The 56887-nt window shown below is 70.2% G+C and carries 51 protein-coding genes and 1 pseudogene (2 of these 52 cut by a window edge); 31 read left to right on the top strand and 21 right to left on the bottom strand.

Annotated features, from left to right (window positions below):
• The 4 genes from ACH4TL_RS17135 to purD form a co-directional block, all read right to left on the bottom strand.
• A protein-coding gene (locus ACH4TL_RS17135) for a phosphoribosylaminoimidazolesuccinocarboxamide synthase (RefSeq protein WP_398314732.1) crosses the window boundary here: on the bottom strand, positions 1–649 show its 5' portion. The gene continues 269 nt to the left of window position 1, outside the view; 649 of the gene's 918 nt are visible here — the first part of the coding sequence; it begins with the start codon at positions 647–649; its stop codon lies beyond the left edge, outside the window.
• Between the two features lie 237 nt (positions 650–886).
• On the bottom strand, positions 887–2344 hold the full coding sequence (locus ACH4TL_RS17130) for a N,N-dimethylformamidase beta subunit family domain-containing protein (protein WP_398314730.1): 1458 nt from the start codon (positions 2342–2344) through the stop codon (positions 887–889).
• A 260-nt stretch (positions 2345–2604) separates the two neighbouring features.
• The gene (locus ACH4TL_RS17125; RefSeq protein WP_398314728.1) at positions 2605–4440 is read right to left on the bottom strand and encodes a hypothetical protein; all 1836 of its coding nucleotides are present in this window, start codon (positions 4438–4440) and stop codon (positions 2605–2607) included.
• A gap of 226 nt (positions 4441–4666) precedes the next feature.
• The gene (purD, locus tag ACH4TL_RS17120) at positions 4667–5929 is read right to left on the bottom strand and encodes a phosphoribosylamine--glycine ligase (protein WP_398314943.1); all 1263 of its coding nucleotides are present in this window, start codon (positions 5927–5929) and stop codon (positions 4667–4669) included.
• Positions 5930–6173: 244 nt separating this feature from the next.
• On the opposite strand from purD, the gene ACH4TL_RS17115 reads away from it, so the two are divergent.
• The gene (locus tag ACH4TL_RS17115) at positions 6174–6923 is read left to right on the top strand and encodes an SLATT domain-containing protein (RefSeq protein ID WP_398314726.1); all 750 of its coding nucleotides are present in this window, start codon (positions 6174–6176) and stop codon (positions 6921–6923) included.
• Positions 6924–6963: 40 nt separating this feature from the next.
• Here the strand turns inward: ACH4TL_RS17115 and ACH4TL_RS17110 are convergent, their stop codons facing one another.
• The 4 genes from ACH4TL_RS17110 to ACH4TL_RS17095 form a co-directional block, all read right to left on the bottom strand.
• A complete protein-coding gene (locus tag ACH4TL_RS17110) occupies positions 6964–7614 on the bottom strand; it encodes a hypothetical protein (RefSeq protein ID WP_398314724.1) in 651 nt (216 codons plus the stop codon).
• A 142-nt stretch (positions 7615–7756) separates the two neighbouring features.
• Positions 7757–8443: a GntR family transcriptional regulator gene (locus tag ACH4TL_RS17105; protein WP_398314723.1), complete on the bottom strand. Its 687-nt coding sequence runs from the start codon at positions 8441–8443 to the stop codon at positions 7757–7759.
• Positions 8444–8620: 177 nt separating this feature from the next.
• Positions 8621–9991 (bottom strand): aspartate aminotransferase family protein, encoded by a 1371-nt coding sequence (locus tag ACH4TL_RS17100; RefSeq protein WP_398314721.1) that lies wholly within the window; start codon positions 9989–9991, stop codon positions 8621–8623.
• A 1071-nt stretch (positions 9992–11062) separates the two neighbouring features.
• On the bottom strand, positions 11063–12196 hold the full coding sequence (locus ACH4TL_RS17095) for a hypothetical protein (RefSeq protein ID WP_398314719.1): 1134 nt from the start codon (positions 12194–12196) through the stop codon (positions 11063–11065).
• A 472-nt stretch (positions 12197–12668) separates the two neighbouring features.
• Between ACH4TL_RS17095 and ACH4TL_RS17090 the strand changes: the two genes are divergently transcribed.
• Positions 12669–13109 carry a hypothetical protein gene (locus tag ACH4TL_RS17090; protein WP_398314717.1) on the top strand — a complete coding sequence of 147 codons (441 nt, stop codon included), beginning with the start codon at positions 12669–12671 and terminating at the stop codon, positions 13107–13109.
• Between the two features lie 647 nt (positions 13110–13756).
• Positions 13757–14197 carry a hypothetical protein gene (locus ACH4TL_RS17085; protein ID WP_398314715.1) on the top strand — a complete coding sequence of 147 codons (441 nt, stop codon included), beginning with the start codon at positions 13757–13759 and terminating at the stop codon, positions 14195–14197.
• Between the two features lie 75 nt (positions 14198–14272).
• Here ACH4TL_RS17085 and ACH4TL_RS17080 read toward each other — a convergent pair whose 3' ends face one another.
• Positions 14273–14938: a hypothetical protein gene (locus ACH4TL_RS17080; protein WP_398314713.1), complete on the bottom strand. Its 666-nt coding sequence runs from the start codon at positions 14936–14938 to the stop codon at positions 14273–14275.
• 12 nt (positions 14939–14950) lie between these two features.
• Positions 14951–15964 (bottom strand): peptidoglycan DD-metalloendopeptidase family protein, encoded by a 1014-nt coding sequence (locus tag ACH4TL_RS17075; protein ID WP_398425265.1) that lies wholly within the window; start codon positions 15962–15964, stop codon positions 14951–14953.
• A gap of 178 nt (positions 15965–16142) precedes the next feature.
• Here ACH4TL_RS17075 and ACH4TL_RS17070 point away from each other — a divergent pair, with 178 nt between their 5' ends.
• The 25 genes and pseudogenes from ACH4TL_RS17070 (at position 16143) to ACH4TL_RS16950 (ending at position 41364) form a co-directional block, all read left to right on the top strand.
• Positions 16143–16676: a DUF6668 family protein gene (locus ACH4TL_RS17070; RefSeq protein ID WP_398314709.1), complete on the top strand. Its 534-nt coding sequence runs from the start codon at positions 16143–16145 to the stop codon at positions 16674–16676.
• A 16-nt stretch (positions 16677–16692) separates the two neighbouring features.
• Positions 16693–16938 (top strand): hypothetical protein, encoded by a 246-nt coding sequence (locus ACH4TL_RS17065; RefSeq protein WP_398314707.1) that lies wholly within the window; start codon positions 16693–16695, stop codon positions 16936–16938.
• 63 nt (positions 16939–17001) lie between these two features.
• Complete coding sequence (locus ACH4TL_RS17060; RefSeq protein WP_398314705.1) at positions 17002–17283, top strand: hypothetical protein; 282 nt, start codon at positions 17002–17004, stop codon at positions 17281–17283.
• 32 nt (positions 17284–17315) lie between these two features.
• Complete coding sequence (locus ACH4TL_RS17055) at positions 17316–18089, top strand: hypothetical protein (protein ID WP_398314703.1); 774 nt, start codon at positions 17316–17318, stop codon at positions 18087–18089.
• A 148-nt stretch (positions 18090–18237) separates the two neighbouring features.
• Positions 18238–19344: a hypothetical protein gene (locus ACH4TL_RS17050; RefSeq protein WP_398314701.1), complete on the top strand. Its 1107-nt coding sequence runs from the start codon at positions 18238–18240 to the stop codon at positions 19342–19344.
• 101 nt (positions 19345–19445) lie between these two features.
• Positions 19446–20933: an SCO6880 family protein gene (locus tag ACH4TL_RS17045; protein WP_398314699.1), complete on the top strand. Its 1488-nt coding sequence runs from the start codon at positions 19446–19448 to the stop codon at positions 20931–20933.
• Between the two features lie 83 nt (positions 20934–21016).
• Complete coding sequence (locus tag ACH4TL_RS17040) at positions 21017–22459, top strand: ATP/GTP-binding protein (protein ID WP_398314941.1); 1443 nt, start codon at positions 21017–21019, stop codon at positions 22457–22459.
• Positions 22456–24228: a type IV secretory system conjugative DNA transfer family protein gene (locus tag ACH4TL_RS17035; protein ID WP_398314697.1), complete on the top strand. Its 1773-nt coding sequence runs from the start codon at positions 22456–22458 to the stop codon at positions 24226–24228. The genes ACH4TL_RS17040 and ACH4TL_RS17035 overlap by 4 nt, the downstream gene beginning before the upstream one ends.
• Positions 24225–24626: a DUF4913 domain-containing protein gene (locus ACH4TL_RS17030; protein WP_398314695.1), complete on the top strand. Its 402-nt coding sequence runs from the start codon at positions 24225–24227 to the stop codon at positions 24624–24626. The genes ACH4TL_RS17035 and ACH4TL_RS17030 overlap by 4 nt, the downstream gene beginning before the upstream one ends.
• Positions 24623–25156: a hypothetical protein gene (locus ACH4TL_RS17025; protein WP_398314693.1), complete on the top strand. Its 534-nt coding sequence runs from the start codon at positions 24623–24625 to the stop codon at positions 25154–25156. Before ACH4TL_RS17030 ends, ACH4TL_RS17025 begins: the two co-directional genes overlap by 4 nt.
• 77 nt (positions 25157–25233) lie before the next feature.
• Positions 25234–26226, top strand: a complete 993-nt coding sequence (locus ACH4TL_RS17020; protein ID WP_398314692.1) for a hypothetical protein — start codon at positions 25234–25236, stop codon at positions 26224–26226.
• 278 nt (positions 26227–26504) lie between these two features.
• Positions 26505–27104 (top strand): annotated as a pseudogene (locus ACH4TL_RS17015) (type IV secretory system conjugative DNA transfer family protein); the annotation flags it as partial.
• Positions 27100–27396, top strand: coding sequence for a DUF4913 domain-containing protein (locus tag ACH4TL_RS17010; RefSeq protein WP_398314690.1), 297 nt, complete (start codon positions 27100–27102; stop codon positions 27394–27396). The pseudogene ACH4TL_RS17015 and the gene ACH4TL_RS17010, both read left to right, overlap by 5 nt.
• A gap of 50 nt (positions 27397–27446) precedes the next feature.
• Positions 27447–28565 carry a hypothetical protein gene (locus ACH4TL_RS17005; RefSeq protein WP_398314688.1) on the top strand — a complete coding sequence of 373 codons (1119 nt, stop codon included), beginning with the start codon at positions 27447–27449 and terminating at the stop codon, positions 28563–28565.
• Between the two features lie 41 nt (positions 28566–28606).
• Positions 28607–30232 carry a glycosyltransferase family 4 protein gene (locus ACH4TL_RS17000; protein ID WP_398314687.1) on the top strand — a complete coding sequence of 542 codons (1626 nt, stop codon included), beginning with the start codon at positions 28607–28609 and terminating at the stop codon, positions 30230–30232.
• Positions 30233–30642: 410 nt separating this feature from the next.
• Positions 30643–31704: a nucleoside hydrolase gene (locus ACH4TL_RS16995; protein WP_398314686.1), complete on the top strand. Its 1062-nt coding sequence runs from the start codon at positions 30643–30645 to the stop codon at positions 31702–31704.
• 1 nt (position 31705) lies between these two features.
• Positions 31706–33208 (top strand): ABC transporter permease, encoded by a 1503-nt coding sequence (locus tag ACH4TL_RS16990; protein WP_398314685.1) that lies wholly within the window; start codon positions 31706–31708, stop codon positions 33206–33208.
• A 285-nt stretch (positions 33209–33493) separates the two neighbouring features.
• Positions 33494–33991 carry a hypothetical protein gene (locus ACH4TL_RS16985; protein WP_398314684.1) on the top strand — a complete coding sequence of 166 codons (498 nt, stop codon included), beginning with the start codon at positions 33494–33496 and terminating at the stop codon, positions 33989–33991.
• On the top strand, positions 33988–35064 hold the full coding sequence (locus tag ACH4TL_RS16980; protein ID WP_398314683.1) for a hypothetical protein: 1077 nt from the start codon (positions 33988–33990) through the stop codon (positions 35062–35064). Before ACH4TL_RS16985 ends, ACH4TL_RS16980 begins: the two co-directional genes overlap by 4 nt.
• A 52-nt stretch (positions 35065–35116) precedes the next feature.
• Positions 35117–36043, top strand: a complete 927-nt coding sequence (locus ACH4TL_RS16975; RefSeq protein ID WP_398314682.1) for an IS481 family transposase — start codon at positions 35117–35119, stop codon at positions 36041–36043.
• 214 nt (positions 36044–36257) lie between these two features.
• On the top strand, positions 36258–36755 hold the full coding sequence (locus tag ACH4TL_RS16970) for a hypothetical protein (RefSeq protein ID WP_398314681.1): 498 nt from the start codon (positions 36258–36260) through the stop codon (positions 36753–36755).
• Positions 36752–37828, top strand: a complete 1077-nt coding sequence (locus tag ACH4TL_RS16965) for a hypothetical protein (protein ID WP_398314680.1) — start codon at positions 36752–36754, stop codon at positions 37826–37828. Before ACH4TL_RS16970 ends, ACH4TL_RS16965 begins: the two co-directional genes overlap by 4 nt.
• 49 nt (positions 37829–37877) lie before the next feature.
• Complete coding sequence (locus tag ACH4TL_RS16960) at positions 37878–38354, top strand: hypothetical protein (protein WP_398314679.1); 477 nt, start codon at positions 37878–37880, stop codon at positions 38352–38354.
• A 568-nt stretch (positions 38355–38922) separates the two neighbouring features.
• Entirely contained in the window at positions 38923–39405 is a 483-nt protein-coding gene (locus ACH4TL_RS16955; RefSeq protein WP_398314678.1) for a hypothetical protein, read from the top strand.
• A gap of 144 nt (positions 39406–39549) precedes the next feature.
• The gene (locus ACH4TL_RS16950) at positions 39550–41364 is read left to right on the top strand and encodes a protein kinase (RefSeq protein ID WP_398314677.1); all 1815 of its coding nucleotides are present in this window, start codon (positions 39550–39552) and stop codon (positions 41362–41364) included.
• A gap of 92 nt (positions 41365–41456) precedes the next feature.
• Here ACH4TL_RS16950 and ACH4TL_RS16945 read toward each other — a convergent pair whose 3' ends face one another.
• Positions 41457–42740 (bottom strand): adenylosuccinate synthase, encoded by a 1284-nt coding sequence (locus ACH4TL_RS16945; protein ID WP_398314676.1) that lies wholly within the window; start codon positions 42738–42740, stop codon positions 41457–41459.
• Positions 42741–42954: 214 nt separating this feature from the next.
• Here ACH4TL_RS16945 and ACH4TL_RS16940 point away from each other — a divergent pair, with 214 nt between their 5' ends.
• Entirely contained in the window at positions 42955–43989 is a 1035-nt protein-coding gene (locus tag ACH4TL_RS16940; RefSeq protein WP_398314939.1) for a hypothetical protein, read from the top strand.
• 32 nt (positions 43990–44021) lie between these two features.
• On the opposite strand, the gene ACH4TL_RS16935 is transcribed toward ACH4TL_RS16940, so the two are convergent.
• Entirely contained in the window at positions 44022–44603 is a 582-nt protein-coding gene (locus ACH4TL_RS16935) for a GbsR/MarR family transcriptional regulator (protein ID WP_398314937.1), read from the bottom strand.
• 101 nt (positions 44604–44704) lie between these two features.
• Between ACH4TL_RS16935 and ACH4TL_RS16930 the strand changes: the two genes are divergently transcribed.
• Together ACH4TL_RS16930 and ACH4TL_RS16925 are read left to right on the top strand one after the other, a co-directional pair.
• Positions 44705–45643, top strand: a complete 939-nt coding sequence (locus ACH4TL_RS16930) for an ATP-binding cassette domain-containing protein (RefSeq protein WP_398314675.1) — start codon at positions 44705–44707, stop codon at positions 45641–45643.
• A complete protein-coding gene (locus tag ACH4TL_RS16925; protein WP_398314674.1) occupies positions 45640–47289 on the top strand; it encodes an ABC transporter permease in 1650 nt (549 codons plus the stop codon). The genes ACH4TL_RS16930 and ACH4TL_RS16925 overlap by 4 nt, the downstream gene beginning before the upstream one ends.
• 126 nt (positions 47290–47415) lie before the next feature.
• On the opposite strand, the gene ACH4TL_RS16920 is transcribed toward ACH4TL_RS16925, so the two are convergent.
• From ACH4TL_RS16920 to fbaA, 9 genes are all read right to left on the bottom strand, one after another.
• The gene (locus ACH4TL_RS16920; RefSeq protein WP_398314673.1) at positions 47416–48633 is read right to left on the bottom strand and encodes a cytochrome P450; all 1218 of its coding nucleotides are present in this window, start codon (positions 48631–48633) and stop codon (positions 47416–47418) included.
• A 51-nt stretch (positions 48634–48684) separates the two neighbouring features.
• The gene (locus tag ACH4TL_RS16915) at positions 48685–49365 is read right to left on the bottom strand and encodes a response regulator (protein WP_398314672.1); all 681 of its coding nucleotides are present in this window, start codon (positions 49363–49365) and stop codon (positions 48685–48687) included.
• The gene (locus ACH4TL_RS16910; RefSeq protein ID WP_398314671.1) at positions 49362–50765 is read right to left on the bottom strand and encodes a sensor histidine kinase; all 1404 of its coding nucleotides are present in this window, start codon (positions 50763–50765) and stop codon (positions 49362–49364) included. Before ACH4TL_RS16910 ends, ACH4TL_RS16915 begins: the two co-directional genes overlap by 4 nt.
• A gap of 59 nt (positions 50766–50824) precedes the next feature.
• Entirely contained in the window at positions 50825–51727 is a 903-nt protein-coding gene (locus ACH4TL_RS16905; protein ID WP_398314670.1) for an alpha/beta hydrolase, read from the bottom strand.
• 3 nt (positions 51728–51730) lie between these two features.
• Positions 51731–52951, bottom strand: a complete 1221-nt coding sequence (gene kynU / locus ACH4TL_RS16900) for a kynureninase (RefSeq protein ID WP_398314669.1) — start codon at positions 52949–52951, stop codon at positions 51731–51733.
• Positions 52944–53819 carry a tryptophan 2,3-dioxygenase family protein gene (locus ACH4TL_RS16895; RefSeq protein WP_398314668.1) on the bottom strand — a complete coding sequence of 292 codons (876 nt, stop codon included), beginning with the start codon at positions 53817–53819 and terminating at the stop codon, positions 52944–52946. The genes kynU and ACH4TL_RS16895 overlap by 8 nt, the downstream gene beginning before the upstream one ends.
• Before the next feature lie 224 nt (positions 53820–54043).
• The gene (locus ACH4TL_RS16890) at positions 54044–54457 is read right to left on the bottom strand and encodes a DUF3151 domain-containing protein (RefSeq protein WP_398314667.1); all 414 of its coding nucleotides are present in this window, start codon (positions 54455–54457) and stop codon (positions 54044–54046) included.
• A 95-nt stretch (positions 54458–54552) separates the two neighbouring features.
• Positions 54553–56112 carry an MFS transporter gene (locus ACH4TL_RS16885; protein ID WP_398314666.1) on the bottom strand — a complete coding sequence of 520 codons (1560 nt, stop codon included), beginning with the start codon at positions 56110–56112 and terminating at the stop codon, positions 54553–54555.
• 113 nt (positions 56113–56225) lie between these two features.
• A protein-coding gene (gene fbaA, locus ACH4TL_RS16880) for a class II fructose-bisphosphate aldolase (RefSeq protein ID WP_398314665.1) crosses the window boundary here: on the bottom strand, positions 56226–56887 show its 3' portion. It continues 361 nt past the right edge of the window; 662 of the gene's 1023 nt are visible here — the last part of the coding sequence; its start codon lies off the right edge, out of view — the gene reads right to left on this strand; it ends in the stop codon at positions 56226–56228.

The raw sequence follows: 56887 nt of genomic DNA, 5'->3' as shown, positions 1-56887 counted from the left end.
TCGCCTCCGCGTAGCCGAACTCGAACTTGGTGTCGGCGAGGATGATGCCCCGCTCCCGGGCGATGTCCCGGGCCCGCGCGTACACCGCGAGGGTGGTCTGGCGCAGCTGGGCGGCGGGTTCGGCACCGATCCGGTGGGCGACCTCCTCGTAGCTCACGTTCTCGTCGTGCTCGCCGACCTCGGCCTTGGTGGCCGGGGTGAAGATCGGGGTGGGCAGCTCGGAGCCGTCGGTCAGCCCCTCGGGCAGGGCGAGACCGCAGACCGTGCGGTCGCGCTCGTACTCGGCGAGGCCCGAGCCGGTGAGATAGCCGCGGGCCACCGCCTCGACCGGGATCATCCGCAGCGAACGGCACACCAGGGTGCGGCCCTGCCAGTCGGCGGGGGCGCCGGGCGGCAGCTCGGTGGACAGCACATGGTGCGGGACCAGGTCGGAGAGCAGGTCGAACCACCACAGCGAGAGCTGGGTGAGGACCCGGCCCTTGTCGGGGATCTCGGTGGGCAGCACCCAGTCGTACGCGGACATCCGGTCGCTGGCGACCATGACCAGCTCGCCCCGCTCGGTCCGGTAGAGGTCACGCACCTTGCCGGTGTGCAGGTGCTCAAGGCCCGGAACCTCCACCGGTTCGGGCTTTTCGACGAATCCGGACACGCTTCCTCCTGGTGGTTCTGTCCAAGCCACCACGATTCTGCCTCACGCCCGCTTGCAGATGCGGCCCAGGAGGTTCGCCGTGGCCCGCTGCACCCGCTCGTCCCGGTGCCCCGGCCGGTCCAGCGCCGGAGACCAGGCGAATGTCCCGGAGGCGAACACGAACCGCCTGCGGCGCGCGTCCGGGCCACAACCGGCTCGGTCTCGCCCGAGCCGGACCACCACCTCACCCCCGCTTGCTCACGCCCGCTTGCAGATGCGGTCCAAGAGGTTCGCCGTGGCCCGCTGCACCCGCTCGTCCCGGTGCCCCGGCCGGTCCAGCGCCGGAGACCAGGCGAACGTCCCGGAGGCGAACACCAGGGCGCCGCTCGGGGCGCGGTAGAGGGAGGTGTTCTGGTGGCGGGTGGCGCCCTCGCCGTCCTCGTACGGGGAGTGGGCCAGCAGGATGCGGCGCAGGTGCTCGGGCAGCGGGGTGCGCGGGAAGTAGCGGTCGGCCTCGCCCGCGACCAGGCCGGGCAGCTCGTCGCCCTCGGCCGCCCCGGTGGCCTCCCACAGCCAGTGGCCGCCGTTGCGCACGATCAGCGGACGCGGTTCGGGCACCCGGCCCGCGTACTGGATGCCGATCAGCTGCTGTTCGGGCGCCGACTCGCGCCACAGCGCGGCGCGGCCGGGGCCGCGCCGCTTGCGGCAGGTCAGCAGGCGGTCGGGGCCGGAGGGCGAGGGGGCGAGATCGACCTGCCAGTACATGGTGTTGGCGGAGAGGAAGACCAGCGAGGTGCCGCTGTCCCGGGCCCGCTCGACGGTGCGCCGCATGGGGGCCGACCAGTACTCGTCGTGGCCGGGGAAGACCAGGCCCCGGTAGCGGGTGGGGTCGACACCGCCCGCGTGGAGATCGCGGGTCTCGGCGTAGGCCAGGTCGTAGCCGTAGCGCTCGGCCCAGCGGATGACGTCGTACGCGTGGCCCACGTGGAGCGGCAGCCCCGCGCCCGCGTACGGCCGGTCGAAGGAGACCGTGACGGCCGCCTCGGACTCGCCGAGCAGCCTGCCCTGGTCGTCCCAGGCGTGGTAGAGGCTGGCGCCGGTGTGGCCGTCCTCCGGGTAGAGGTTGTACGCCTGCCAGGTGAAGTCGGGCAGGACCAGGAGCAGATCGGCGGGGCGGGTGTCGCGGACCGTGAACGGGATGTGGCTGCGGTAGCCGTCCACGGTGGTGAGCACCGCCACGTACGCGCCGACCTTCCAGTACGAGGGGATCTGGAGCCGCCAGGACAGCCACCAGTGGTGGCAGGAGACGGTGCGGTCGGCGGTGAGCGGCGGCGGCTGCACGATGCCGGACAGCCGCGGGCTGGTGGTGATCTTCGCCGCGCCGTCGCCGCCGTAGTGGCCGATGCGGTAGATGTCCACGCCGAACTGCTGCGGCGGGTCGACCGTGATGCGGAAGTCGATGGCCTCGCCGGGGGCGGCGGCGGAGGTCGAGGCGAAGCCCTTGATCTGGCGGCGCACATCGTCGGCGGTGCGCGGTCCGGGAATCCTGACCATGGTCCCGGGGGCGTGGTCCACGTACCACGGGACCACATGGCCCGTGTCGTCGAAGTAGTTCTCGCTGGTGCGCAGCCAGGGCAGCGGGCCCTGGCCGAAAGGATCCGTCACCGCGTGGGCCAACGCCCCGGACTCCCAGCGCCGGATCTGGTCCGTCCCCATCCTCGTTCCCCTCCCTGCGTGCCCCGGCGGCGTCCCGTCGCCTCGCTGCCGTGCGCTCCCGTCCCGCTGGTCCGGGCCTTGTGGGTCCGGGTCCGCGGGTCCGGTCGGTGTGGACCGGGCTGGTGGCCACGGTCCGCTGGGCCGGGTGGCAGCGACCGGTCCCAGCACATCACATTACGCACCCACTCCGTCACCGATCGTCGCGAATTCTTCAACCGAAAACTATTCGCAACCCCTGATTCCGCGCCGGGGCGGACGAATCAGACGAGCCGCACCGGCTTCTCGGGGCGCACGCCGACCTCGGCGAGCCAGCTGCGCAGCGGGGCCGCGTCGCCGTCCTCCACCAGGGTGAGCACCGGATGGGACAGATCGGCGCGGCGGCGGCCCGCCACCATCAGCGCCGGACCGTCGAGCCAGTCCAGCCCGGGGGCCGCGCCCGCGGTGTCCACGGCGGCGCAGCAGACCATCGCCGTCACATGGTCGGCCAGCAGCTCACGGCCGGTACGGGGCGGCTGGAGCGGGAGCAGCGGCGCGAAACCGTCGATCCAGGGGTCGCCGCCCGCGCCCTCCGCCGTACGGGCCTGGCGGGCCTGGGCGGTGGCCCGGTGGGCGGCGGCCTCCTCGCGGGCCAGCTCCACGGTGAGCCGGGCCGCCAGGTCCTCGCCGAGGCCGTCGTCGCCGGTGGCCGCGGTGTCGGGGGTGGTGGCGGTGAGCCGGTCCATGACCCGGGCCAGGGTCGGCGGGACGGGGGTGCTCGCGGGGGTCGGCGGCGGTCCCGAGGGGTCGGTGCGCTCGTCGAGGACGCGGTGGAGGCGGGCCGCCTCCTGGCGCCACTTGCGGTCCACGACCTCCTCCGGATACTGCCCCCAGTCGACCGGGGACCAGTCCGGGCCCGGCTCCGGGGGGCCGCCGTGGAAGAGCCGCGCGGCCAGCAGCGACGTGGCCTCGTCGATCAGCCCCGGCTCCTCCAGCAGATCGCACGCGGGCCGCTCGCTGAGCCGGGAGGCGAACCCCTCGGCGAGCCGGTCCCGGCGGGACAGCTCGGTGAGCGCCGACACCACGCCCGCGTCCAGCCGGGACGGCCAGCGGCCCATCCGCCAGGCGGGCAGCGCGACCCGGGTCAGCAGCCGGTCCCAGCCCGCGTAGGCGAGGCCCACCTGCTCCTGGGCGACGATCCGCAGCCCGTAGTCGACGGCCTGGGCGCGCTCGGAGGCGGCCGCGGCGACCGCGCGCTCCATCTGGGCGGCGTGGTCCCGGCAGCCGCGCAGCAGCAGCCGGGAGGTCCAGCCGAGGAAGCCGAGCGCGGGGCGGCGGACGGCCCGGCCGAGTGGGGTGCCGGTGCCGCTGGCGAGGTCGTCGTCGCGGGAGGCGGCGACGGCCACGGCGGCGTCGAGCCCGCGCACGAAGCGGCGGGCGGCGGCTATGTCCGGGTGGACGGAGGGGCCGGTGCCCGCGACCACGGGCGCGAGCAGCGCGCGCAGCTCGGCGACCCGCATCCACCACAGGAACGGCGAGCCGATCACCAGGACCGGGGCCCTGGGGGCGCGGCGCTCCTTCCGGCTGGTGCCCGGGGGCCCCACGGTGTGCACCGCGGGGGGCTCCTCGGGCGGATGCCGGTCCTCACCGCCACCGCTGCCGCCGCCGCTCTTGCCGCCGCTACCGCCGCCGGACGCCGGATGCGGGCGGTCCTCCAGCCAGCTGTCGCAGTCCGGGGTGAGCGCTATGGCGGACGGCGCGGGCACCTCCAGCCGCTCCGCCAGATCGCGGACCAGCCGGTACAGGTCGGGGGCCGTCTCCTCGGGGATGGGCACCGTGGGGGTCAGGGCCGGTTTCGCCCGGACGACCACCGCGGCCACCCCCGCCGCCAGCAGCAGGACCAGCAGGGCACCGCCGACCACCGCCCAGCGCAGCGCGGTCCAGCCCTCGTCGTGCGAACCGCCGCCGATACGCCCGGTGGCGCTGCCCGCGAGCAGCACGACCGCCACCGCGGCCGGGAGGAGGGCGACCGCGAGCGCGGCGCCCCGGATGCGCAGTACGGCGAGGGCACGGGCGCGTGCCGCCAGTGCACCTGCTTCCGGACCTGCCACGGTTCTCATCACCCCCTACTGTCCGGCCGGTGGTTGAACAGCGGACGACGGCGGCGTCTTGTCTATCCCCCCACTGTGGCACCGGCCGCCCGCTCCGCAATGCCGATGGGCCAGTTGCCGCACCTCGCCTGAGCGGCACAGTAGTTGGAGGCCGGGCGTGCGTCAGCAGGATGCGGAAGCCCTCACCCGATGGAATGGCCTTGGGAAGAACCGGGAACTCCGCGGCCGCGCGGCCTCAGGACGCGTCGGAGGCCGCCTTCGCCGCGATGTCGGTCCGGTGGTGGGAGCCGTCGAGCCCGATCCGGTCGACCGCCCGGTACACCCGCTCCCGGGCCTTGGCCAGGTCGGAGCCGGACGCGGTGACGGAGAGCACCCGGCCGCCCGCGCTCACCACATCGCCGGACGCGCCGTCCCGCTTGGTGCCCGCGTGCAGCACGTACGCCTTGGGCGCGTCCTCCGCGGCGACCTCGTCGAGCCCGGTGATCGGGTCGCCGGTGCGCGGGGTGCCGGGGTAGTTGTGCGAGGCGATCACGACGGTCACCGCGGCGCCGTCGCTCCAGCGCAGCGGCGGCTCGGCCGCCAGCGCGCCGGTCGCCGCGGCCTTCAGCAGACCGGACAGCGGGGTCTTCAGCCGGGCCAGCACGACCTGGGTCTCGGGGTCGCCGAAGCGCGCGTTGAACTCGATCACCCGCACCCCGCGCGAGGTGATCGCGAGCCCCGCGTACAGCAGCCCGGAGAAGGGGGTGCCGCGGCGGCGCAGCTCGTCCACGGTGGGCTGGCAGACCGTGGCCACGATCTCGTCCACCAGGGCGGGGTCCGCCCAGGGCAGCGGGGAGTAGGCACCCATGCCGCCGGTGTTCGGGCCCTCGTCGCCGTCGTACGCCCGCTTGAAGTCCTGGGCGGGCTGGAGCGGCACCACGGTCTGGCCGTCGGTCACCGCGAACAGCGACACCTCGGGGCCGTCCAGGAACTCCTCGATCACCACGCGGCCGCAGGCCAGCGCGTGCTCACGGGCCGCCGCCAGGTCGCTGGTGACCACGACGCCCTTGCCCGCGGCGAGCCCGTCGTCCTTGACCACGTACGGCGGGCCGAAGGCGTCCAGGGCCTCGTCGACCTCGGCGGGGGTGGTGCAGACGTAGGCGCGGGCGGTGGGCACGTTGGCCGAGGCCATGACGTCCTTCGCGAACGCCTTCGACCCCTCCAGCTGTGCCGCCTCTGCGGACGGCCCGAAGGCCGGGATGCCGCGGGCGCGCACGGCGTCGGCGACGCCCGCGACAAGCGGCGCCTCCGGGCCGACGACCACCAGGTCCGCCTCCAGCGCGGCGGCCAGCTCGGCGACGGCGGTGCCGTCGAGGACGTCGACGGCGTGCAGCTCGGCGACCTCCGCGATACCGGCGTTGCCGGGCGCGCAGTGCAGTGCGGTGACGTCGGGATCGAGGGAGAGGGAGCGGCACAGGGCGTGTTCGCGGGCGCCGCCGCCGATGACGAGGACCTTCACGGTAGGCACCCTACGGCCTCCCCGGTCCGCGCGGCCCGGCCGGGTCAGGACGCGGGCAGCGCGTGCCCCGGGACGGGCGGGCACTCTTTCGGGTGAGCGGGGATGGGTCCCTATATCCGATGTCCACCACTTATGGGCGGAATACCCGTGATCGTGGCCGCGTGGCCAGCCGTTCGGCGGTAGGAATGGTCGTTGCGCGTCAGCCGCACGCCAGGAGCAACACCGCCGCAGAGGGAGTGCACGGGTGAGTCAGCCGGAGATGCAGCCCGAGGAACTCCCTCGGCAGGAGGGGGCGAGGACGCAGGAGGACCTGCTCGGCCGGCCTTTCCCGCACGGCGACTGGGGGGAGCCCGCCGAGCGCCTGGCCGAGCTGTACCGGTGGGTCGAGGAGGGCGCGCTGCGGGTGGGCGCCTGGTATCTCGCCGACCGGACGGTCAAGCGCCGCGCCGCCCGGGCGCTGCGCGCGGGGGCCGCGGCAGGGGCGGTGGCGGGGGCCCTGCTGCCGCTGCTGGAGCTGAACGGGGTGCTGGGCGGTGGGGCCGGATGGGGTGCGCTGGCGCTCTTGCTGGCCGTCGCGTGCGTGGCCTGCGACCGGTATTTCGGGCTGACGTCCGGCTGGATGCGGGACGTGGCGACGGCGCAGGCGGTGCAGCGGCGGCTGGAGTCGCTCCAGTTCGACTGGGCCTCGGAGAGCGTCCGGGAGGTGCTGGGCCCGGCCGAGGGCACCGCGTCCGAGGCCGTGGAGCGGTGTCTCGCGGTGCTGCGGCGGTTCTGCGAGGACGTGTCGGAGCTGGTGCGGACGGAGACCGCGGGCTGGATGGTGGACTTCGGCTCCGGGGCGGCGCCGATGTTCACCCACGCGCTGTTCACCCAGTCGCTGGTGGCCCAGGGCTCCCGTCCGGACAGCGGGAGCCCCGCGCACCGCTTTCCGCTGCCGCCGACCAGCACCCGGCCCAACATGCCGCGGCAGCGTCCTCCCGAGCCGCCCCGCTGACGGCCCGTACGGGCCCGCCAGCCGAAGCGGATCGGCTGGATCAGCTGAAGAGGATCATCGAGCCCTGACTCAGGCTGCGGGTCGCGGCCGCGTGCAGCCCCAGCCAGACATGGCGCTCACGGGCGAACGGACTGTTCTCGTACGGCCCCGGCGCGGCCGGTTCCTCCAGGCTGGTCGGCCGGGTGGGGGGCGCGGGGGCGGCCGGGGGGTTGGCCGGGTCGATGCCGAGCGCCGGGGCGACCGCCTCCAGTTCGCGCAGCAGCCCATGGCTGGAGCCCAGGGGGCCGCCGCCCTCCATGAGTTCGTCGTTGGCCAGCGGGCCCGGGAAGTCGACCGGGACGTACGCGCCCGCGTGGTCGTAGTGCCACACCAGGTGCGACTGCTTGGCCGTGGGCTCGAACATCTCCAGCAACTGCTCGTAGTCCCCGCCGAGTTCGTCGACCGGGGCGACCTCGAGGCCGCACAGCTGGAGCAGATAGGCGCGGCGCAGGAAGTGGAGTGCGTCGTAGTCGAAGCCGGCCACCGGGGCGACGTCCCCGGACAGGCCCGGCATGTAGCCGAGGACGGGCACCGGCGGCAGACCGGCCTCTCCGAGTGCCTTGTCGTAGGTTGCGATCTCGTCGGCGAAGGGATTGTCGGGGCTGTGGCACAGCACATCGACGAGGGGGACCAGCCAGAGGTCACAGGCCACGCGATCTCACTCTCGTATCCGTATGGTCGCTGGTCGGTTCAGCGTAGTGCCCCGGGTACGCGGCGCGAAGAGCGCTGACGGCAGCCATCATCCTCGGGGAGCGCCCTCGGGAGCCCGTTCGGGAGCGCGCTCAGGGGTCCCGTCAGGGGGAGTCGGTCACCAACCGCTCGATCAGCGCACGGAAGTGCGCGTTGTACGCCGCTATCAGCCGCTCGGAGGTCTTGGGATCACGGCGGGTGACGGCCGCAGTCAGCTCGCAGTGGCCCGCCCACAGCTCGCCGCGCAGATCGGTGACCCGGCGCAGATAAGGCACGGTGAAGACCCAGGTCTGCATGCGCAGCCGCTGGAGGAAGTCGGTGATGTAGGGGTTGCCGACCAGCCCGCATATCTCGCGCCAGAAGCGCAGGTCGTAGCCGATGAAGATGTCGAGGTCACCGCCGCGCGCGGCCCGCTCGGCGGCCTCCGCCCGGCGCCGCACCGAGGCGAGGGACTGCGGGTTCATGGTGGACAGCGTCTGCTCGACGGCGTGCCGGAACAGCCCCTCGACGACCATGTTGCGGGCGTCGACCATGTGCCGGAAGTCCTTGATGGTGAACTCGTGGACCTTGAAGCCACGGTGCTCCTCCACGTCCAGCAGCCCCTGGGAGCACAGGTCGAGCAGGGCCTCGCGGACCGGGGTCGCTGAGACGCCGTAGTGGTCGGCCATCTCCTTGACGGTGAACTGCCGCCCCGCCGGCAGTCTGCCCGCGAGCACCTCGTCACACAGCGCGTCGGCTATCTGCTGCCGGAGGGTGTTCCGCTTGACCGGGCTGGTGCCGGGCACGGGCATCGAGGACCGTCTCCTTCCGCGGCCGTCGTGTCATGTCATCCGGAAGCGGACGGCCCTCGCATCACGATATGCGAGGGCCGTTGCGCAAAGTACGCAGAGTCAGGTGGTGGTCTACACCGGACCGCTATATGTGGTTATGGGGCGTGAAGACGGTGTGACGCCACGGTGAGGGTCCGGCTACGCGGTGTGGGCGTCCGCCGCGTTCAGCGCCTCGTCCAGGATCGCCAGCCCCTCCTTGGCCTCGGCCTCGGTGACCGTGCACGGCGGCACGACGTGGGTGCGGTTCATGTTCACGAACGGCCACAGCCCGCCGCGCTTGCAGGCGGCCGCGAAGTCGGCCATGGGCTGGTTGGCGGCGCCGCTCGCGTTGTACGGGACGAGCGGTTCGCGCGTCTCCTTGTCCTTGACCAGATCGAGCGCCCAGAAGACGCCCAGACCGCGCACCTCGCCCACCGAGGGGTGGCGCTCGGCGATCTCCCTCAGCGCCGGGCCGATCACGTTCTCGCCGATGGCTGCCGCGTTCTCCACGATGCCCTCCTCCGCCATCGCGTTGATGGTGGCGACGGCGGAGGCGCAGGCGAGCGGATGCCCGGAGTAGGTGAGGCCGCCCGGGTAGGGCCGCTGGTCGAAGGTGGCGGCGATCTCGGCGGAGATCGCGACGCCGCCGAGCGGCACATAGCCGGAGTTGACGCCCTTGGCGAAGGTCAGCAGGTCCGGGGTGACGCCGAAGTGGTCGGCCGCGAACCAGTGGCCGGTGCGGCCGAAGCCCGCCATGACCTCGTCCAGGATGAAGACGATCCCGTACCGGTCGCAGATCTCCCGGACCCCGGCCAGATAGCCGGGCGGCGGCACCATGATCCCGGCGGTGCCGGGGATGGTCTCCAGGATGATCGCGGCGATGCCCGCCGGGCCCTCGTACGCGATGGTGTCTTCCAGGTGGCGCAGCGCGCGCTGGCACTCCTGCGCCTCGTTCTCGGCGTGGAACGGCGAGCGGTAGAGGAACGGCGCCCAGAAGTGGACGACCCCGGCCGAGGCGGTGTCGGAGGGCCAGCGGCGCGGGTCACCGGTCAGGTTGATCGCGGCGGCGGTGGCGCCGTGGTACGAGCGGTAGGCGGACAGCACCTTGGAGCGGCCGGTGTGCAGCCGGGCCATGCGGACGGCGTTCTCGACCGCCTCGGCGCCGCCGTTGGTGAAGAAGATCTTGTCCAGGTCGCCGGGCGTGCGCTCGGCGACCAGCCGCGCCGCCTCCGAGCGCGCGTCCACCGCGAAGCCCGGCGCGATCGTGCACATCTTCGCCGCCTGCTCCTGGATGGCGGCGACGACCTTGGGGTGCTGGTGGCCGATGTTGGTGTTCACCAGCTGACAGCTGAAGTCCAGATAACGGTTGCCGTCGTAGTCCCAGAAGTACGAGCCCTCGGCGCCCGCGACCGCGAGTGGGTCGATCAGCCCCTGCGCGGACCAGGAGTGGAAGACGTGTGCGCGGTCGGCAGCCTTCACAGCGGCGCCGGCGGCGGGATCGGGGCTGGGGTGCGTGGGCTGCACGGACACGTTCACTACCTCGGATCGCTCGCGGGTCTGGGCAGCCCCCAGCGTACGGAGCCCTCCGACCGGTCGCACACCGCCAAGGTGTACGGCTTCGGGCGTGTGGCCCGGCACTGTGTCGGGGGCCTCCCGTCACCTCCTCCGCCCGACGGTTCGCCGCGGATCCTCGTGAGCCGTCCTCGCCGGACGTCCTGGACGCCCGGGTCAAGGAGGGGGAGCGGAGCCAGGCTCCACCGGACTCGACCTCGACATCGCGCGCCGTACAGCCTGAGCGGCCAGGTGGTCGTGGAGCTGGCAGCGTCGAGGAGAGGCGGCCCGGGGCCGCAGGCCACCGTTTCGGTTCGGCGCGCCCGAGACCGCTAACCCCGACGAGGCCCGAACCGGTCGGGAGACTGCTGCCAGCGGTGGGCCTGAAGATGTGCGGGAGGCTGATGGCGCTCCCCCATCTCCCGCACCGCCCGGGACCGCTCGGCCCGGAGCGAGTGCACCTGAGCGGACCCCACCGAGGAGCGCAGGCGTGCCGTCGCCGCCTGTGGCATACGAGCCGAACGCGCCACATCACCCTGAGTCTGCGAACGCAGAGCCCCGACACGTGCGAGGTGCGCGCTCAGCTCACCCGGGGTCATGTCATGCACAGGCGCCTCAAGAGCGGCCCGCACCGCGTACGGGTTCGTCGGTATCGGGGCAGCACCGGACCGGCCACGAGCGGGATCGACGCCGACGGATCGGAGAGCCGCCGCCTCGGCCGCCCGCCGCGACATCGCCGGACGCGGTGACTCCCGCGCATCCCGCCCGGCCCGGTCGGCGGCCGCACGGCCCTCCATCGGCGCCATCCGCACGCGCCAGCTCACCGTCCCCGTGAATTCGTTGACGTTCACGTCGGCACGCGGCCGCGGCGAACGGCCCCGCGCGGCTCGCGCCCTCTCTCGTTCCCGGCGTACGGCTTCACGCCGTTCGATGTCGCTGTTGCCCGCCATCCTGCGACTGCGCTCCAGCCGTTCGTTCTCCCGTCCGGACCGGTGTCCGGAATCGCGTTCGTCGTGCGCCATTTCCCACGTACCTCCTAGAGAACGGTTCTCAGCCCGCCCCGTTCCCCGTCGCTCCTGACGTGTCGTCGCTCGCCCCCATCTCACTCGCCCGCTGGGCGAGGCGGACCATGCGCCGCTTGGCGGCGTCGAGCCTGCCGATCTCGGCCGCGGCCCGTCCGCCCTGCCGGGCCAGCGCCGACCACACCGCGACCAGATCCCGCCCGAGCTCCAGCGCCTGACGCGGCTCACGGACAGCGGGCCACACCGCGGCCGCCCGCATCAGGCTCTCGTAGGCGCGGGGGTCGCCCAGGCGTTGCCGGGTGCGGGCAACGTCGAGAGCGGTGGCCATGGACCGGTCGACGTCTCCCGCGACATAGGCGATATGCGCGCACAGTTCCTGCAGTTCGAGCACATGGTGATGGTCCGGGCCGAATTGCTGGACGGCCGACGCCAGGCTGTGTTGCCCCGTCATGGCTGCGAATTCGATATGCCCGCGCTGGAGAGCCTGATTGATCCGGGTGACGGCGTCGGCGACAACCGGTGGCACGTCTCCGGGCACGGTCTCGCCCGCACCGGGCGCCGCTTCGCCCTCGGAGGACTCCGGCCCCGGCCATGGCCGCCGCTCTTCTCCCTGTTCCCGCGGAAGCGCGGGCGGCGGCTCTTCGGCCGGAGAAGTGATCCTGGTGTGCGGCAGCGGAGGCGGCAGGTCCGCGGGGAACCCGGGGGAGACCTCCGTACCCGGCTCGCCTTGCGCCTCCGGCGCGTCCGGTGTCCCGCCCTTCGTGAGCCAATCCCCCTGCCCCGCCGGGCCGATGGGTTCCTGGACCACCGGGCGCGCGGGCGCGGACCCGCTTGCGGCAGGGGCGGCGGACGCGTCGCTCCGGGGCACGAGCTCGGGCTCCCCAACGAGCTGGCTGGAGCCATCGGTCAGCACCTCGATGGGCGTGATGTAGCCGCTCCGCCCGTCGTGAACGGTCGCCCTGACCGGGTGTCCGGTCGCCATGGCGAGCCGGTGCAGATGGTTCAGCACGGAGTCATGGAGCGCCTCGTTGTCCCCCGGCACGACCGGCAACCCGCCGATCGTGCAGATTCCGCTTTCTGTGATCTGAACGTCGAAGGGCGTCAGGGCGGGCTGATGCTCGGCGGCGGAAGAATTCCGCTTGCGGCGAAGTGGATTGGGCATCAGGCACTCACTTGGGTCGCTCTGGATGAGATCAGGCGCATGGTCCGCTTCCAGCGTAAGGCGCGGTGGATTGTAGCGAGCCCCTGCGGATCCGCGGCAGAGGCGAAACCGCGAAGGCAAGCACATTTACGCCAAATTCTGTCAAAATCCGCTCCTTTGAACCTTCTGCCTCGAATTCGGCGCCTGCTTTTCGGACACATGAGCCGACGCCTGGTGGGAACGCTACGCTTGCCGAGGTCACTCGACGCGAGACCTTCGGCGCGCGCCAGTTCCCACGAGAGGACTACTCGACATGCTCGCAACGGGCCGCAAACTGACCTTGGGGTGTGCGGCGCTCTTGTGTCTCGTCACCGTTACTGCATGCGGAGGCGACGGGGATAGTGAAAAATCGTCAGCGAACAAGCCAGCTCCGACCGCGCCCAGTTCGAAGCCCAAGCCGGATCCCCCCAAGCCACAGGGCCCGATACTGACGGTGAAGAATCCTGCACAGAGCTACACTGCGCAGATCGTTTCCTCAAAGCTCAGTTACCAACGGCCTGACGGCACACCGATGGAAACAGGCCGGGTGTACCTCAAAGTTCTGATGGTGGTGAAGTCCGCGGACAAGAACCGGCCCATCAAGGCACCTGGTTCACTTCAGATGGAAGTGAGGATTCCGTCCTGGGGTGACAGTCCTCCGGTACTGGAGCCGGCCACGCAATATTACACGGTTGACAATGTCGACGCTCAGGGGAATGGAATAGGTGCCGGGGTGAGGGCGACCCTCGGCACACTGAATGCCGACACTCCATACTATGTCACCTTCGGCGCGCAACTCGAAGAAGGAGACGACCCCTCAGGAGATAAGCTCTGCGGTTACGTCGAGGATTCTCCCGAGTGCATTCAGCTCGGCAAAGTAAGCCCGGCATCCTGACGCCGCCTGTCAGAGTGTGTCCTCTCACGGGACACACTCCGACGCACCCGGCGGACCCACGAGTTGACTGAAGCCGTCGGTGAGGACCTCGAATGGGCGTGAGGCAATCGCTACGACCGTCGTGCATGGTCGCCCTTACCGGGTGGCCAGTCGCCATGGCGGGATCTGAACGCCGAAGGGCGTCAGGGCAGGCTGATTAGTCCCTCCGAATCCTCAACGGAGGCAAGACCACGAGGGCGGGCATGGCCTGGTGCCGCCGAACTGCGTACCGTAGGTCCCGACACCTTCCGCACCCAGTGAACCCTTTGCACCAAATTCTTCCAATATCTACCCCATTGAACGTCTTGCTCGAAATCCTCCTTTCTCTTTTCGGACACATGAGCCGACGCCAGGTGGGAACGATACGCTTGCCGAGGTCACTCCCCGCGAGACCTTCGGCGCGCGCGCCAGTACCCACGAGAGGACTACTCGACATGCTCGCAATGGGCCGCAAACTGACCTTGGGGTGTGCAGCCCTCATGTGTGCCGCTTCCCTGGCCGCGTGCGGTGGAGGAGGAGAGACGGCTGACGGAAGTGACTCGGCCAGTGAGAAGCCCGCTTCCACCCCCAAGCCGCAGCCGCCCAAGCCGCATGGACCGATTCTGCGGGTGGAGAACGACGCCGAAAGCTACACGGCGCAAATTGTCTCCTCCAGTCTCAGCTACGAGAGCCCCGACGGTACGCCTGTCGGCACTGACTCCGTCTACCTGGCAGTGGTGATGGTGGTGAAGTCGGGACTGAACCGGCCCACCAGGGCACCCGGCTGGGACCAGATCGACGTGAAGAAGCCGGAATGGGGCGACAGCACACCGACCCTGAAGCCGGTCACCAACTACTTCACCACCGACCAGGTCGACGCCACCGGAAAAGGCCACGGCGCGGGCGTGAGGCCGGTCACCGGAAAGCTGGAGGCCAATACTCCCTACTACGCCACGTTCGGTGTGGAGATCGGCACGGACACGGATGTCAAGGGCAGTCAACTCTGCGGTTACCCCGACGAGAACCCGCGTTGCATTCCTATCGGCACGGTAACTCCGGCGAAGTCATAGCACCGGTGCCACGGCAAGGGGTGTGCCCACCGGCATGGCGGGCACACCCTGTAGCCCTCGGTCAGCGTGTGTGGCTCAGTTGGGACTCGCGGAGGGCACCGCGCTAGGAACCGCGGCCTCCGGAATGGCGTTCACCATGCTGATCCGCCAGGGCTCTGCCCCGTCACTCCGGACGAGCTTGACGAACGCCTGAACCCGGGCCCCCTTGCCCTTCCAGCCGTCGCGGCCGTAGGCGGTGCCGACGATGGCCAACTGGCGCCAGACCACTGTCTTCTTGTCCGGGGGCGAGTCCCCGTCCACCTGGAGCGTCACCGTGGCCTTCGTCCACGCCTTGTGGGCGGCCCAGTTGTTCCACTGCTCGCCGCTCCCCGCGGCCGGACTGTACTCACGTTCCTCCGCCGCCTTCTTCTTGGTGAAGTAGGGCGATGCCCGGAGCACCGCGTCGTGGGGACTCGTGTCGTACTTGGTGTCGTAGCCGTACGCCACCACGGCCCACGCCTTGGCCACCTCGGTGGCGTCCTTCCCATCGGGCCTCGGGGGGTCCGGGACGTGGGCGTCGGGCCCCAGCGACTTCCCCGAGGGCACGGGGGCCTTCGGGACGAACGTAGCCTTTGACGGTGATGCCTCGGGCTCCGAGCCGCTGTCCAGGCCGGGCAGACCACAGCCGCTGAGCAGGACGGCCGCCACCGCACCGGCAACCGTGGAAGCGACTATGTGCCTGGTTGTGACGGGTGCGCTCATCGCTCTTCTCCCCTACTTGAGTCCGAGCCACGGTGCCGGGTTGACGTACTCGCCATCCAGCTGGACCTCGAAATGGCAGTGAGCACCGGTTGAGTAGCCCGTGGACCCCACCGCTCCGACCTGGGTGCCGGTCTTCACCTCTTGGCCCACACTGACGTTGATGGCCGACATGTGGTTGTACGTTGTCGAAACTTTCTTGCCGTCGATGGTGCCGTGGGAGATGACGACGCGGTTGCCGTAGCCGGTGGACCACCCGGCGAACGTGACCTTGCCATCGAGGGCGGCCTTCATCGGATCGCCCATCTTCGCGCCGAAGTCGATGCCGGTATGGAGCTTGTACTGGCCGGTCACCGGGTGCACCCGCATGCCGTAGGGCGACGTGACGGGCGGGTTGCCGTCGACGGGCATGGCCATCTTCTGCCCCGGCGGGACCTTCGTTCCACTGCCCGCCGCCTGCTCGTACTTGGCGATGAGCGACTTGATGCGGGCGACGTAGGCCGTGGTCTCGTCGTACGGGGGCATGCCGCCGTACTGCTGCACCGCTCCCGGTCCCGCGTTGTAGGCGGCCAGAGCCAGATCGACGACGTTGTCCCCCTTCGCGTACGGCTTGATCTGCTCGGCCAGGGCGCAGTCGTAACGGCCCTGCGCCATGATCGCGTCGCCCGCGTCATAGGGGGATATGGTGCCGTTGTGGTCGTCGTCGCGGCCCCAGGTCTTCCAGGTGCCGGGCATGAACTGGGACAGACCTTCGGCGCCGACCGGGGAAACCGCCTTCGGATTCCAGCCGGACTCGGCCTCGATCTGTGCGGCGATGACGGCGGGGCCGATGTCTTTGCACTGTTTTCCCGACTTGAGCACCCACGGCGCGTAAGCGGCCGGAACCTGCTTGCTGTTGAGACCGCCCGTACCGCCGGGAGCCTCGGGCGTCTTGGCACCCTCACCGGCGATGCCGACGAACAGCACAATCGGCACAACCACCATGGCCGCGGCGCCACCCGCGACCCATACCCCCGCGCTCTTCGACACTGCTTCCCCCGACTTGGTCACGTGTTTGCTGCAGATGCGTCACGCCACTTGGGCGGCATCCGCACCTCTGCCAACATGCCCTTAGCAGGCATCCTATAAAGTGCCGTGCAGTAGTGACAGGAGCATGACCTAAGCCTTGAGCAGTGCCGACTGTTCAGGCGTTGGGAGACAAGCATCCGTGCGGGGGACTACGGAGCAGAGCGGGGGCCCGGAGATCTGGGTGCGCGGCCCCGTCATCATGGAGAGTACGCCCGAGGCGATGAACGGGCCGGCCGAGCCGTCGGAGCCCGTGCTTCACCAGCAGTGCGCCTGGCTGAGCGTACACGGAGGCGCCGGAGCGTCCACCCTGGCGACGCTGCTGGGCGGCGTGGACATCGGTCACCGCTGGCCCGACGTCTCGCGAGGCGAGCCGCATACGGTGCTGTTGGTGGCGCGTACCCACTCGGCGGGGCTCCAGGCGGTATCACAGACGCTGGACGTCTTCCGCCGTGGGGACCAGCCTCCGGGCGTACAGGTCGCGGCCGTGGTCCTGGTCGCGGACGCGCCCGGCCGCCTGCCGCGGGCGCTCAACCAGCGCATTAAGATCATTGGTTCGGCCATCGCGGTCCACCGCGTGCCATGGGTCGCGGCTTGGCGCACAGGGGAACTGAACGGCCCCGTACCGCGCGAGGTCACCGCACTCGCGCATCTCGTTACGCCCCCCTCGCACTGAGCACGGAGAGTTGTTGATGGAGACGTTCCCACTCTTGGCCGGACCTCCCGCCGAAGTTACCCAGCCCCTCAACGAAGTTCTGGGGTACATGGCTTGGCTGGCTTCCGCCGCAGGCGTGATGGGGCTATTGATCGTCGGCATGCGGATGGCGATTTCCCTGCGCCAGGGAGAAGGGCAGGAACACTTGGTGCAGTTCGCGACGGTGATAGGCGCCTGCGTCATCGCCACCACGGCCGGCCCCATCGTCAATTTTCTGATCTGAAGACAGTCGGCGACTTGCGCCACAAATACATGACATGACCTGCGGTGTCGGCAAGGAGAAAAAATGTTCAAGGACCGCGTTCATAGGTTCCTCGCGGACGGCAATGTCCCTCAGCCCAAGTCCAACGCTCCCGGTGAGCTGACCAGCAAGGTGGACACCGTGCTGGGCATCGTCGCCTGGGCGGGAACGGCGGCCGGTGTGGCCGGCGTGCTGATCACGGGCGCGATGATGGCGATGTCCATGCGGCGGGGCGAAGGTTCCGAGCACATGGGCCGGTTGGGCATGGTGCTGGGGGGCTGCGTCCTGGTTTCCACAGCCGGGCCGCTCGTCAACTTCATCTTCTGACCTCCAACCGCGGCGATTAAGGGGGACGGCCGATGGCTTTCAGGCGGGACAAGAACCAGAGCGGAGAATGGGAGAAGCCGTACTTCCAGCAGCGGGGCTGGCTCATCTCCGCGGGCTTTCTCCTCGCGATGGTCGGACTTGCCGGCGTAGCGGCACTTTACGACGGCGGAAGTTCCGAGGGGGGCGCGGACGCCACCCAGGGACAGCACTCCGCTTCGCCCAGCGCCCCACCGTCCGAAGAAGGCGGGGCGCCGTCCGGAAACGGGCGTCCCGCGGGCTGCCGCACCGATGACAGCGACCAGCGGAAGCCGACGAAGGCACCCGCGGACATGCGGTGGAAGAACATCGGCAGTGAGACCGTCCCGACATCTCCGTCCGCCGGACCGCTCACGTACGACAACCCCGTCTGGTCGTGCTTCGCCCATACCCCGATGGGTGCCGTCATGGCCGCGCATTCCATCATCCAGCACATTCCGTACGCCGGATGGCGTGAGCTCGCGGAGAAGCAGATGGTGCCCGGAAAGAACCGGGAAACCTTTCTGCGCGAGCGGGCGGGGGAGGAGGACAGGAAGCTCTCGGCGCCCTCCCAAGGCAGCCAGTACGCGGGTTTCTCCGTTCTGGGCTATTCGAAGGAGAAGGCGTCCATCATGATCCTCATCAAGTTCTCCGAGGTCTACTTCACCCTTCCCGTGGATACCGAGTGGCGGGACGGGGACTGGAAACTGGTGCTCCGGAAGGACGGCTCCTACAGTCCGGATCCCACCATGGTGGACAGCACCAACGGATTCGTGATGTGGGGGAAGTGACATGGGTTGCGGAGTCACCGACCCCGGAGCGTGCCTGAGGGCGATTCCGAATGCGGTCAAGGACGCGGTGTCATCGGCTGCGGACACGGTGATTGGAAACGTAGTGGAATCATTCGCCGAGGCTATGGGGAGTGCCGCCAACGCATTCATGAAGTGGCTGAACAGCCTCTGGATCGGGATCGACACCGACGGCAGCGGCGGGTCCATCAACAAGATCCAAGACGAGATGAACTGGCTGATCGGCTATGTCGCGGTCGCCTCACTCATCTTCGCCGCCATACGCATGGCTCTGGACCGCAAGGGCCAGGGAATGCAGCAGGCGTTCCAGGGCATGTGGCGGGTCATCCTCGTGGGCGCCCTGGCGACGACGGTGATGATGGGGCTCGCCCGGGCATCGGATGCCTACGCCGAGTACATCTACAACAAGCCCGGCCAGAGCCAGATCGGGAACATGGTCGTCGGCACTGCGCTGAAGACACTCGTGCAGACGAGTCCCGGCCTGGTCATCATCTTCGGGCTCCTGGCCATTCTCGCCGCCTTCGTCCAGGCCATTTTGATGATCCTTCGGATCGGTGTCCTGGTCATGCTGGTCGGGACCCTGCCGCTCGCCGCCGCCGCGTCGATGACGGGCTGGGGGAGCGGCTGGTGGAAGAAGCACGTCGGCTGGCTCGTCGCATGGCTCCTCTTCAAACCCGCCGCCGCGCTGGTCTTCTTCTCCGGCCAGATCATGATGCAGGGAGGGGGTAAGGGAGAGGACAAATACATCACCCAGGTCGTCGCCGGTCTCGGGACCCTGATCCTGGCGACCTTCGCCCTCCCCGCCCTGCTGAAGCTTGTGGCACCCGCCACCGCCGCGCTCGGTGACACCTCCGGTGGCGGTGTCGCGATGGGAGCGGCCAACACCGTCGCCAGCGGCGCCGTCAGCCTCGCCGGCGGTGGCGGAGGCGGAGGCGGAGGCGGCGGAGGCGGTCCCATGGGCGGCGGGTCCAAGGAAGGCCCCAAGGGTTCGCCCTCTTCCGGCGCGGGCACCTCCCCCAGCGGCGGGGCGGCACCCGGCGGTACCGCCGGTGGCAGCGCGGGCGCGGGAGCAGGCGGCGGTGCGGCGGCAGGCGGCGCGGCCGCGGGCGCCGCGACCGGAGGCGCCGCGACCGCGGCCCAGGCCGCGGCCATCGCCGGACAGGCAGCCACCGGAGCCGCCACCGAAGTGGTCAATTCCTTCGGCGACAACGACGGGAACAAGGGCCACAACGAATAGGCGCCCCTCGTCGGTACCGGCCCCGCGCCGGTACCGACGCGGGTGTACCGCCCCGGTCATCCGATTCCTCCCGAAGGCCAGGGATCCTCGAAAGGAACACCATGTCATCCGAAGCCGCGGGGCCCACGTACGGAAACTGGCGGCAGCCCCGACGACCCGGCCTGGGGCCGCTTGGCCTGCTCGGCACCGTTGTCACATTCGGCGGGCTGGTGGTGGTGCTGCTCGCTTCGCTGATATCGCTGATGATGGCGATCGCCGTGCTGATCCCGCTCTTCTTCCTTGTCGCCCCCATCGCCGTCCGCACCGTGGACGGCCGAAACGTCTATCAGATGGTTGCTGTGCGCATCGGCTGGATGAACCGAAAGTCCAAGGGCTCGCACGTCTATGTGTCCGGCCCGCTGTCCAAGCGTCCGGGCGGTCGTTTCTCGCCGCCCGGCCTGCTCGCCCGGATCAAGATGCACGAGGGACGGGACGCCTACGATCGGCCCTTCGGCGTGCTGCACCACCCGGGCCGCAACTTCTACACCGTGGTGCTGGCCTGTGAGCCGGACGGCGGTTCCCTCATCGACGCCGAACAGGTCGACGTCTGGGTGGCGTCCTGGGGCGACTGGCTCGCCCGGCTCTCCCACGAACCGGGCCTGCGCGGTGCGTCCGTCGTCGTGGAGACCGCGCCGGACACCGGCACCCGGCTCGCGGCGGAAGTCCTGCCCCGGCTGTCGCCCGACGCCCCCGCCGCTGCCCGGGCGGTGATGCAGGAGGTCGTGGAGCGCTACCCCTCCGCCTCCTCCGAGATGCACACATACATCACGCTCACGTACGGCGCGATCGGCACCCGCCGCAAGCCGGACGAGATGATCACCGACCTCGCCATGCGCCTGCCCGGCCTGCTGTCCGGGCTCATCGCGGCGGGCGGGGGCTCGGCCTACCCGCTGTCCGCCGAGCAGATCGCCGAGACGGTTCGCGTGGCGTACGACCCGGCCGTCGCACCGGACGTACTGAAGGCACGCGCCGGGCACACGTCGACCGGGCTCGAATGGGAGGATGCCGGTCCCGCGAGCGCGGTGGAGACCATTTCGAGCTACCAACACGATTCGGGAGTCTCCCGCAGCTGGCTGCTCACCCTGGCACCGCGCGGAACCGTCCGCTCAAATGTGCTCCGGGGCCTCCTAGAACCCGCGCCCGGGACCCGGCGCAAACGCGTCTGTCTGGTGTATCGCCCGATCGACCCCGCGACCTCCGCCCGTATTGTGGAGGCCGACCGCCGCAACGCACACTTCACGGCCTCGTCAGGGCGCGGGCTGGTGCAGGCCCGCGCGTCCACGGCGATGCGGGCGGCCGAGCAGACCGCGGCCGAGGAGGCGTCGGGCGCCGGCCTTGTGGAGTTCTCGCTGATGCTGACGATCACGGTCGACAACGAGGCGCAGCTGGCCGACGCCGCGACCACGGTCAGGAACCTCCAGGCGTCCTCCCGCGTGCAGATGCGGCCCGCCGACCGCATGCAGGCGTCCGCGTTCACCTGCACGCTCCCGGTCGGGCTCCTCCCGTGGGAGCACACCCTCATGCCCCGAGAGATCCGGGAGGCGCTGTGAGCGGCCAGAAGTCCCCCAAGCCTCCCAAGGGCGCCAAGCAGCAGCGGCAGCCCCGCGAGCCCACGCCGACCTCCCGCGGCTGGATGGGACCCGGCGGCGGGCAGGTGGCGCATCTCGACCCGCCGTCCATGTGGCGCGCGACAACGGTGCAGGCCTGCGGGCTGTGGCCGTTCGCCGCCGGGTCCGGGGCGCCGATGACCGGGGTACCGCTGGGGCAGCACCTGCACACCGGTGCGACCGTGTGCGGCGATCCGATTTCGTGGTTCACCCGCGCCCGTTACATCTCCAACCCGTCGCTGTTCATGCTGGGCATGCCGGGTCTCGGCAAGTCGACACTCGTCAACCGGATGCTCATCGGGCTCGCTGCGACGGGCGTCGTGCCCCTGGTGCTGGGCGACCTGAAGCCCGACTACGCCGTCACCGTACGGGCGTTGGGCGGACAGGTCATCTCCATCGGCCGCGGTGTCGGTGGCATCAACGTCCTCGATCCGGGCGCGATGGGCGAGGCCGCCGCGAAGCTGGGCGGCGAGGCGGGCCGTACGCTCCTGGCCGAAGCCCACGGGCGTGTGCTCAACATGGTCGCCGCCCTGATCACGATCGTGCGCGGACACCCGATGCACGACCACGAGCTCTCGGTGCTCTCCGCCTGTCTGCACCACCTCAACGACCGGACGGAAAAGGGACGCGCGCCTCTGCTGGGTGACCTGCTCCGGGTCCTCGACGAAGGGCCGGACCGCGTTCGCTCCGTCACGCTCGACCGCGGCGACATGTCGCGCTACCGGGAGGCGGTCGACCCCCTGCACCGGTCGCTGCTCGGCGTACTGGACGGCCCGCTCGGCGATACGTTCGCGTCCGAGACCTCGACCCGGATCAACCCCAACGCACCGGCCGTCTGCATCGACATCTCGCGCATCGGCGAGGCCGACACCCAGCTGACGGCGGCGGCCATGCTCGCCGCTTGGTCGGACGGTCTGGGGACGGTCGCCGCCGCACACGCCCTCGCGGACGCCGGGCTGGCACCGCAACGGTGGTTCTTCACCGTCCTGGACGAGCTGTGGCGACCGCTGCGTGCCGCCACCGGCATCGTCGAGCGCATCGACGCGCTCACCCGGCTCAACCGTTCGCTGGGCATGGGCGATGCGAAGATCACCCACACCTTGAAGGACGCCGAGGCACTCGGCAGCGAGGCGGACAAGGCCAAGGCCCGTGGCTTCGTCGAGCGGGCGGGCATGGTGGTGTGCGCCGGTCTGCCACGAGCTGAGATGCAGGACCTCAGCAAGGTCGTCGGGCTGTCGGAACGCGAGATCGACCTGGTCTCCTCCTGGTCCTCGCCCCCGGGCTGGGCCGGTACGGGCGGAAACGAGGAGCCTCCGGGGCGCGGCCGCTTCCTGGTCAAGGTCGGTGGCCGACCGGGGATCCCGATCAGGGTGGCCATCACCGACACGGAACGCGAGCTGCACAACACCAATACACGCTGGACCGGTGCGGGAGATCCCGTCACGGGCAACACGGGGGCGGCAGGATGAGCACACCACGCGCGGGAGGCCGGAAAGGCGGTGGCGCGGGCGCCGACGAATTCCTGCCCTGGGTCATCGTCGGCATCTTCGCCCTCTGCTTCGTCGTCTTCTTCGGGGCATGGCTCGGCGGAACGGTGGGTGCCGCCGTCGCCGGAGCAGGGTGGAGCCCTCCGCCGTTCTCCCTGCGGTCAATGGGCGACCTGGTACAGAAGGGGCCGTCGGCCCTGTGGCCCGACGCTCCGGTCGGCGCGGTCATCACCGGCATCGTCCTCTTCTTCCTCTTGGGCACCGCGCTCATCACCTGGGTGATCGTGGCCATACGGAAGCGGGTCTCCAAGCCCAAGGGGCTGGCGGGCCCCCGCGAGCTGGCCATCCTGCTGCCGAAGGAGGCCGCGGCCAAAGCGCGTTCGCTGCGGCCCTCGCTCGCCAAGACGGGAAAGCTCGAACCGGACGACACCGGGAACCTCCTGGGCAACCTGGAGCCCAACGGGCCCGAGCTGCGCTCCTCGTACGAGGACGTTGAGCTCCACCTGATGGCTCCCCGCTCCGGCAAGTCCACCGGGATCGCCGCACCTCGTGCCCTGCGTGCCCGCGGACCGGTGCTGCTCACCTCGAACAAGGCGGACGTCTACACCGTCACAAAGGCCGAGCGGGAGCGCGTCGGCACGGTGTGGACCTTCGATCCGCAAGGCATCGCCCACACACCGCGCGCCATGTGGTGGGACATGCTCGCCGAGGCGTCCACCATCGAGGGCGCCATGCGGCTGGCCGGCCACTTCGTGGGGGCCGTCAACGACGACGCCTCGAAGAAGGACTTCTGGATCTCCGCGGCGCAGAACACCCTCACCGCGCTCTTCCACGCCGCCAACCGGGGGCAGCGTCACGTCACGGATCTGCTGGGCTGGCTGGCCGACCCGGCCGACCGTACCCCCATCGACCTGCTCAACGACGCCGGGATGGAGGCGCTCGCAGCGCAGCTGCGGGGCACCATCCAGGGCGCCGTCGAAACCCGCGACGGCATCTTCGAGACCGCCCGGCAGTGTGTCGCCTGTCTGCTGGACCCGAAGATCGCCGCATGGGTGACCCCGGACCCGAAGGTGGCGCAGTTCTCCCCACAGCGCCACGTTCTCGGCCGGGACACGCTCTACCTGCTGTCCAAGGACGGCGGCGGATCGGCCGCGGGCGTCATCGCGGCGATGGCCGACTCGGTCATGCGCGCGGGGGCCGTCGCGGCGGAACGGCAGGGCGGACGGCTCGACCCGCCGATGACGGCGGTCCTGGACGAGGCGGCGAACGTCTGCCGCATCTCCGACCTCCCCGACCTCTACTCGCACTTCGGCTCGCGCGGCATCAATGTCGTCACCCTCCTGCAGAGCTATCGGCAGGGCAGCCGGGTCTGGGGCGAGGCGGGCATGGACGCCCTGTGGAGCGCGGCCACCATCAAGCTGCTGGGTGCGGGACTGGACGACGCGGACTTCGTGGAAAAGGTCTCCAAGCTGGTGGGTGAGCACGATGTGAGCACCGTCAGCATCTCCCGCAGCAAGGACGGCCGCTCCCGTTCCACGTCCTACCGGCAGGAGCGCGTCATGCCGGTCGACCGGATCCGGGCCCTTCCCAAGGGCACGGCCCTGCTGCTGGCCACGGGAATCCGCCCGGCCCTGATCCGGCTGCGGCCCTGGTTCCTGGAGCCGGGCGCGGACCGCATCCAGGCGGCGGCCAAGGCGGAAACGGACGCCATGACGGCACGAGCGGCGCGAGAAGCGATGGGAACCCCATGACGGAACAGACCTTCGACAGCATGAGCGGCGAGCCCCAGGCACCTCCCTTCATCCTCTACCTGGAGGGCGAGGAATACGCCGAAGAGATGCGGAACCTCGCGATGTGGGTCAACGGCCTCCTCATCCCGGTCTACGGCCGCGAAACCCGCTCCCAGGCCCCATGGTGCCCACGGTGGTGGGAACACCTGGAGGCGGTGGCCCGCCTGCACGCCCTGTGGCTGACCTGGCAGGAACTGACGGACCCGTCAGCCGGGGCGAGCGGTCCCGCCGTGTGGCACCGTGACCACCTCGGCCCGGCGATGATCGAATTGCGTGACCCGGCGGGGCCGTTCGGCGGCTGCAAGGCGGGCGCACACCGGCCGAAGGAAACGCCGGTGGTGGAGGAATACGACGGGTGAGTACCGAACAATGTTCGACCAGCGAGGGGAACATGAGCATGGCATACGAATACTTCCTGGTGCCCTATGAAGTACGCGAAGGAAATCGCACAGGAGAAACCTTCTGGCGGCGGCTGCCGGGGACAGAGGAATGGCAGTTCCTGTCATTCTGGGACTGGGAATGGCACAAGCTGGCGGAAACCGCGCCTCGGCATGGTTCGCCGCAGGCGGCGTCGCTTCAACCGGTGAGCCCTGAACAAGCCGCCGAGTTGGAGAACAACCGGTCGCGTTGGTCCCTGTACTGGGCTGTCTACCCAGACACACCGAAGCCAGGGGACCAGCCTGTGAACGTGGTCCGCCGCAAGCTGAGTCCGGACAAGAGTCAAGATCAGATCTTCGGCCGGGACAATCAGTGGGTCAGGACAACGGATATCTTCGACTTCTATTCCCCCTGGCCGACCGACCCACCGCACCTTGAGCCAGTGGATGCCCACGAGGCAGAGCGGATCATCATGGAACGGCGCGGCATCTCGGGAGCCACGTCTTGGTGAGTGGGGAACCCGGGTGGCGGGGTCGGGCTGAGGACAATGAAGACCACCTGACCCTGAGTTCCGCCGAGGACGCGGTCGTGCGCGGAGCCTGGGAGCGAGCATCCGCCATGCGCTCGAATTTCGACAACATGATGCGCAGCATCCAAGAGCGGACTACGGAACACGGCAGCCAACTGCCCGGCGACCGGATGACGTCCGAGGGAGTTCGGGAGATTGATTTCTCCCTCAAAAGCCTGGATTCGATGCGCCGAAAAGTCGCGACAGCGCTTCACCGAAACCCGGATGTGGACGCGAAGGGAGTAGTTGCAGGCCTGAAGGACCTCAACCGCTACACCCTAACCTTCGAGTCGGGCTCCTACACAGCAGGCACGCAGACCGCGTTCCAAGAACTGGAAAGCCGCGGCTTCGAAGCAATCAAAGTTCAGAACACCTGGACCGATCCGGTGTACAAGGGCATAAATAGCGGCTGGGAGCACAAAGAGTCGGGCCAACGCATCGAGCTACAGCTTCACACCCCAGACAGCTTCCGAGTGAAGTCGGAAAACCATAAGCTCTTTGAGTTGGAACGCGCGGGCGCTCTTGTCGAAGAGTTCAAGGACGAGGCCCAACCTTACATCGACGCCGCCAACGAGCTGATGAACGACCGGTATCAGCAGTGCCGTGAAGTCGGCGACCAGAAGCTTCCGATCGAGGTCCCGCAGAATCACGAACTGCTGGCGAAGCCGTTCGAACGGGCCCAGCTCGGCGCTCCCGCCAGCGAGGAGCACAAGGCGGCGGTACGCGTACGCGCGGGAGAACCCCAGCCGACGACACAACAGCACAGCGCGCCTGCCGACAAGCAAGCCACACAACAGCAGCTGTCGGTCAGCCAAGTCGCCGAAATGAAAGGCGGCCCGAAGAACCCGGTTTCCGCGGCAGCCCAGGCACGCTCCAGCCGCGGCACAGCCCAGGCAAAAGGCATCAGCAACTCACAGCCAGGGCATGCCCCCAAGAACGGCCCACAGATCGCTCAGCAGGCTCGCCAACAAAGCCAGCCAAGGAACCAACACGGTGGAGGAAGAGGGCGCTAGCAAACATCATGGCCGGCCTGCCGGTCGGCGCCACCGCGTAGGGAAGGAAAACATGGCCACTCACATTCACCACATCACCCACTGGCAGCACGCCAATGGCCCCGCCCCCTGTCTGGTACGCGCCGCCTACCTGCCGGACACAAACGAGGCAACCGTCCTGGTGTCCGAGATCGCCAGCAACCCCGAAACCCGCGGCATCACCGCTAATTTCGGAAAGGTGGCCGACGCGATTCTCCCCCTGCTGCACCAGACCTCCTCTGCTGATCTTCAGCGCACAAGCCGACCCGGCCGACCGTACCCCCATCGACCTGCTCAACGACGCCGGGATGGAGGCGCTCGCAGCGCAGCTGCGGGGCACCATCCAGGGCGCCGTCGAAACCCGCGACGGCATCTTCGAGACCGCCCGGCAGTGTGTCGCCTGTCTGCTGGACCCGAAGATCGCCGCATGGGTGACCCCGGACCCGAAGGTGGCGCAGTTCTCCCCACAGCGCCACGTCCTCGGCCGGGACACGCTCTACCTGCTGTCCAAGGACGGCGGCGGATCGGCCGCGGGCGTCATCGCGGCGATGGCCGACTCGGTCATGCGCGCGGGGGCCGTCGCGGCGGAGCGGCAGGGCGGACGGCTCGACCCGCCGATGACGGCGGTCCTGGACGAGGCGGCGAACGTCTGCCGCATCTCCGACCTCCCCGACCTCTACTCGCACTTCGGCTCGCGCGGCATCAATGTCGTCACCCTCCTGCAGAGCTATCGGCAGGGCAGCCGGGTCTGGGGCGAGGCGGGCATGGACGCCCTGTGGAGCGCGGCCACCATCAAGCTGCTGGGTGCGGGACTGGACGACGCGGACTTCGTGGAAAAGGTCTCCAAGCTGGTGGGTGAGGGTCAACGGCCTCCTCATCCCGGTCTACGGCCGCGAAACCCGCTCCCAGGCCCCATGGTGCCCACGGTGGTGGGAACACCTGGAGGCGGTGGCCCGCCTGCACGCCCTGTGGCTGACCTGGCAGGAACTGACGGACCCGTCAGCCGGGGCGAGCGGTCCCGCCGTGTGGCACCGTGACCACCTCGGCCCGGCGATGATCGAATTGCGTGACCCGGCGGGGCCCTTCGGCGGCTGCAAGACGGGCGCACACCGGCCGAAGGAAGCGCCGGTGGTGGAGGAATACGACGGGTGACTCCCGTGGCGGCCCGGCCGCCGCCGGTGCACGACGAGGAACGGAGTGAGATGAGCGGGACATCGGAGACCCTGGCCCGGTTCGAGCGGGTGTACTCGGCCGCGTCGAGGATGTTGTACGCCCAGGAGGCTCCGGCCTGGCGTGAGCATCCCCAGTGGCCCGAGGAGCGCAAGGCCGCCTTCCAGGAGCTGGAGAGGTTGCTGCTGGAGACCGGCCGGACCGCTCCGCAGGCCGGTGAACCGTCGGATCCGGCGCGCCACCTCATCTCGCGGAGGGCCGCCGGGTCCGAAGACCGCCCCCTCACCTTCGGCGAGGCGGCGGAGGAGTGGCGGCAGCGGCTCAGGGAAGACCCGGGGCCCCTGGTGGAGCGCCGGGAGCCCTTCCACGAGCTGTACATGGAACCGGGCGCGTGCGTCCTGATTCCCTCAGGGCGGCATCTCGCCACCACGGGCGTCTTCTGGGAGATGTTCGCGCGTCTCGCCCCGGGACGTCCCGCGATGACGATGGGACAGGACGGGGCCGAGCTGAGTCGGCTCGCGCACGAGGCGGCCGACGCGCTGCGGGCGCCGCTGGGCGTGCCCACCCCCACCCCTGCGCCCGGCGAGGCTTCATGGATCTCCACCGGCACCCGCTGGGCGGTCGGCATCCCCGACCTGGCACGGGAGTTGGACGAGCTGAGCCGGGCCGCGTGGCGGGCCGCCGAAACCCTCCCCAGCCCGGAGGAGATCAAGGCCACCCGGGACTTCTCGGTCAAGTTCTCGGTCAAGATGGCCGCCGCCAAGGCCGCCTTGGCACTGCGTGAGGTGCTCACCCGGGACGACGCGCCCGCCTGGCGCGAGCGGGTGGAGGGGATCGACCCGGCCGCTCATGGCACGGTCGGGCTGGGAACCGACGGCACCCCGTGGTCACTGGCCTCGCAGGCCGCCAGTTGGCGGGAGCTTTTCGATGCGGAACGGAAGCCCTGGACACCGGCGATCTACGAACTCCCGCCGGAACCCGAGCTCGGTGCCACAGACACCGTGCTGTCCGCGGCCGTCGCCCATGTCTTCGCGGAAATTCTCGACGAATTCTCCGCCCGACTGCGTCCGGGCCACCACTCCGGCATACTGCATTTCGACGCTTTCGAGCTGGGGCAGTTCATTGTCGGCGAATTCGGCGAAATTGCCTGACCGCATACCGTCGCATTGATGAACAGCCGGGGGAAAGAAGGATGGCGGAAAAAGCGCAGCGCATTCTGATGGTGTGCACGCAAAGTGGCCTGGGCAAGGGGGGCGTGCCGGTCTTCAACTGGCAGCTCAGCGAAGCGCTTGCCAAGGAACACCACGTCACCCTCCTGACCACGCGGCCGGACACCCCACCACACGAGGGCGTCACCCTGCTCCACACCCCCGAGCCCCCTCTCATGGCGGGACCGGGGAGCGACCCGTGGGAGGAGCGGGTCTGGCTCGAGTGGTGTGCCCAGCACGATCCACGGACCTTCGGCCTGCCCGCGGCCGGAGACAACGCCTTCGACGTGATCGTGGGCCACAGCCGTTTCTCTGGACCGGCAGCGGCCCAGTTGCGGGAGCGCTGGTATCCGAGCGCCAAGCTGGCCCATTTTCTGCACACCAGCCCGGAAAAGCTTCCTCCCGCCAAATACCCGGACGACCCTCAAATGATCACGTTGAAGACAGAACGCGATCTGGGGCTGGAACTGGAGTGCATGAGCCGGTCGGACATCGTCGTCGGGGTCGGCCCCCTTCTGAGAGGTGAAGCAGAGAAGATCACCTCGGGCCTTTCTTCCAGGCCTTCCGTCCATGAACTCGTACCGGGTACGCGGATCTTCGAGCCGGTCACCCCGGCCGGTTCCCAGGAGCGCCTCAACGTCCTGGCCATGGGCCGGGCCGACGATCCGCTCAAGGGTTTTCGGGACGTGGCCATCGCCGTGAACGACCTCAATGCCGCCGGGATCGACGTTCGCCTCACCGTTCTGGGCGCCAACGAGGAGAATCTCGCGGTGGCCAAGAAACAGTTCGCGGTCCTCGCCGGTCACGAAAACGTCGAGGTGAAGGCGTTTATCAAAAACCCCGATCAGCTGATGGCGGAGGTCCGGACGGCCGATGCGGTGATCATGCCGTCCAAACACGAGGGCTTCGGGATGGTGGCCACGGAGGCACTGGGCCACGGCATCCCCGTCCTGGTCAATCAGGACAGTGGAGCCGCGCAGTTTCTCGGTGACCAGAATCGCATCCCCGCCGATATCGGCTCACCGTGCGTCGTCCCCGAACCGGCCCCCTCGCAACGCCGACCGGACATGTGGGCCAACGCCATCGCCCAGCTCAAGGAGGAGCTTCCGCAGCGCCGCGAGGGGGCGCGACAGTTGCAGCAGGAGCTGCGAAAGTATTCGTGGACCCACGGAAGCACGGCGTTCGTCACGGCGACCGAGGATGCCGTCCACATCCGCACGCGGACCACGCTCCAGGCACAGCAGACAGTCGCAACCACGGTGCAGGGCCCGAACGGAACGGTACTCCGCTCCGACGCGGCGAACCCGCGAACGGTCGGTCCGCAGGAGCAGTCCCACGACCGGACCCAGCGGACGGCGCAGGTCCAGGAATCACAGAAGCAACCGCAGAACCAGACCGCCGTGTCCCCCTCACTGGCGACCGCTCCCGTCATGAACGTCCAGCAGCTCGCCGCCCTGCGGTCGGCCAAGATGCCAGGTCCCGCCGGGCAACCCGCGCACCAGAGTCAGCAGGGAACCCACGGCCCCGGCGTCCCCCGGCAGACCCCCCTGCCTCACAAGCGACCAGGCCCCGGCCCCGCGCCCGCTGGCGGCGACACTCCCCGCCGATGACAGCGGTCCTGGACGGCGGCGAACGTCTGACGCATCTCCGATTTATCGGCAGGGCAGCCGGGTCTGGGGCGAGACGGGCATGGACGCCATGACGGCACGAGCGGCGCGGGAAGCGATGGGAACCCCATGACGGAACAGACCTTCGACAGCATGAACGGCGAGCCCCAGGGCCCTTCGGCGGCTGCCAGGCGGGCGCACACCGGCCGAAGGAGACGCCGGCGGTGGAGGAATATGAGGGGTGATGAGCCCGGGCGACATCCAATCCATTGCTCAAACGTGAAGGAAAGTGACGAGCAGGAATACGAACGCTTCGCATCATGGTGTCGTCCAACGCCCAGCGGCCTGGGCAACAGGGCCACCGGGCGGGGCAAAGGGCCGGGGCCCGAACCGATTCACGGAATGGAACAAACATGGGTGAGAGTCGTGAAGAAGAGCCGACCACCAGGGAGGCAATCCGGGCCGAATGGCTCGCCATCGTGGAATCCGGGGAGGCTCTACCGGGCTCAGGACTTTCCGCCCAGAGTGCGCGCATGCGGGCGACTGGAAACTGGCCAGAGGATCTCCGTCAAGCGCCACTGATCATTGACACAGATATCGGCGGTGACGCCGACGACGCTCTGGCGGTTGCCCTGGCAGCCCGGAGCGTACCGCGGTTGGCTCTGGTCATCACCAGCGACGAGACCGGACCGACGGCGGGCTACGGGGCGCGGGCAAGGTTCGCCCGGATGCTGCTGGACCTGACCGGACGTACGAATGTCGCGGTCGTGTCGGGCATCTCCCTCGGAGACACCAAGTACTTCTGCGCGGACGGCCTGGTACCAGACGACATCGGCCCCCAGCCGACCGACGTAGTGGGAGCTGTGCGCGCCCTGTGCGCGGCGGCACCGGGGCCGGTGCAATGGGTAGGCATGGGCCCTCTCAGCAATCTCGCGCAGGTTGTGACAACCGCACCCGAGTTGGCCGCCCGGCTCCATGTCACCCAGATGGGCGGGGCCCTCAATTACCGTGACCCCAGCCGCGCCGAGCACAACTTCCGCCTGGACGTGTCCGCCGCGCACCAAATCTTCGACGCGGTGGGGCGCGACCTGCTGCCGACGCCGTACTTCGTCACGTCCGACGTGACCTTCACCCCGGATCTGGAGATCACGGAAGGGCACCCGGTCCACACAGCGCTCGCCGCCCGTGACGCGCCGGCCTGGGCCGCCTTGTTGGTGACTCATATGAGGCAGTGGTTCGAGCGCTTTCACCCCGGCACCATCCAGCACGATGCGCTGACCTTGTCCGCCGCACTCCAGTTGCCGTTCGTCGACTTCGACCGGGTCCCGGTGGCGCTGGACAGCATCGGGCGAACGACTCACTCTCAGCAGGGCGTACCGGTCTGGCTGAGTCTGTCCGCCCGTTACCCCGCCTTTATGCGGTGGCTCGGACAACGACTGGACCCGGCGTGGAGTCCATCCGCCGGGGGCGCTTGATATGGCGCTGCAACCAGTCGACAAGCTGTACAGCAACGTCTCCGACCTGCATGAGGCATACGGGCTCACGGACCCGGCGCAGCGTCAGGCGGTCGAGGAGGCATACGGTGCCTTCCGCGAGCACAGTGGGCCATTCATGGCGTCCATCGCCGCGCACATGCTCGACGATCTACGATCGGACGTCCAGAACGACCCCAACCGCGTGGTCGCCTTCCTCGGCCGGGACGGCCACAGTCTGGCCGCGGCGGTTCGCGGGTTGGACCCTGAGTTCTTCGATCAGCACTGCCGTGAAGTGGTGGTGTCCAGGGCCGTGGTGGACGCGGCGCTCCAGGATTTGGAGAAGAACGCTGGAGAACGCTTCCCAGAGGCGGAGGCCTTCCGAGGCGCCCGCAACAAAGTCGATCCGGCGGACGTGGACGGTGCCTACCGGCACCTCACCGACTACCTCCGTGGTTCGGGTATTCCGGTAGGCCACCAGGGCAGCACCGTCACGGTGGTTGACACCAGCTTCAAGGGCACGGTCCAAGAGCTGATGTCCGCAGCCTATCCTCAGACCGAGATCCAGGGCAGATACGCGTTCCTGGCGACCTCGCCGCACGACCCGCACCCCGGAACCAAGCAGGGCTACGTCTTCCATCAGGAGCCGGACGCCGTCTGGCAAGGGTTACCGCAGACATACCTGCCGGAGCAACGTGAACAGACCTTCGGCAACCAGGACGCGCTCGGTGTCATCGAGGAGACCCTGCACGGGCCATTGGGCAGTCCACGAAGCATCGGGGCCCAGGGACCGGACCAGTTGCCGCAGCGGCTGGACCAACAGCCTCTGGTGGGTCTCAATCCGGTGCTCGTGGCAGAGCGATACCGCGATCCGCAAGTACGCGAGGCCGTCAAGGCAGCCGCCGTACTGGCCGTACACGACAGCGCCCGAGCAGCGGCGGAAAGCCGGAGCGCGGGGCGCGACTGGAAGGGCGAACTCTTGCAGTCACGGGAGCGGTTCACCGATCAAGTGCGGTCCTGGGTTTCTCAGGACGGCCGGACGGATGGCAAGCTCGCCACGGTCCTGGACAGCTTCGTGAGGCGTGCTGACAAGAATGTCATCAAAGATCTGGACAAGGCCCTCAAACATGCCCAGGTGGACCAGCGCATGGCCGAGCCGCTCTGGAAGCAGTTCGGCGGTATCAAGTCCCTGGCGGAGAAGAAGCAGTTTCTGCACAACGTGACCACGCCGCCGAAAGGAAGCGGAAAGACACCTGAGGCGCACCTCCGCGAAGTCGTCACGTCGGCTTCGAGCAGGCCGCCGAAGGGGCACACGTCGGGCTCGTCGGTAGCTCAGGCCGCTGCACTCCACCGCCAGACGGGGTCGCCGGGAAGCCCCGCCCAGCCGGGCGGATCGGGCATGCAGAACAAGCGAGGCGGCAGCGTCTCCGGTCACGTATCCCGGCCGGTGCCGCCACGGCCGCCCCAGAATCCACAGCAAGGGAAGGGCGGCGGCCCCAGCCGTTGACCGAGCGACCGCACCACGGCACGATGCGGCTCCCTCCCCCACGTGTAGCCGGGTTCGAGGACAAGGACTAGAGCTCACGGACCCATCGGCCGGTGCGAGCGGTCCCGGGGTGTGGCACCGTGACCACCTGGGCCCCGCGATGATCGAATTGCGTGACCCGGCGGGGCCCTTCGGCGGCTGCAAGGCGGGGCACACCGGCCGAAGGAAACGCCGGTGGTGGAGGAATACGACGGGTGATGAGCCCAGACGGCGGTGTAACCCGTTGCTGATACACGAAGGAGAACGATGAGCCAGGACTACGCGCACTTCTTGAAGCGGTTCCGTGTTCAGGAGGGGGATCGCGTCGCAGAGAACCTGTGGCGTCGAGACGTCAGGACAGGGCATTGGCAGTTCCTGTCGTTCTGGGACTGGGAGTGGCACGAGCCGACGCAGACCATGCGTGAGCACGGGTCGCCGGACGTGGAGTCGCTGCAGCCCGTCAGCGTCGAGCAGGCGAACGATTTGGAGAAGGACCGGGCACGTTGGTTCCTCTACTGGGCGGTCTACCGGAGTGAGCCGAACCCAGGTGACGAGCCAGTGAATGTCGCACGCAAGCGGCCGAGCCCCGAGAGCGGCCGAGACGAGATTTTCGGAACCGGGGACGAGTGGATGAGGACAACCAAGATCTTCGATTTTTACTCCCCCTGGCCGACCGACCCGCCGCACCTTGAGCCCGTTGACGCCGCCGAGGCTGAACGGATTCTCCAGGAGCGGCGAGGGGTGACAGGGGCTACGTCCTGGTGACCGAGGAACACGCCTGGCGGGGCAGCACGGAGAACAACGAGGACCACCTCTGGCTGAGTGCCGCCGAGGACGCGGTGGTGAGGGCGGCCTGGGAGCGGGCAGCGGCCAAGCGTCCCGAGTTCGACGACATGATGCGCGACATCCAGGAGCGCACCGCGCGGAACGGCAGTCAGCTCCCGGGCGACCGTCTGGCCTCGGAGGGTACGCGCGAAATCGACTTCTCCCTGAAAGGTGTCGACTCCCTGCGGCGGAAGGTCGCGACCGACCTTCGCGCAGAGCTCGGCCTGGAGGTCACAGACGTCGTCGCCGACCTGAAGGACCTCAACCGCTACACCCTCACCTTTGAGTCGGCCGCCTATACAGCAGGCACGCAGACCACATTCCAAGAATTGGAACGTCGCGGCTTCGAAAACATCAAGGTCCAGAACACCTGGACCGACCCGGTGTACAAAGGCATCAACAGCGCCTGGGAACACAAGGAATCAGGGCAGCGAATCGAGCTCCAGCTGCACACGCCCGACAGCTTCCAGGTGAAATCAGAAAACCATAAGCTCTTCGAACTCGTGCGTTCAGGCGCTCTGTTGGAAGAGTTCGGTGATGAGAAGGCACCGCCGTACATCGACGCCGCCAACGAGCTGATGAACGACCGGTATCAGCAGTGCCGTGAAACCGGCGACCAGAAGCTACCCATCGAGGTCCCGCAGAATCACGAACTGTTGGCGAAGCCGTTCGAACGGGCGCAGCTCGGCCCACCCGCCAGCGAGGAGCACAAGGCGGCGGTACGCGTACGCGCCGGAGAACCCCAGCCGACGGCACAACAGCACAGCGCGCCTGCGGGCAAGCAAGCCGCACAGCAGCAACTGTCGGTCAGCCAACTCGCCGAGATGAAAGGCGGCCCGAAGAACCCCGTTTCCGCGGCAGCCCAGGCACGCTCCAGCCGCGGCACGGCCCAGGCGAAAGGCATCGGCAACTCACAGCCCGGGCAGGCCCCCAAGAACGGTCCCCAGATCGCTCAGCAGGCTCGCCAGCAAAGCCAGCCAAGAAACCAACACGGTGGCGGAAGAGGACGCTAGCTGTTCTGTCCACGGAGGTTGGTGACAGCGATCACTGACGTGTGATCTTGAAATGAGTGAGGGCCTTCTGGCTCGGTGTGGATTGCGAGATCTGCACCGGCGACCAGAAAGGCCCTCGTGCCGGTTCCAGGTCTCCGTGAGCACGGCCAGGCGATGGGCCGACCGCTACCGGCAGCACGGCGAGGCGGGCATGGCCGACCGGTCCAGCCGCCCGCATGCCAGCCCACGGCGGACCCCGACCCGCACCGAGCGGCGGATCATCAAGGTCCGGGTGCTGCGCCGATGGGGACCTGCGCGGATCGCGGGCCTGCCGCGTCTGGTTCCTTCCACCGTCCACCGGGTGCTCAACCGCTTCGGCCTGGCCCGCCTCACGCACCTGGACCGGGCCACCGGCCGCGTCATACGCCGCTGCGAACGCGCCAGGCCCGGTGAGCTGGTGCATGTGGACATCAAGAAGCTCGGCAACATACCCGACGGCGGCGGCCACAAGGTCCTGGGCCGCCAGGCGGGCCGCAAGACGCGTTCCGGTGCCGGCTACAGCTACCTGCACACCGCCGTCGACGACCACTCCCGCCTGGCCTGCAGCGACATCCTCACCGACGAGAAGAAGGAGACCGCCGTGGCCTTCTGGGGGCGGGCGCAGGCGTTCCTCGCCTCGTGCGGGGTCACCGTCGAGCGCGTGCTGACCGACAACGGCTCCTGCTACAAGTCCCGTCTGTGGCGCGATGCCCTGGCCGCAGCCGGGATCACGTACAAGCGCACGCGCGCCTACCGGCCACAGACCAACGGCAAGGTCGAACGGTTCAACCGCACTCTGCTCGACGAATGGGCCTACGCCCGCCCCTACCGTTCGGAACAGGAACGACGCGACGCCTTCCCCGACTGGCTGCACACCTACAATCACCACCGCGGACACACCGCGCTGAAGGGGCAGCCACCCGCCAGCCGCGTTCCGAACCTCACGGGGCAATACAGCTAGAGCTCACGGACCCATCGGCCGGGGCGAGCGGTCCCGCCGTGTGGCACCGTGACCACCTCGGCCCGGCGACGATCGAATTGCGTGACCCGGCGGGGCCCTTCGGCGGCTGCAAGGCGGGGGCACACCGGCCGAAGGAAACGCCGGTGGTGGAGGAATACGACGGGTGATGAACCCGGGGTGACGTCCAACCATTGCTGAAACATGAGGGAGAGCGATGAGTCGAGAGTACGAGTACTTCCTGGATCGATTCCACATTCAGGAGGGGAACCGCGTCGCAGAAAATCTGTGGCGTCGAAAGGTGAGCACAGGGGACTGGCAGTTCCTGTCTTTCTGGGACTGGGAGTGGCACGAGCCGACGCAGACCATGCGTGAGCACGGGTCGCCGGACGTGGAGGACCTGGAGCTCATCAGCGCCGAGCAGGCGGACGAGTTGGAGAAGGACCGGGCACGTTGGTTCCTCTACTGGGCGGTGTACCGGAGTGAGCCGAAGCCGGGCGACGAGCCGGTGAACGTCGCACGCATGCGGCCGAGCCCCGAGAGCGGCCGAGACGAGATCTTCGGAACCGGGGACGAGTGGATGAGGACAACCAAGATCTTCGATTTTTACTCCCCCTGGCCGACTGATCCGCCGCACCTCGAGCCCGTGGACGCCGCCGAGGCCGAACGGATTCTGCGGAAGCGGCGAGGGGTGACAGGGGCTACGTCCTGGTGACCGAGGAACACGCCTGGCGGGGCAGCGCCGAGAACAACGAGGACCACCTCTGGCTGAGTGTCGCCGAGGACACTGTGGTGAGGGCGGCCTGGGAGCGGGCAGCGGCCAAACGTCCCGAGTTCGACGACATGATGCGCGGCATCCAGCAGCGCACCACGCGGAACGGCAGTCAGCTCCCGGGCGACCGCATGAACTCGGAGGGCACGCGCGAAATCGACTTCTCTCTGAAAGGTCTGGACTCCCTGCGGAGGAAGGTCGCGACCGAGCTTCGCTCAGAGGTCGGCCTGAAGGCCACAGAAGTAGTCGCCGACTTGAAGGACCTCAACCGGTACACGTTGACGTTCGAGCCCGGGGCCTATACGGATGGAGTACGCGCTGCTTTCCAGGACCTGGAACAGCGGGGCTTCGAAAGCATCAAGGTTCAGAATACCTGGACCGACCCGGTGTACAAGGGCATCAACAGCGCCTGGGAACACAAGGAGTCAGGGCAGCGGATCGAGCTTCAGCTGCATACCCCTGACAGCTTCCGAGTTAAATCGGAAAACCACAAGCTCTTCGAACTTGAGCGTTCGGGTGCCCTGCGCGAGGAGTTCGGAAAAAAGAAGGCACAACCCTACATCGACGCCGCCAACGAGCTGATGAACGACCGGTATCAGCAGTGCCGTGAAACCGGCGACCAGAAGCTACCCATCGAGGTCCCGCAGAATCACGAACTGTTGGCGAAGCCGTTCGAACGGGCGCAGCTCGGCCCACCCGCCAGCGAGGAGCACAAGGCGGCGGTACGCGTACGCGCCGGAGAACCCCAGCCGACGGCACAACAGCACAGCGCGCCTGCGGGCAAGCAAGCCGCACAGCAGCAACTGTCGGTCAGCCAACTCGCCGAGATGAAAGGCGGCCCGAAGAACCCCGTTTCCGCGGCAGCCCAGGCACGCTCCAGCCGCGGCACGGCCCAGGCGAAAGGCATCGGCAACTCACAGCCCGGGCAGGCCCCCAAGAACGGTCCCCAGATCGCTCAGCAGGCTCGCCAGCAAAGCCAGCCAAGAAACCAACACGGTGGCGGAAGAGGGCGCTAGCGCACATCAAGACCGGCCTGCCGGTCGGGGCACCGGGTTGGAAGGAAACATGACCGCTCACGTTGACCACATCACCCACGCCGAAAACGGCGCTCCGCGAGTAACCGCCATCGCCCACTGGCAGCACGCCAACGGCCCTGCTCATTGCCTGGTACGCGCCGCCTATCTGCCGGATACGAGCGAAGCAACCGTGCTGGTGTCCGAGATCGCCAGCAATCCCGGCAACCGCGGCATCACCGCGAACTTCGGGAAGGTAGCCGACTCGATTCTCCCCCTGCTGCACCAGACCTTTTCCGCTGGTCTTCAGCGGACAACGTGGATCGCACACTTCGGCGAGTTCAGCTACCACGACCCAGCAGGCCCCGACACCTTTACCACAATTTCGCTGACGCGACATGGTAATGAATTCGTCGACAAGCGGACAGGAGACACCAGGGTCAGTGAAACGGATGTTGAACGCCTGCTCGGGGGCTGGCGACTCCGCCCTGTTCAGGAGGTACTTTCCGAGCTCGGCCATCAGGGGTGAGCGGAGGAAATGGCCAGCCAGGAGGTATCCGGCCGCGCGCTGTTGCGTCAGGCCAGGAAGGTGTACGCGGACTGCCGGGACCAGGTGGAGCCGACAGGTGGGCGCGTGGCCATCATTCGGTTCGAGCCCGCACCTGATGACCCCCCGGAATGGGTGGCCAGGCACCTCGGGTTCGCCGCAGACCACGTCGTCATGCCACACACGACGCAACTCGCCAGGACTTCTCGGAAGCTTTGAGCGTGGCCCCATGGCGGGCGCAGGCAGCCCTATCCGACACGTGAACACGGTCTTCCGAGTAGGAGGGACCGGGGGAGCGCAACTCGGCCACGACACGGTCCGCCTCCCCTGGCACCCAGGCCATCAAGGCGGCGGCCGGTATGAAGTTCGACAGGGGCACCGCCGCCCAACAGCGGCCGGCGGCTCAGGGACACCCGGCCGGGCAGAACAGGCTCGGCGAGGCAGCGCGCGTCACGCCGCCTCGTCCGCCGAACCAGTCGGGTGGCCCTTCTCGCTAGATCGGACGACGCGGGGCCGCACGAACAGAGCCTGACGTGGGAAGGCGTACCCCATGAACGACACCACGGGGATCGAGGAGACCGTCCGCCGCATGGTGAGCGCTGCGGTGGAGCGGGAGGTGACCGAGGGACCGGCGGGTGCGGTCACTGTCGCACTGCGCCGGGGCGCGCGTTCCGTCGAGCTACGCGAGGCGGGCAGCGGATGGCTGGTGGCCTGGCAGGGCTGCGGCACCCACATCGACTGCGGGGACGGCACGTTGGTGCCGAGCCTCGAAGAGGCGCTTGAGCTGGCCGTGCGGCTGCTCGATGCGGAACGAGAAGGACCGGACAAGGAAGAAGAGCGGAGGAAGGCCCGGAAGCCGGTTGCGGAGAACGATCACGCAACGACGAACGGGGTCCGCCTCCGGAACGCGGCGCTCAGCTCTTCGACCACGGCGTCTCCCCACCCACCCAGCGCCTCGCCCGCCGCCGCTCCCCACCCCCGGCCGCACCTGCCAACGGGGCCTGAACGGGGCCGCGGCGGCCGGTCACTGTAACCGGAATGCGACAAATTCAGTGTCGGGCACGACGCCCGAAGTGGCTCATGCGATGAGACCATGACCCAGACCTTCACCCGTCTTAACTGATCGGCCGATCGGCGTTACGGGGACCATCGGCACAGGGACAGGAGCCACACCGCGATGGAAAACCTCGGGGCCCAGGACCCGCGGTGGATCGGCGAGTACCAACTGCTCGGCAGGCTCGGCGAGGGTGGAATGGGCAAGGTGTACCTCGCCCGCTCCGCCCGTGGCCGGACCGTCGCCGTGAAGCTGGTGCAGGCCGAACTCGCCCGGCAACCGGATTTCCGGGGCCGCTTCAAGCGTGAGGTGGAAGCGGCGAGACGGGTGGGCGGCCAGTGGACCGCGCCCGTGCTCGACGCGGACACCGAGGCGGCGGTGCCCTGGGTGGCCACGGGGTACATCGGGGGACCGTCCCTGCACGCGGTGGTGGCCGAGGACTTCGGGGCGCTGCCCGAGCAGTCGGTGCGGGTGCTGGCGCACGGCCTGTCGCTGGCGCTGCGCGACATCCACGGCGCGGGGCTGATCCACCGCGATCTCAAGCCGTCCAACATCCTGATCACGATCGACGGCCCGCGGGTCATCGACTTCGGCATCGCCCGCGCCCTGGACGCGGTGGGCGGCGGGAACAGCAATCTGACGATGACGGGCGCGGTCGTCGGCTCGCCGGGGTTCATGTCGCCGGAGCAGGTGCGCGGCGAGACGGTGACCACCGCGAGCGATGTGTTCTGCCTGGGGTCGGTGCTGGCGTTCGCGGCCACCGGGCGGCAGCCGTTCGGCCGGGTGGACAGCGGCATCCACGCGCTGATGTACCGAATAGCCCAGGAGGAACCGGATCTGGAGGGGCTGCCCGAGGGGCTGCTGGGTCTGGTCACCGCCTGTCTGAGCAAGGACCCCGTGCAGCGCCCGTCCGTCACGGACCTGATCGCGTACACCGAGGCGGCCGCGCCCGACCCCGCCGAGCCCTGGCTGCCGGGCGGGCTGCTGGCCCGGCTCGGCCGGGACGCGCTCCAGCTGCTGGAGGCCGAGAACCCGCATCAGCAGGCGACCGCCGCGGCGCCCGGCCCGCCGCAGGGCGCGTACGCCAATCCGAGCCCCGCACCGTCCGCCTACGCCACTCCCCCCACGCCCTCGGCGTACGCCACCCCGAGCGGCCCGGCGGCGCCCGCGTACCCCATGGCGCAGCAGCCGGGGCAGGCGTGGCCGCAGCAGGGCGGCTATCAGCCCCCGGCCGGCGGCCCTGGCCAGGGCCGGAAGGTGCTCGCGGTGCGGGCGCTGGGGAACACCCTGGTGGCCGTGTTCGGGGTGTGGATGCTGATGACGATCAGCGATCTGTATCTGCGGATGTCGCAGTTCGGCGCGCTCCGCGACATGGCCGCGCACGAGGGTTCCCGCGCCGCGGTCGGCCGCCGGACGACGGCGATCCAGCTGCTGGACCCCGCCCTGGGGATGTGCGTGGTGGCGCTGGTCGCGCTGTGGCTGGTGTGGTTCCGGCGTGCGTACATCAACGCCACGGCCCTGTCCCCCGGCCTGCTGCGGTTCGGCAGCGGCTACGCCGTGGGGGCGTGGTTCATCCCGGTGGCCCTGCTGTGGATCCCCAAGCAGATCGCGAACGACATCTGGACCGGCAGCACTCCCCCGGGCCCCGGCCGGGTGTCGCGTGCGGCGCTGCACTGGTGGTGGCTGCTGTTCGTGCTGATGTGCTTCTCCGCCCCGTCCGCCGGTTTCCTGGAGGTCATCGTCGACACCCAGAACCTGGACGAGCGGATCTCGGCCGCCGGACACATCGTGGACGACTCCATCTCGCTGATGGCCGCGGCGCTGGCCATCGCCGTGGTGGTGAAGCTGACCGGGATGCAGGACCGGCGGCGGGCGGCGCAGCGGCGCCAGCAGCAACAGCCCGTGCCCGCCGGGGTCTTCGGCCCGCCCGTCTCCTGAGAGCGGCCTTCCCCCTGATAGCGCGACGGCCCGCACGCGGCGCGATGACGCCGGGGTGCGGGCCGTGGCAGTGGCGCTCGGGCCGTCGTCGCTCAGAGGAACGAGTTGATCTGGATCGTCTCGTCGCGGCCCGGGCCGACGCCGATCGCCGAGATGGGCGCGCCGGACATGTCCTCCAGCGCCTGCACGTACTTCTGCGCGTTCTTCGGCAGGTCGTCGAAGGTCTTGGCCCGGGTGATGTCCTCGGACCAACCGGGCAGCGTCTCGTAGATCGGCTTGGCGTGGTGGAAGTCGGTCTGGCTGTACGGCAGTTCCTCGACCCGCTTGCCGTCGATCTCGTACGCCACGCACACCGGGATGCGCTCCCAGCCGGTGAGCACGTCGAGCTTGGTGAGGAAGAAGTCGGTGAGCCCGTTGACCCGGGTCGCGTAGCGCGCGATCACCGCGTCGAACCAGCCGCAGCGCCGGTCGCGGCCGGTGGTGACGCCGCGCTCGCCGCCGATGGTGCGCAGCTTCTCGCCGTCCTCGTCCAGCAGCTCGGTGGGGAAGGGGCCCGCGCCGACGCGCGTGGTGTACGCCTTGAGGATCCCGATCACCCGGTTGATCTTCGTCGGCCCGACGCCGGTCCCGGTGCAGGCGCCGCCCGCGGTCGGGTTGGAGGAGGTGACGAAGGGGTACGTGCCGTGGTCGACGTCGAGCAGGGTGCCCTGGCCGCCCTCGAAGAGCACGACCTGGCCCTGGTCAACGGCGTTGTTCAGGAGCAGGGTGGTATCGGCGACGTAGCCGCGGAGGTCGTCCGCGTAGCCGAGCAGCTCCTCGACCACCTGGTCCACGGCGATGGCGCGGCGGTTGTAGAGCTTGGCGAGCACCTGGTTCTTGAAGTCGAGAGCGGCCTCGACCTTCTGCCGCAGGATCGACTCGTCGAAGATGTCCTGGACCCGGATGCCGACGCGGTTGATCTTGTCGGCGTAGGAGGGGCCGATGCCGCGGCCGGTGGTGCCGATCTTCCGCTTCCCGAGGAAGCGTTCCGTCACCTTGTCGATGGTCGTGTGGTACGGCGTGATCAGGTGGGCGTTACCGCTGATCAGCAGCTTGGACGTGTCGACGCCTCGCTCGTTCAGCCCGCTCAGCTCGGAGAGCAGGACCGCGGGGTCGACGACGACGCCGTTGCCGATCACGGGGGTGCATCCGGGCGAGAGGATGCCGGACGGGAGGAGGTGCAGGGCGTACTTCTGGTCGCCGACCACCACCGTGTGGCCCGCGTTGTTGCCGCCCTGGTAACGGACCACATAGTCGACCGAGCCGCCGAGCAGATCGGTGGCCTTCCCCTTGCCCTCGTCACCCCACTGAGCACCGAGCAGCACAAGTGCGGGCACAGGCGTACACCCCTTCCGGGCGGGGCATGTCCAACGTGCGTGGTGGCGTACGTCACCACAAGAGCCGTCGAACCGGTGCCCCGGATAGACGAAGCCCCTGGCGCAACAGCGACAGGGGCTCTTGCACCGAGAGATTACCTGAGGAAGGACCGAGGTGTCGGCTCCAGATCCCTGGCACTCTCCGCCGGACACCGTCCGGGGGCGCCGCCTGCTCATGGTCATCGACCCCAACGCCCGGCAAACGGACGGGGAGTCGGTACGCATCGCGAAGGATGTGCTGTGTGCGGGCGCGCAGACGAAAATCTGCCTGCCGGACGGGCCCGAGGAAGTCGAGCGGGCACTGGCCCGGCGCGGCGGCCGGCGGCCGGTGGTGGTGGGCGACGACCGGGCTCTGCTGCGGGTCGTGGAGCTGCTGCACCGGCAGCGCGAGCTGGCGGACGCGGCGCTGTCGGTCGTCCCCGTGGGCGGGGCGGCCACGGTCGCCCTGGCCCACGCCCTCGGCGTGCCGACGGACGCGGTTGCGGCGGCGCGCACGGTGCTCGACGGAGCCGTCCGCCCGCGCGATCTGCTGGTCGACGAGAGCGGCGGGGTGGTCCTCGGCGGCCTGCGCATCCCCGGCGGGGAAGACGGTACGGCGCCACCGGGCCCGGCCGGGCCCGCCCGCACGGGGCCGGTCGCCGCGGAGGGCGGCATGACCGGCGCGGCGGGCGGCGGCGCGGCGGGCCCCTGCGGCTGCGGCCGCGATCCGTACGCGGTGGACCCGGGCGCGGCCGGTTCCGGCCGGGGCGCCGGTCCCGGCGGTGAGCCGGGGGCGCGGCGCCCGGACTGCGCCGCCGGCGGCCACCACCCCTGGTGGAGCCCGGCGGCGCGCACCGCGCGGACGGCGCTGGGCCTGCTGTCGCTGCCGGTCATGGGGCTCGGCGCGGGCGGCCGGGGGCGCCGGGCGCAGCCGCCGCCGCAGCGGCTGCGGGTCGAGGCGGACGGGGTGCTGCTGACCGATCTGGACCGGCAGGTCGAGGGGGTCTCGGTGTCGACGGCCGCACCAGGCGGCGGGCTGGCCGAGGTGGTGGTGCATCCGCACGCGGACAACGGCGCCGAGGCGCCGGTACGGGCGCGGGCGCGCGCCGTGACCGTCTCCGGGCAGGACTTCCGCTACCACTCGGACGCGCTGGTCCGCGGCCCGGTGCGCAGCCGGACCTGGACGGTGCTGGCCGGGGCGTGGCACCTCACCCTGCCGCATCTGCGCTGAACGGTTCCTGCCGCACGGCCGCCGCTGCCCGGCTACTGCTCCTCGGCCCCACCGCGGGCCGCATGGTGGGCGCGCCAGCGCTCCAGCATGACGCGCAGCTCCTGCTGCATGAACTCGAAGAACTCGGCGGTCTCGGAGGCCCGCTGCCCGGCCGGGCTGTCGGGGCCGAGGACCTTCGCCCCGTCCCGCATGGTGCTCTCCCATCGGGTGAGCACCTGGTCGCGGCGGGTCAGCGTCTCGTACCAGACCTCGTTGTAGAGCCGGTAGCGCTCGCGCCGTGAGCCCGGTTCGCGCTCCCGCGCGACCAGGTCGACCTGGGCGAGGTAGCGGATCGCGCCGGAGACCGCGGCCGGGCTGATCTGGAGCTGCTCGGCGAGCTCGGAGGAGGTGAGCGCGCCGGAGTCGGAAGCGAGCAGCGCGGCGAAGACACGGGAGCCCATCCGCTGCATCCCGGCCTCGACGAGGTCGGCGGCGAACCGCTCGACGAACCGGGACACCGCCTCGTCGTCGCGTGCGTCCTCCGCCGCCTCCCGCGCTGTCTCGGGTGGTGCGTCCCGCGCTGCGTCGGGGGCGGTTTCCTGCGCCGCGTCGTGCGCGCGGTCCGAATCGATCATCTCCCTCACCGGCTCATCATCTCCCCTCGTCATCACATCATCATAAGTTTATACGGTTCCTTAACTTCACAAATTTGTGAAACTAGCGTAGCTTCGCCAGCATGAAAACGGCAATCTCCGCGTCCGGCCTGCACAAGTCCTTCGGCCGGACCCACGCGTTGGACGGCCTCGACCTCGAAGTCGAGGCGGGCGAGGTCCATGGCTTCCTCGGGCCCAACGGTGCCGGGAAGTCCACGAGCATCCGGGTCCTGCTCGGACTGCTGCGCGCCGACTCCGGTGCGGTCCAGCTCCTCGGCAAGGACCCCTGGCACGATGCGGTCGACCTCCACCAGCACATCGCGTACGTCCCCGGAGACGTCACCCTGTGGCGCAGCCTGAGCGGCGGCGAGGTCATCGACCTGTACGGGCGGCTCCGCGGCGGGCTCGACCAGACCCGGCGCGCCCGGCTGCTGGAGCGGTTCGAGCTGGACCCGACCAAGAAGGGCCACACCTACTCCAAGGGCAACCGCCAGAAGGTCGCGCTGGTCGCCGCCTTCGCCTCCGAGGTCGATCTGCTGATCCTCGACGAGCCGACCTCCGGGCTCGACCCGCTGATGGAGGAGATCTTCCGCGAGTGCGTGGCCGAGGAGCGCGACCGCGGGCGCACCGTGCTGCTCTCCAGCCACATCCTCAGCGAGGTCGAGGCGCTGTGCGGCCGGGTCAGCATCATCCGCAAGGGCAGGCGGGTCGAGTCCGGCTCGCTCGCCGAGCTGCGCCATCTGACCCGTACGTCGGTGACCGCCGAGCTGGCCGCCACGCCCAGCGGGCTGTCCGGGCTGCCCGGCGTCCACGGGCTCGACGTCCAGGACCGCCAGGTCAAGCTCCAGGTCGACTCCGACAAGCTGGACGCCGTGCTGCGCCGTCTCACCGAGGCGGGCGTACGCAGCCTCACCTCCACCCCGCCGACGCTGGAAGAGCTGTTCCTGCGCCACTACCAGGACGACATCACCGGCACCGGCGCCGAGGTCCACACCGACCCCGAAGGGGCGATCGCCCGATGACCGCCGTAGCCGACGCGCGGGTCACCGGCCGGGCCCGCGGCTCGTCCCGCGATCTGACCGGCACCGGCACCCTGCTGCGACTCGCGCTGCGCCGGGACCGGATCATGATGCCGGTGTGGGTGCTGTGCCTGGGGCTGACCGCCTCCAGCACCGTCAGCCGCCTCGACAGCGCCTACGAGACCCCTGGCCAGCGCGCCCAGCTCGTCCAGGACATGAACGGCAACGGGGCGACCCGCGCGCTGTTCGGCACCGCCTTCGGCGACTCGCTCGGCGCGCTCACCGTCTGGCGGGTGGGCGCCTTCCTCGCCGTGTTCGCCGCGATCATGAGCCTGCTCATCGTCATCCGGCACACCCGCGAGGAGGAGGAGACCGGCCGCCAGGAGGCGCTGTCGTCCTGTGTGGTCGGCCGCCGCGCGGGCCTCACCGCGGCCCTGCTCACAGTGGCCATCGCCAACGGCGCCGTCACGCTGCTCGTCGCGGGCGGGGTCGCGAGCCAGGGCGGCAGCGGAGCGGTCGCGCTGGGACTGGCCGTCGGGCTGTCCGGGATGGCCTTCGGCGGGCTCGCCGCCATCGCCGCCCAGCTCACCGAGAGCGCGCGGCTCGCCCGGGGGCTCTCCGCGGCCGCCGTCGGCCTGGCGTTCGTACTGCGCATGGCGGGCGACTCCGCCGAGGACGCCTCCAAGGGCTCCGGCCACGTACTGGCCTGGCTCTCGCCGCTGGGCTGGGCCGAGTACGCCCGGCCGTTCGCGGCCGAGCGCTGGTGGCCGCTGCTGCTGATCGCGGTGCTGGCCGCCGCGTCAATCTCCGTCGCGTACTCCCTCGCGGGCCGCCGTGACGTCGGCGCCAGCTTCTACGCGACCCGGCCCGGGCCGCCCGCCGCCGGGCCGTTCCTGCGGGGCGTCTTCGGCCTGGGCTGGCGCCTCCAGCGCGGCGCGCTGGCGGGCTGGGCCGCCGGGTTCGTCTTCGCGGGCGCCCTCTTCGGCGCCATCGCGGACGGCGCCGACGGCTTCCTCGGCGACAGCGACCAGACCCGCGAGATCATCGAGCGGATGGGCGGCGCCCAGGGGCTCAACGACGCCTTCATGGCCTCCATGGTCGGCGTCCTCGGCACCATCCTCACCGTCTACACCGCCAGTTCCGTGCTGCGGCTGCGCGGTGAGGAGACCGACCAGCGGGCCGAACCGCTGCTGTCCAACGCCGTCAGCCGGCTGCGCTGGGCCGCCAGCCATCTGGTCATCTCCTACCTCGGCCCGGTCGCCGTGCTCGCCGTCGGCGGGCTCGCGCTGGGCCTCGGCTACGGGATGGCGTCGGGCGACGTGGGCGGCTCGGTGCCGCGCGTCATGGGCGCCGCGCTCTCCCAGGCGCCCGCGGTGTGGCTGGTCACCAGCCTGACGGTGCTGCTCATCGGGGTGCTGCCGAAGTACTCGGCCGCGGCCTGGGGCATCGTCGGCTGGGTCGTCGCCATCGGCTGGATGGGCCCGGCGCTCAAGGTGTCGCAGTCCGTCATGAACACCTCGCCGTTCAGCCATCTGCCGAAGCTGCCCGGTGAACACGTCACCGCCGCGCCGTATCTGTGGATGGTGCTGGTGTCGGCCGTGCTGACCGCCGGAGGGCTGGTGGCGCTGCGCCGCCGCGACATCGGCTGACCCTTGCTCTCGGCTGCTCTCGGCGCCGGGCCCGCCCTCTCCCCCTGTGGCGGACCCGGCGCCGAGTCATGTGCGGCGCCCATCTCCTCTGACGTCAGACCTTTGCCGGACCTCGGACGTCGGACCTCAGATTTCCACCAGCAGCTCCGTCAGCCCGCGGATCACATAGCCGGGCTGCCACTCGGGCTCCCGAACCAGCCGCAGCCCCGGCGCGGCGCGCAGCAGCGCGCCGAAGGACGCGGCGAGTTCGATACGGGCCAGCGGGGCGCCCAGGCAGTAGTGGATACCGGCGCCGAAGCTGAGGTGGGGGTTGTCGGCGCGGGCGAGGTCGAGCGTGTCGGGCCGCTCGAAGCGGGCCGGGTCGCGGTTGGCCGAGCCGAAGAGCAGGGCGACCTCGCTGCCGCGCGGGATGAGGGTGTCGCCGACCCGGATGTCCTCCAGGACCCAGCGCTCGAACAGCTGGAGCGGGGTGTCGTAGCGCAGCAGCTCGTCCACAGCTGTGGACAGCAGTGCGTCCGGGGCGGCCCGCAGCCGGGCCAGCTGGTCGGGGTGGCGGAAGAGCGTCCACCAGCTGTTGCCGGTGGTGTTGACGGTGGCCTCGTGGCCCGCGTTCAGCAGCAGCACACAGGTGGACACCATCTCCTGCTCGGACAGCCGGTCCCCCTCGTCGTACGCGGCGATCAGCGCGCTGATCAGGTCCTCGCCCGGGTCCTTGCGGCGGGCGGCGATCAGGCCGCGCAGATACGCCGAGAACTCCTCCGACGCCCGCACCGCGCGGCGCGCCGTCTCCTCGTCCGGGTTCAGCTCGAACATCCCGCAGATGTCCGCCGACCAGGGGCGCAGCGCCGGGCGGTCGGCGGGCGGAATGCCCAGCATCTCGGCGATGACCTCGACCGGCAGCGGTTCGGCGACCGCCGCGATGAGATCGCCGCCGCCCGAGGCGGCGAACGAGTCCGCCAGCCCGGCCGCCAGCCGACGGATCGTCGGCACCAGCGCCTGCACGGTGCGCGGGGTGAACGCCTTGGAGACGAGCCGCCGCAGCCGGGTGTGGTCCGGCGCCTCCAAGTCCAGCATGCCGTGGTCGTTGAGGATGTGGAACGGCTCGTGCTCGGGCGGCGGGGCGGTGCGGCCGAACTCCTCATGGGTGAAGCGGTGCAGATACGTACGGCCCAGCCGCCGGTCGGTCAGCAGGGCGCGCACATCCTCGAAGTGCGGGATCAGCCACTGGCGAGAGGGCGCGAACCAGTGCGCCCGGCCGTGCTGGCGCAGGGCCGCGTAGGCCGGGTAGGGGTCGGCGACGAACGACGGCTGCCAGGGGTCGAAGGCAGGGGGTGCGCTGCTCATTTCCGGACCGTATCGCCGCACCGGCCCGTCCTCCAGAGGGCACTGCCGGGGTCAGCCTCCCGGGGTCACGAGCCGTGCCTCGTACGCGAAGACCGCGGCCTGGGTGCGGTCGCGCAGCCCCAGCTTCACCAGGATCCGGCTCACATGGGTCTTCACCGTCGACTCGGCCACCATCAGATGCTCCGCGATCTCCGCGTTGGAACGGCCCCGCGCGACCAGCACCAGCACCTCGTTCTCCCGCTCGGTCAGCTCGTCCAGCCGCTCCTGCGGGCCCGGCCGCGGCGCACCGAGCAGAGTGACCCCGTCGCCCTGCGAGAACGTCGCGATGAGCCGCTTGGTGACGGTGGGCGCCAGCAGCGCCTCCCCCGCCGCCACCACCCGTACCGCCTCGCCGAGCTGACGGGCCGAGGCGTCCTTCAGCAGAAAGCCGCTCGCCCCGGCGCGGAGCGCCTGGTAGACGTACTCGTCGAGGTCGAAGGTGGTCAGCACCAGGACCTTGGCGTCAGCGTCCGCCGCCACGATCTCCCGCGTGGCCTCCAGCCCGTTCAGCTCGGGCATCCGGATGTCCATCAGCACCACATCCGGGCGCAGCGCCATGACCTGGGCTATCGCCTCGCGGCCGTCGACCGCCTCGCCGACGACCTCGATGTCCGGCTGGGCGCCGAGCAGGACGGAGAAGCCCTCGCGGACCATCACCTGGTCGTCCACGATCAGCACGCGGATGTTCGTCATGCCATCGGCTCCGCTGCCGCCTCCGTCGCCGTCTCCTTCGCCGTCTCCTTCGGGGTCGCCGCCTCCGGAGCAGCCGTCTCCGGGTCCGGCGCCTCCGGAACCGGGATGAAGACGGTGATCTCGTAGCCGCCGTCCTCCTCCCTCGCCCCGGCCCGTATCTCCCCGCCCAGCATCGTGACCCGCTCCCGCATGCCGAGCAGCCCGTGCCCCATACCCGGCGAGGGCGGCACCGCCTTGGTGGGCGGCCCGTTGACGATGCGCAGCCCGAGGCCGCCCAGCACATACGACACCTCGACGCGTGCCGTGGAACCCGGGGCGTGGCGCAGCGCGTTGCTCAGCGCCTCCTGCACGATGCGGTACGCGGACAGCTCCACGCCCTGCGGCAGCGGGCGCACCGCGCCGGTCATGACGTGGTCGACCGTCAGGCCCGCCGCCCGCACCCCCGCGAAGAGGCCGTCGAGCGCGGCCAGCGTCGGCTGGGGCGCCTCGGGGTCGGTGTCCGTGTCGATGTCGTCGGCCCGCACCACCCCGAGGACCCGGCGCAGCTCGGTGAGGGCGATCACCGCGTTCTCCCGGATGGTCGCGAAGCTCTTGGTCAGCTCCTCGGGCGGGTTCTCCACCCGGTACGGGGCCGCCTCCGCCTGGATCGCGATGACGGACATGTGGTGCGCGACGACGTCGTGCAGCTCGCGCGCGATCGTCGCGCGCTCCTCCAGCGTGGTGCGGCGGGAGCGCTCCTCGACGGTCACCGACTCCTGCACCGCGATCTGCCGCCTGCTCTCGCGCAGACTGCGCTCGGTGACGACGGCGCAGAGCATCAGGCCGGAGACCAACAGCACCGGGACGGTGTCCGAGGAGAGGTACTGGGGGAGGTCGCCGAAGTACTCGAAGGCACTCGCGAGAAGGGCCGAGAGCAGCCATATCTCGATGGCCGCCCGGGGGCGCGACCGGACCGCGACCATCACCATCACCAGGACGTGCGAGATGGCCAGCGGAATGGGCCACGGCCAGCCCAGCCCCCAGTCCAGGGGCAAGAGGTCCAGACCCACCACGGCGCTCGCCCCGAACGACAGCCAAAAGGCGCCGACCGGCCGGAACATCGTCAGCAGCAGCGGCACCCCGCTCAGCAGGGCCAGCACCAGGCTCGTGTCGTCGGAGACCATGAAGACCGACTGGGCCATGACGTAGAACGCGCAGGCCGTGAGCGCGGCATGCGGCAGCCAGCCCACGTAGGGCCGGAGCCGCAGCGGGGCCCGGCGCACCAGCGGATGCGCGGAACTCAGCGGCGGCAGCGGGCGGATGGCGAACGCGTCCTGGATCAGGTCCTGCCGCAGGCCGGACAGCGCACTGCGGGCGATGCGGAGTTCGGTCCGCGGGATCGTCTGGGTCACGTCACACACCGTAGGGAGCGGGCAGGGCCCACGTCGTCCCCAACGATGGTGATTGTCCGGCGTCCCTCTCAAGTACTACGGGTACGGGGCCGAGACGCATCCCGCACGGCGAGCCGGGCGATCTCGCCGGCGACCGTGCGCGCGGCAGCGGTGGCCGGGTCGATCAGCGGAAAGTGCCCGACGGCCGCGATGCGCACCACCCGCGGCGGCTCCCCGGCGACCGCCCCGGCCGCCGCGAAGGAGTCCGCGACCTGCGGCGGAACGTCGACGTCCGTGCCGCCCTGCACCAGGACGGTGGGCACGCCGGTGGGCAGCAGCGCGGCGGGATCGGCGAGTGGGAGCCGCGCCGCGAGCCGGTCGCCGAGCAGTTCGTCCACGGCGTCCGAGCACACCCGCAGCGCGCGGGCGGCGGTGAGATCCGCGATCGGGGCGAGCGCGACGACACCGTGGAGCGCGGGCGGCGCGGGCAGATGCCACCGGGCGTGCGGCGGCAGACGGTGCCGTGCCGCCGCCCACAGCGCGGCGTGCCCGCCCGCAGAATGCCCGGCGAGCACGACCCGCCCGCCGTCCACCCCGCCGAGCCCCGACTCCCGCACCAGCTGCGGCAGCCGGTCCACGACGGCGGCGATGTCGTCCAGGGTCTCCGGCCACCGCCCCGCCACGGGCCGCGCCCCTGGCGGGTCTTCACGGTCGCCATCCGCCGCGGCGCCCCGCCGGTATTCCGGCACGGCCACCGCCAGGCCGTGGCCCGCCAAGTGGGCGGCGAAGGGGGACAGATGGTGGCGGTCGTAGGGGGCGCGCCACGCGCCGCCGTGGAAGAGGACGACCAGCGGAGCGGGCCCCGCCGGGTCGCGGGGCAGAAAGAAGTCCACCGCCTGGTCCGGGTGGTCGCCGTACGCGGCCGTCGCGTCCGGCGCCACCGGGGCGTGGCCGAACAGGGACGCCTCCTCGGCGGCCGCGTCACGTCGCATCGGTCAGCCCGCCTCGCCCAGCACGTCGGCCAGCACCCGCGCCGCCCGCTCCACCTCGGCGAAGCCGGTGTACAGCGGGGTGAAGCCGAAGCGCAGCACATCGGGGCGGCGGAAGTCGCCGACGACTCCGCGCCGCACCAGCTCGGCCATCACCTCGCCCGCGTCCGCGCAGCGCAGCGAGACCTGGCTGCCGCGTTCCGCGTGGGCGGCCGGGGTGACGGACTGGACGCGCCCGGCCGGTACGTACCGCTGGACACACCGCAGGAAGAAGTCCGTCAGGGCCAGGCTCTTGGCCCTGACGGACTCTACGGGCACGTCGTCCCACACCTCCAGCGCGGCCTCCAGCGCCAGCATGGAGAGGATGTCGGGGGTGCCGACGCGGCCGCGCGCCGCGCCGTCGGCGGGGGCGTAGGCGGGGTCCATGCCGAACGGGTCGGCGTGGGAGTTCCAGCCGGGCAGGGGGGAGTCGAAGCGCGGCTGATGCTCCCGCGCCACATACAGATAAGCGGGCGAACCGGGCCCGCCGTTGAGGTACTTGTACGTACAGCCGACGGCCAGGTCGACCCCGTGCGCGTCGAGCCCCACCGGCAGCGCGCCCGCGCTGTGGCACAGGTCCCACACGACGAGCGCCCCGGACGCGTGCACGGCGGCCGTCGTACCGGGCAGGTCATGGAGGCGGCCGGTCCGGTAGTCGACGTGGTTGACGAGCGCGACGGCGGTGCGCGGCCCGACCGCGGTCGGCACCTCGTCCGCCGCCACGGCCCGCACGGTGCAGCCGGTCATGCGGGCGGCGGATTCGGCGATGTAGCCGTCGGTGGGGAAGGTGGCCTCGTCCACCACGATCTGGTCGCGGTGGGCGCCGCGCTGCTGCGCGATGCGCACCGCGGCGACGACCGCCTTGAAGACGTTCACGCTGGTCGAGTCGCCGACCACCACCTGCCCCTGGGCGGCCCCGACGATCCGCGCCACGCGGTCGCCGATCCGCTCGGGGGCGGTCCACCAGCCGCTCTCCTCCCAGGAGCGGATGCGCAGCTGTCCCCATTCGCGGGCCACGACGTCGGCCAGCCGGGCGGGGACGGCGGAGGGCAGCGCGCCGAGCGAATTGCCGTCGAGGTACACGGTGTCGTCGAGGGTGAAGGCGTCGCGCTTGGCGCGGAGTTCATCGGCCGCGTCGAGCGCGGCGGCCTCGTCAGTCAGCTCCTCGGGGAGCGTCGTGTCAGACATGGCTGCGCGCCGTCCACAGCTCGGGGAAGACGTTCTTCGCGGCGCGCTTCTCCAGCCACGCCACCCCGGCGGAGCCGCCGGTTCCGGTCTTGGCGCCCATCGCCCGCCGAGTGGCCACCAGATGGTCGTTGCGCCAGCGCCACACCAGCTCGGCGACCTCGGTCAGCGCCTCGCCGAGCCGGATCAGCTCGCCCTCGCGCGGACCGGAGTAGATCTCCTGCCACACCCGCTCCACCGCCGGATCCGGTTCGTACCGGCGGGCCGGGTCGCGGTCCAGCACGGCGGCGGGCACGGCGTGGCCGCGGCGGGTCAGGAAGCGCAGCACCTCGTCGTACAGGCTGGGCTCGGTCAGCGCCTTCTCCAGCTCCGCGTGCTCGCGCGGCGCGCCCCGGTGCGGGACCAGCATGGACGCCGACTTCTCGCCGAGCAGGAACTCCATCCTCCGGTACATCGCGGACTGGAAGCCGGAGCCGTCGCCGAGCGCGGAGCGGTACGCGTTGAACTGGCCGGGCGTGAGGTGCGCCAGCGGCTGCCAGGACGCGTTCAGGGACTCCAGCTCGTAGGTGGAGCGCCGCAGCGCCTCCAGCGCGGTGGGCAGGTCGTCCTCGCGCAGCGCCTGCGCCGCGGTGTGCCACTCGTGGACGATGACCGTGAACCACAGCTCCATGACCTGGGTGGTGACCAGGAAGACCATCTCGCCGGGATCGTCGGAGAGCGGGTGCTGGAGGTGGGTGAGGACGGACGCCCGGACGTAGTCCTCGTACGGAGTCGTGCCCTGGAAGTCCAGATGGGGCGCCTCGGGCTCGCCGTCGGACGGGACGGCTTCCTCGGGCGCGGGGGCGGATTTCGGGGCAGGCTGCTGCGACATCGCATCTCCTGTGTACTGCTCGCCACCGGGTAGCGGTCCGCCCCATCCCTTCGGTCTCGGAGCCCCGGTCCCCTCAGGGACCACTTCTGTGGTCCCTGCCCGCATCATGCGTGCCGCACGCGCCGGTCGCAAGTGCGTGCGGCACGTTCACGACGGCGCGAAACGGGCCTGCCGGGGCGATTCGCCCCGGCAGGCCCATGCCCCGGAAGAGGCTCGGCAGAGCGTCAGGAGAGCGTGTCCGCCGCGGTCGGGGAGCTGTCGCGCAGGAACGTCGCGCAGCGCTCGTACTCCTCCTCCTCACCGATGGACTGCGCGGCGCGGGCGAGCGCGTGCAGGGCGCGCAGGAAGCCGCGGTTCGGCTCGTGCTCGAACGGCACGGGGCCGTGGCCCTTCCAGCCGCTGCGCCGCAGGGCGTCCAGTCCGCGGTGGTAGCCGGTGCGGGCGTACGCGTACGACTCGACCACCCGGCCGTTCTCGAACGCCTCGTCCGCGAGCTGGGCCCAGGCGAGCGAGGAGGCCGGGTACTTCGCGGCGACCTCGGAGGGAGCCGCGCCGGACGCGAGCAGTTCCCGGGGCTCGGGGTCGTCGGGCAGATGGGTCGGGGGCGGTCCCCCGAGCAGATTCTCGTGAATGGCCATGGGTTCCAGTCTGCCGGACCACCCGCCCCGCCCGCCGCCCCACGCCTGATCCGGCCCACGGGTCGGGCGGCCGGGGCGCGGGTCGGGACCGTGGCTCAGGCGGCCGGGCCGCGGCGGCGGCCCGGCTTTTCGCCCGGGTCCAGGGGCGGGGCGCCCACCCCGCAGTGGTACGCGCACTCGGGACGGCAGGGGCGCGTGTCCTCCTTGAGCCCCTCGGCGGCCTCCGCGCCCTCCGCGCCCCCGGCCCGCTCCAGGGCGTCCGTCCGTACCGTGCGCCAGGCGATGAACGAGCCCACCACCAGCACCGCCGCGCAGATCGGCATCGCCCGCCGGAAGGACTCCGAGAACCGGTCCGCCGACCGGTACGCCTCCGAACCCATGCCCGCCAGCAGCGGCAGCGCCGCCACCGCGACCAGGCCCGCCGCCCGCGCCGCCGCGTTGTTGATGCCGCTGGCCAGGCCCGCGCGTCCGACGTCCACCGAGGCCAGGACGGTGGCGGTGAGCGGGGCGACCAGCACCACCATGCCGAGCCCCATCACCACCAGCGCGGGCAGCACGTCCCGCCAGTAGACCGCCCCCACCCCGGCCCGGGTCATCAGCAGCATTCCGGCCGCGCACAGCAGCGGGCCGACGGTCAGCGGAATCCGCGGCCCGATGCGCTTGCCCAGCTCACCGGAGCGGGCCGACAGCAGCAGCATCAGCAGGGTCGTCGGCATCAGCGCGGTCCCGGCGGCCAGCGCGGAGTAGCCGACGACCACCTGGAGGTTCAGCACGACCAGGAAGAAGAAGCCGCCGAAGGCCGCGTACACGCACAGCGTCACCGCGTTCACGGCGGTGAACTGGCGCGAGGAGAACAGGGTGAGCGGCAGCATCGGCTCGGGGCGGACCCGCTCCACGTACACGAAGGCCGCCCCCGCCAGCAGCCCGCCCACCGCCGGAAGCACCACGGACAGCGACGCGCCCCGCTGCGGCGCGGCGATCAGCGCGTACGTCACCAGGCCGAGCGCGAGCGCGCCGAGCACCGCGCCCAGCACGTCGAACCGGCCGTGCGCCCGCGGATCCCGCGACTCGGGTACGTGCCGCAGCGCGACCGGTACGCACACGGCCGCCAGCGGCACGTTGAGGAAGAACACCCAGCGCCAGCCGGGGCCGTCCACCAGCCAGCCCCCGAGGAACGGCCCGATCGCCGCCCCCACCCCGCCGAACCCGGACCACAGCCCCACCGCCCGGGCCCGGTCGTCGGGGTGGATGACCGACTGGATCAGCGCCAGCGACCCCGGGGTGAGCAGCGCCCCGCCGATGCCCTGGAGCGCGCGGGCGGCGATGAGCACCCCGGCGCTCGGCGCCATCCCGCACAGCAGCGACGCGAGCGCGAACCACACGACCCCGATGATGAACACCCGCCGCCGCCCGAACCGGTCCCCGAGCGCCCCGCCGAGGAGGATGAGCCCGGCGAGGGTGAGCATGTACGCGTTGACGGTCCACTGGAGTACGGCGAGGTCGGCGCCGAGGTCGAGCCCGATGCGGGGCAGCGCGACGTTGACGACGGTGCTGTCGAGCAGCGCCATCGCGGAGCCCAGCACGGTGGTGAGCACGACCCACCGCCCCGTGGTCCCGGAGAGCCGTACGGTGCCGTCGCCCGCGTCATCGCCCATACCAGGATCATCCCCGCAGCCCCCGCCCCGAGCCACCCCGCGGACATGCCGCAGCACGCGGGCCCGGGGCCCGCCACGACGGCGGGACCCCGGGCCCGGAGGGAACGGCGCGGTTACTTCAGCTTGGTGCCGGTGGAGCGGAGGTTGGCGCAGGCCTGGGTGACGCGCTCGGCCATGCTCTTCTCGGCCGCCTTGCCCCAGCTCCGCGGGTCGTAGGTCTTCTTGTTGCCGACCTCGCCGTCGACCTTCAGCACGCCGTCGTAGTTGCGGAACATGTGGTCCGCGATCGGCCGCGTGAAGGCGTACTGGGTGTCGGTGTCGAGGTTCATCTTCACCACGCCGTTCTCCAGCGCCGTGAGGATCTCCTGCTCGGTGGAGCCGGAGCCGCCGTGGAAGACGAAGTCGAACGGGTCGGTCTTGCCGGACTTCGCGGCGATGCCGTCCTGGAGCTGGCGCAGCAGCTCCGGGCGCAGCACGACGTTGCCCGGCTTGTAGACGCCGTGGACGTTGCCGAAGGAGGCGGCCAGCAGGTAGCGGCCCTTGTCGCCCAGGCCCAGCGCCTCGGCGGTCCGCTCGACGTCCGCGACGGTGGTGTACAGCTCGTCGTTGATCTCGTGCGAGACGCCGTCCTCCTCGCCGCCGGTCGGGGTGATCTCGACCTCGAGGATGATCTTCGCCTTGACCGCCTCGGCCAGCAGCTCCTGCGCGATGCGCAGGTTGTCGTCCAGCGTCTCGGCGGAGCCGTCCCACATGTGCGACTGGAACAGCGGGTTCT

It is taken from the genome of Streptomyces sp. NPDC021115 (assembly GCF_044333065.1).
Lineage (GTDB): Bacteria > Actinomycetota > Actinomycetes > Streptomycetales > Streptomycetaceae > Streptomyces.
Note: the sequence above shows the minus strand (reverse complement) of the source record. Positions and strands in the feature narration are given on the sequence as shown.

Excerpts from the sequence above, each read along its gene's own strand:
- ACH4TL_RS17060 (WP_398314705.1), top strand. The coding sequence starts at position 17,002 with ATGTTCAAGGACCGCGTTCATAGGTTCCTCGCGGACGGCAATGTCCCT.
- ACH4TL_RS16905 (WP_398314670.1), bottom strand. The coding sequence starts at position 51,727 with ATGCGACGTGACGCGGCCGCCGAGGAGGCGTCCCTGTTCGGCCACGCC.
- ACH4TL_RS16890 (WP_398314667.1), bottom strand. The coding sequence starts at position 54,457 with ATGGCCATTCACGAGAATCTGCTCGGGGGACCGCCCCCGACCCATCTG.
- ACH4TL_RS16935 (WP_398314937.1), bottom strand. The coding sequence starts at position 44,603 with ATGATCGATTCGGACCGCGCGCACGACGCGGCGCAGGAAACCGCCCCC.
- ACH4TL_RS17080 (WP_398314713.1), bottom strand. The coding sequence starts at position 14,938 with ATGAGCGCACCCGTCACAACCAGGCACATAGTCGCTTCCACGGTTGCC.
- ACH4TL_RS16930 (WP_398314675.1), top strand. The coding sequence starts at position 44,705 with ATGAAAACGGCAATCTCCGCGTCCGGCCTGCACAAGTCCTTCGGCCGG.
- ACH4TL_RS17050 (WP_398314701.1), top strand. The coding sequence starts at position 18,238 with ATGAAGTGGCTGAACAGCCTCTGGATCGGGATCGACACCGACGGCAGC.
- ACH4TL_RS16920 (WP_398314673.1), bottom strand. The coding sequence starts at position 48,633 with ATGAGCAGCGCACCCCCTGCCTTCGACCCCTGGCAGCCGTCGTTCGTC.
- kynU (WP_398314669.1), bottom strand. The coding sequence starts at position 52,951 with ATGTCTGACACGACGCTCCCCGAGGAGCTGACTGACGAGGCCGCCGCG.
- ACH4TL_RS16940 (WP_398314939.1), top strand. The coding sequence starts at position 42,955 with ATGGTCATCGACCCCAACGCCCGGCAAACGGACGGGGAGTCGGTACGC.
- ACH4TL_RS17000 (WP_398314687.1), top strand. The coding sequence starts at position 28,607 with ATGGCGGAAAAAGCGCAGCGCATTCTGATGGTGTGCACGCAAAGTGGC.
- ACH4TL_RS16895 (WP_398314668.1), bottom strand. The coding sequence starts at position 53,819 with ATGTCGCAGCAGCCTGCCCCGAAATCCGCCCCCGCGCCCGAGGAAGCC.
- ACH4TL_RS16970 (WP_398314681.1), top strand. The coding sequence starts at position 36,258 with ATGAGTCGAGAGTACGAGTACTTCCTGGATCGATTCCACATTCAGGAG.
- ACH4TL_RS17125 (WP_398314728.1), bottom strand. The coding sequence starts at position 4,440 with ATGAGAACCGTGGCAGGTCCGGAAGCAGGTGCACTGGCGGCACGCGCC.
- ACH4TL_RS17030 (WP_398314695.1), top strand. The coding sequence starts at position 24,225 with ATGACGGAACAGACCTTCGACAGCATGAGCGGCGAGCCCCAGGCACCT.
- ACH4TL_RS16915 (WP_398314672.1), bottom strand. The coding sequence starts at position 49,365 with ATGACGAACATCCGCGTGCTGATCGTGGACGACCAGGTGATGGTCCGC.
- ACH4TL_RS16990 (WP_398314685.1), top strand. The coding sequence starts at position 31,706 with ATGGCGCTGCAACCAGTCGACAAGCTGTACAGCAACGTCTCCGACCTG.
- ACH4TL_RS17065 (WP_398314707.1), top strand. The coding sequence starts at position 16,693 with ATGGAGACGTTCCCACTCTTGGCCGGACCTCCCGCCGAAGTTACCCAG.
- ACH4TL_RS17055 (WP_398314703.1), top strand. The coding sequence starts at position 17,316 with ATGGCTTTCAGGCGGGACAAGAACCAGAGCGGAGAATGGGAGAAGCCG.
- ACH4TL_RS17040 (WP_398314941.1), top strand. The coding sequence starts at position 21,017 with ATGGGACCCGGCGGCGGGCAGGTGGCGCATCTCGACCCGCCGTCCATG.
- ACH4TL_RS17105 (WP_398314723.1), bottom strand. The coding sequence starts at position 8,443 with ATGCCCGTGCCCGGCACCAGCCCGGTCAAGCGGAACACCCTCCGGCAG.
- ACH4TL_RS16975 (WP_398314682.1), top strand. The coding sequence starts at position 35,117 with ATGAGTGAGGGCCTTCTGGCTCGGTGTGGATTGCGAGATCTGCACCGG.
- ACH4TL_RS16925 (WP_398314674.1), top strand. The coding sequence starts at position 45,640 with ATGACCGCCGTAGCCGACGCGCGGGTCACCGGCCGGGCCCGCGGCTCG.
- ACH4TL_RS17130 (WP_398314730.1), bottom strand. The coding sequence starts at position 2,344 with ATGGGGACGGACCAGATCCGGCGCTGGGAGTCCGGGGCGTTGGCCCAC.
- ACH4TL_RS17045 (WP_398314699.1), top strand. The coding sequence starts at position 19,446 with ATGTCATCCGAAGCCGCGGGGCCCACGTACGGAAACTGGCGGCAGCCC.
- ACH4TL_RS17035 (WP_398314697.1), top strand. The coding sequence starts at position 22,456 with ATGAGCACACCACGCGCGGGAGGCCGGAAAGGCGGTGGCGCGGGCGCC.
- ACH4TL_RS17095 (WP_398314719.1), bottom strand. The coding sequence starts at position 12,196 with ATGCCCAATCCACTTCGCCGCAAGCGGAATTCTTCCGCCGCCGAGCAT.
- ACH4TL_RS16985 (WP_398314684.1), top strand. The coding sequence starts at position 33,494 with ATGAGCCAGGACTACGCGCACTTCTTGAAGCGGTTCCGTGTTCAGGAG.
- ACH4TL_RS16885 (WP_398314666.1), bottom strand. The coding sequence starts at position 56,112 with ATGGGCGATGACGCGGGCGACGGCACCGTACGGCTCTCCGGGACCACG.
- ACH4TL_RS16950 (WP_398314677.1), top strand. The coding sequence starts at position 39,550 with ATGGAAAACCTCGGGGCCCAGGACCCGCGGTGGATCGGCGAGTACCAA.
- ACH4TL_RS16960 (WP_398314679.1), top strand. The coding sequence starts at position 37,878 with ATGACCGCTCACGTTGACCACATCACCCACGCCGAAAACGGCGCTCCG.
- ACH4TL_RS16955 (WP_398314678.1), top strand. The coding sequence starts at position 38,923 with ATGAACGACACCACGGGGATCGAGGAGACCGTCCGCCGCATGGTGAGC.
- ACH4TL_RS17005 (WP_398314688.1), top strand. The coding sequence starts at position 27,447 with ATGAGCGGGACATCGGAGACCCTGGCCCGGTTCGAGCGGGTGTACTCG.
- ACH4TL_RS16995 (WP_398314686.1), top strand. The coding sequence starts at position 30,643 with ATGGGTGAGAGTCGTGAAGAAGAGCCGACCACCAGGGAGGCAATCCGG.